Source organism: Streptomyces sp. NPDC002324, assembly GCF_053593335.1.
In genome coordinates, this window is the sequence record NZ_JBSFCF010000007.1 from 114,317 (window position 1) to 169,919 (window position 55,603).

The following is a 55,603-nucleotide window of genomic DNA, read 5'->3' on the forward strand; positions in this document are numbered from 1 at the left end:
CTGTCCTGGCTGTACGAGCCCGACCACTACAAGACGCTGTGCGAGACCTCCGGTTTCCTGCCGGTCGAGAGCGGTCTGAACCCGAAGTACCCCTTCAAGTCCGAGGCGGCGCAGGCGGCGTTCAAGCTCTACAACGAGTCCATCCCGCTCTACGACCCCATCTCGGGTTACTTCAACAGCGCGCAGACGAACTGGGTGCTGAAGGGCAAGAGCCTCGCCGACGACCCGACCAAGGCGGAGCTCGGCAAGGCGATCAACGGCGAGCAGTCGTCCGACAAGGCCCTGCAGAACATCGTCGACGGCTACAACACGCAGGTCGGCGGCTGATCACAGGCCGACAGTCCCGGGCGGCGGTGTCTCGACCCCGCCGCCCGGGGCCGCGGACCCCACCCACGTGATGCCGGGCTCATGGCCTGAGCCTCCAGGAACCCATTCCACCAGCACGGAGTCAGCAAGATGACCAAACGCGCCCCGGACGCTTCGGACGTGTCCGTGAGCCCGCCCAGGAGACGAAGCAAGTACACCCTCGCACCGCTCGTCCTCATCTCGGGCAACGTCGTGCTCTTCGCGCTGTTCTTCGTCTGGCCGGCGGTGATCGGGCTCGTCTACTCCTTCACGAACTACACGGGCGTGGGGGCGTTCCAGTTCGTCGGACTGGACAACTACCAGAAGCTGCTCGGAGACTCGACCTTCTACGCCGCGACGACCCGCACGCTGCTGTACACCGTGCTCTTCGTTCCGCTGAACTTCGTGTTGTCGCTGCTCATCGCCAACGTGCTGGTGAGCAAGAACGCCAAGGGCGTGTCGGTCGCCCGCATCTTCTTCTTCATCCCGTGGCTGCTGTCACCCATCATCGTGGGTGTCCTGTGGCGGTGGCTGTTCGGTGAGAACTTCGGACTGGTCAACTACTTCATCGAGAAGCTCGGCGGAAGCGCCGTTCCCTGGCAGTCGAACGCGGACCTGTCACTGCTCGTGGTCGTGGTGGCGGCGGCCTGGGCCTGGACGGGCTTCTCCATGCTGCTGTTCATCGCGGCGATAAAGAACGTACCGACGTCGTACTACGAGGCTGCCGCGCTCGACGGCGCCGGTCCGTGGCGGCAGTTCTTCAGTATCACCCTGCCGAGCATCGCCCCCACGTCCTTCATCGTCATCCTGCTCAACACGATCCACGCGATGAAGGAATACGCGGTGTTCGCCTCCCTCAACAACGGTGGACCCGGAACGTCGAACAACCTGCTGGTCCAGTACATCTACCAGACGGGGTTCAAGTCGGGCCAGATCGGCTACGCGAGCGCCGCGTCGTTCGTGCTCATGCTCATCCTGATGGTCGTCGCGGTCATCCAGATGATGGTCAACCGGCGGGTGGAGAACCGATGACAACCACAGACACAGTGCGCAAGGCCGACGCCGGTTCCGTGCCGGCCGTCCCCAGGAAGCGATCCCGCGGCTCGGCGACCGGCGGGCTTCGGCGCGCGATCGCCCCGACGACCCTGCTGTGGGTCCTGGCGGGCCTCTACGGGATCCCGGTGCTGTGGTTCGTCCTCAGCTCCTTCAAACCGGCGGGAGACCTGTTCTCCCTTCCGCTGACGGTGTTCCCGGACGACCCCACCGTGTCGGGTTACAAGGAAGCGTGGGCGAGCGCCAACTTCTCCGGGTACTTCATCAACACGATCATCGTGTGTCTGATCGCGACGATCCTCACGGTGGGAGTCAGCTGCTGCACCGGGTACGCGCTGGCCAAGTACGACAACAAATGGCTCAAGGCCTTCTTCCTCGGCATCCTGGCCACCACGATGCTGCCGGCCGAGGTCATGCTCGCCCCGCTGTTCCTGGTGGTCCGCGACCTCGGCTTCTACAACTCGCTCTCCGGCATCATCCTCCCGGCCCTGCTCACCGCGACCGGGTGCTTCATGTTCCGCCAGTTCTTCCTGACGGTCCCCGACGAGCTCATCGAGGCCGCCCGCATCGACGGCGCGCGTGAGCTGTCGATCTTCCTGCGGATCATGGTGCCGCTCTCCCGGCCCATCATGCTGACGCTCGCCATCCTGTCGTTCCAGTGGAGGTGGAACGACTACATCTGGCCGCTGCTGATGCTGAACGACCCCGAGAAGTTCACCGTGCAGATCGGCATCCAGAGCCTCGTCGGCGCGCAGAACATCAACTGGTCGGTGCTGCTCGGCGGATCGGTCATCTCCATGGTCCCGCTGATCGTCGTCTTCCTGGTGTTCCAGAAGTACGTCATGAACGCCGACATCAACGCCGGACTGAAGGACTGACCGTGCCCACCCCGCTCGACCACGAGTTCGTCCGCGCGGCGGCCCGCGCCGCCGACCGGCAGGCCGCCCCGCTCGCGGCCCGCCCCGACGAGGAACCCGCCGGTGTGCCGCACCGCGGTCTGGCGCGGCGGGTGAAGACCCTGGTCGCGGCATACCGGTCTCCCGACTCGGCCCTGCACGGCAGCGGGCAGGCCGTCGCCGCCGCGATGACACACCTCCGGGCCCTGCGGGCCGCGCAGACCACCACCGGCCTCTTCGCCGGCGGCGACAACGTGCAGTCCCCGCCGGACTCCGCGTTCACCGTCAACGACGTGTGCGACGCGCACCTCCTCGCCGCCGGCGCGGGGCCGGAGCTGAGCGAGGCCACGGCGGCCCTCGCCGAGATCGCCGGCGCCGCCTCCGACAGCCTGCGGACGGGCGGGGTGCACACCCCGAACCACCGCTGGGAGCTGTGCGCGGCGCTGGCCCGGCTGCACCGGTCGTTCCCCGACGGCCGGCTGCTCGACCGGGTCGAGGAGTGGCTCACCGAGGGCGTCGACATCGACGCGGACGGCCTGTACTCGGAACGGAGCGCCAACTACGCGGCCCACGTGTCCAACCCGTCCCTGCTGCTCCTGGCCGAGGTGCTCGGCCGCGCCGACCTGCTGGACGCCGTAGAACGCAATCTCGCCACCACCCTGGACCTCATCCGACCGGACGGCACGGTGGAGACCGTCCACTCGCGGCGGCAGGACCAGTACGCCCCCTTCCCGCTGGCGCCCTACCTGCCGCACTACCGGCTGCTCGCGATCCGCACCGGCCGGGGCGACCTCGCCCGGGCGGCACGGCTGGCGGCCGCCGACGGCGTCGACGACCCCGACCTGCTCGCCCAGACCCTCCTCACCCCGGACCTGTGCCGCACCCTGCCGGCCCCGGCCGCGCAGACACTTCCCCGCGAGCGGTACCTCACCACCGCACGCCTCGCCGCACGCGCCTCGACCACCGCGCACACGGTGGTGTACGGCGGCTCCGACGTGCCCGAGCACCGGCGCATCCGCTCGGGCCTCGCCTGCAACCCCACCTTCCTGCGCCTGTTCGCCGGCGAGGCCGTGCTCGACGCGGTCCGTCTCTCGCGGGGGTTCTTCGACCTGGGCCCGTTCCGGGCCGCCGACATGGAACAGCTCGCCGAGAACCGGTACCGGCTCACCCAGACCCTCACCGCCGCCTACTACCAGCCGCTCCCGAAGGACCGGAGGCGGGACGACGGCGGCTACCGACTGGGGGACGAGGGCCGCTTCTCGGCCGCGATGGCCTTCCCGGACCGGCCCCGGGACGAGGTCTCCCACACGACCCGCGTCGAGGTCGACCTGCGGGAGGACGGTGCCGACCTGCGGATCGACCTCAGCGGGCCCCGGGTGCCCTGGTCCCTGGAACTGACCTTCCGGCCCGGCGGCGTGCCGCAGGGCGCCGTACCGCTGGGCGACGGTCGCTGGTGCCTGACGGACGGGCCGATGACCTACCGGGCCGGTGACGACGAGATCCGCGTCGAGGTCACCGTCGAGGCGGGCGAACCGCTCGCCGGGCCGGAACGGAGCGAGGTACTGCGGTACGACCCGGGTCAGGACCACACCGTCGTGGGCGGCACCGACGCTACGACCGGAAACCGTGTCCACCTCGGTGGACTGGGCCCGCACACCCTCACCGTCGCCCTGCGCGCCGGCCGGTCCGCCCCCGTCGCGTGACCGGGACGCACCACGCCATGACCGAGCCGGTCACCAGGCCGGTCGTCACCCGCGACCAGGTAGACCCCGCCTGTGGACTGCCGTACCTCGCCGACGACGGGGACACGTCGTCGGTGACCGGGCAGGCGAGGACCGGGGGGAACCGGCCCTGACGCGCCACGCCTGATCACAGGCCCCGATACCAGCAGCCCGGCGTTCCTGACGACGCCGGGCTGCTGCCCGTCCGCACCCGCCCCCCACCCCCTACGCCCCCACCACCGGCATCGCCGACGCCGGCACCACCAGGTCGGCGTGACGCCTGCTCGCCGCCACCGCCTCCGCGTTGCGCCGATCCGTACCGGCGACCCAGGCGACCGCCTCCGCGTGCCCCTTGCCGAACTCCTCGTGCCGGGCGACGAGCCGGCGTACCCGCTCGGTCTCGTCGAGGTCGCAGAACCAGACCTCGTCGAGCCGGGACCGGACCCGCGCCCATGGCCCGTCGTCGTCCATCAGGAGGTAGTTCCCCTCGGTGACGATCAGACGGGCGGACGGCGGCACCGGGATCGCACCCGCGACGGGCTGCTCCAGGGTGCGCTCGAACCCCGGCGCGTACACGACGTCGTTCTCGTCCCGGCGCAGCCTCTCCAGCAGGGCGGCGTACCCCGCCGCGTCGAAGGTGTCCGGCGCGCCCTTGCGGTCCCGGCGGCCGAGGCGGTCGAGTTCCACGTCGGCGAGGTGGAAGCCGTCCATGGGGACATGGGCGACCCACGGTTCGCCGTCGCCGTTGAGCGCCCGGGTCAGCCGCTCGGCCAGGGTCGTCTTCCCCGCGCCGGGGCTGCCGGCGATACCGAGCAGGGCCCGGCGGCCGGGGCGGGACAGAGCGGCAGCCCGGCGCAGCAGGTCGTCGAAGGTCACAGGCATGCCGTCGACGGTAGACCCGATCCGGCGTACACGGACAGGGAGCGGGCAGACGAGCACTGCTGCTGCCGAACGAGAACAGCGGAAGGTGCGGGATGCGAGCGAGTCCCTGGTCGGAGCCCGACGGCGAGGACGAGGCGGTGCGGGAGGAACTGGCGCGGCTGCGCGCCGAGGTGCGGCAGCTGCGCACCCGGATGGCCGGCCGCCCCCTGATCGCCGAGGCCCAGGGCATGCTCCGGGAACGCTATGCCCTGCCGGACGCCGAGTCCGCCTTCGCACTGCTCCAGCGGGCCTCGCAGCAGTACAACGTCAAGCTGCGCACCCTCGCCGAGTCGGCGCTGGGCGCGCCCCGTCCGGACGGTCGCGGCACCCTGTGGTTCCCCGGCCGGATCCGGCGCGCGGAGCCGGCCCTCGGCTTCGAGGCGGCGCGCGACCGCCGCGGCAACCGCGGCGGGGTCCTGACCGCCGTCCTCAGCCAGACCCTCGCCGTCGTCGGCACCGACATGGGCAACGTCCAGATCGCCGACCGCGCCGAGGGCGGACTGCGCATCGAGCGGCACACGGGACTCACGGCGGACTTCGTCGACTTCTTCGCCCACGTCGGCGACGACGGCACCGCGTGCGCCAAGGCCGCGCGGGAGGCGTCCCAGGTCACCGTCCAGGACGTGGCGACGGACCCGGTGTTCACCGAGGACGCCCGTGAGGCGATTCTGCGCGCGGGCAGCCGCGCCTGCCACAGCGTGCCGCTGACCACCTCGTCCGGACTGGTCGTCGGCATGGTCTCCGCCCATCTCGACCGTCCGCTGCGCGGCCTGACCCGCGCCCAGACCAAGGAGTTGTCCGTCGTGGGCGCCGAGGCCGGCGAGTGGCTCGCCTGGTACGACCGGACCGTCGTCCTGGACGCCCTGGAACACCTCCACGCCCTCGGCCGGGTCCACGGCGGCGGCAGCCTCAGCCGCCGATGACCGTTTTCTCACCCGCCCCGGCCACTGACCCCCGCCGTGCGGGGAACCCCGCTCCCATGACACAGACGACCCGACCGGCCGAACTGGGCCTGCCGAAAAGGATCCGCGCCTGCCTCTTCGACCTCGACGGGGTCATCACCAGGACCGCCGTCGTGCACGCCGCGGCGTGGCGGCGGGCGTTCGACGAGTTCCTGCGCCGCCGCGACGGCGACGACTTCCGTCCCTTCGACCCGTCCGCCGACTACGACCGGTACGTGGACGGCCGCCCCCGCGCCGACGGCGTGCGCACCTTCCTCGCCTCCCGGGACATCCACCTCCCCGAGGGCACCCCCGACGACCCGCCCGACGCCCCCACCGTGCACGGCCTCGGCAACCGCAAGAACGAGATCCTGCTGGACCTCATCCGCACCGACGGCGTCGACGCCTACGACGGCACCCTGCGCTACGTCGAGCGGGTCCGCGACCACGGGCTGCGCACCGCCGTCGTCTCCTCCAGCGCCAACTGCCGGGACGTGCTGCGCTCGATCGGTGCCGAGCACCTCTTCGACGTACGGATCGACGGAGTGGTGGCCGCCGAGCGGGGACTGCCGGGCAAACCCCGCCCGGACACCTTCCTCGCCGCCGCCCACGACCTCGGAGTCGAACCCGCCGACGCCGCCGTCTTCGAGGACGCCCTCGCCGGCATGGACGCCGGACGCGCGGGCCACTTCGGCCAGGTCGTCGGACTCGACCGCGTCGGCCAGGCCGACGCCCTGCGCGCCCACGGCGCCGACATCGTCGTGGCGGACCTGACGGAGCTGGGGGACTGGGCGTGATCACGCACAGGTCGTACGCCGTCGAACCCTGGTCCCTGCGCGAACAGGGCCTCCATCTCGACGTCCTGCCCCAGAGCGAATCGGTGTTCGCGCTGTCCAACGGGCACATCGGCTGGCGCGGAAACCTCGACGAGGGCGAGCCGCACGGCCTGCCCGGCAGCTACCTCAACGGCGTCCACGAACTCCACCCGCTGCCGTACGCGGAGGCCGGCTACGGCTACCCCGAATCCGGGGAGACGGTCATCGACGTCACCAACGGCAAGATCCTGCGACTGCTCGTCGACGACGAACCCTTCGACCTGCGCTACGGCCGGCTGCGCTCCCACGAACGCGTCCTCGACCTGCGCGCCGGCCTCCTGCGCCGCAGCTGCGAGTGGACCTCACCGGCAGGCACGACCGTCCGGATCCGCTCCACCCGTCTGGTGTCGTTCACCCAGCGGGCGATCGCCGCCGTCGCCTACGAGGTCGAGGCCGTCGACAGCGAGGCACGAGTCGTCGTCCAGTCGGAGCTGGTGGCCAACGAACAACTGCCCGAACGGACCGGTGATCCACGGACCGCCGTCGCCCTGAGGACACCGCTGGAGGCGGAGGAGCACTTCGCGGACGGGACACGGCTGCGGCTCGTGCACCGCACCCGGCGCAGCGGCCTGCGCGTCGGCGCCGCCGCCGACCATGTCGTCACCGGCCCCGGTGACATCAGCACCGGCGCGGAGAGCAGGGACGACGTCGCCCGCCTCACCGCCACCACCGTTCTGCGCCCCGGCGAGCGGCTGCGGGTGGAGAAGACCGTCGCCCACGGCTGGTCCGGCACCCGTTCCCTGCCCGCCGTCGGCGACCAGGTCGACGCCGCCCTCTCCGCCGCCGCGTACGGCGGCTGGCAGGGCCTCGTCGACGAACAGCGCTCCTACCTCGACGACTTCTGGGCCCGCGCCGACGTCGAGGTGGACGGCGACGAGGAGATCCAGCAGGCCGTACGGTTCGCCCTGTTCCACGTCCTGCAGGCAGGGGCCCGCGCCGAACAGCGCGCCATCCCCGCCAAGGGCCTCACCGGTTCCGGCTACGACGGCCACGCCTTCTGGGACACCGAGACCTTCGTCCTGCCGCTGCTCACCCACACCGCGCCCGGCGCGGTCGCCGAAGCCCTGCGCTGGCGCCAGAACACCCTGCCCGCCGCCCGCGACCGCGCGGCCCAACTCGGCCTCAAGGGTGCCGCGTTCCCCTGGCGGACCATCAACGGCCGGGAACGTTCCGCCTACTGGCCCGCCGGCACGGCCGCCTTCCACGTGAACGCCGCCGTCGCCGACGCCGTGGTCCGGCACACCGCCGCCACCGGCGACACCGCCTTCGAACGCGACACCGGCGTCGAACTCCTGGTGGAGACCGCCCGGCTCTGGCGGTCCCTCGGCCACCACGACCACCACGGCGCCTTCCACATCGACGGCGTCACCGGCCCCGACGAGTACAGCGCCGTCGTCGACGACAACACGTACACCAACCTCATGGCCCGCGGGAACCTCCTGGCCGCCGCCGACGCCGTCGAGCGCCACCCCGAGCGTGCCGCGCGCCTCGGCGTCGACGACGAGGAGAGCGCCGCGTGGCGCGACGCCGCCCACGCCATGCACGTCCCCTACGACCACGAACGAGGGGTGCACGAACAGCACGCCGGGTTCACCCGCCACCAGCGCTGGGACTTCGAGAACACCGGGCCCGACCGGTACCCGCTGATGCTGCACTTCCCCTATTTCGACCTGTACCGCAAACAGGTCGTCAAACAGGCGGACCTGGTCCTCGCGATGTACAAGTGCGGCGACCGTTTCGACGACGACCAGGTGGCCCGCAACTTCGCCTACTACGAGCCGCTCACCGTCCGCGACTCCTCCCTCTCCGCCTGCTGCCAGGCCGTCGTCGCCGCCCAGGTCGGCCACCTCGATCTCGCCTACGACTATCTGACCGAGTCGGCGATGATGGACCTGGCGGACCTGGAGGACAACACCCGTGACGGCCTCCACCTCGCCTCCCTCGCCGGCACCTGGACCGCGCTCGTCGCCGGCTTCGGCGGAATGCGGCAGCACGGCACGACCGTGAGCTTCGCGCCCCGCCTCCCCGAGCGCCTGAGCGGGCTCGCCTTCCACGTCGGCCTGCTCGACACCTGTCTGCGCGTACGGATCGAACCCCGGCACGCCACCTACGAACTGCTCTCCGGCGACACCCTGACCATCCGCCACCACGGCGAGCCGGTCACCCTCGACGGCGACAAACCCCGGCGCGTGGACATCCCGGCACCGAAACCCTCCGGTCCGGTGCCGCGGCAGCCCCCGCACCGGCGTCCCGGCCGCCGCCGGAGGCGGGCCGGCTGAGACGCCGGTGGCCGCCCGGCCCTCAGCCGCAGAACGTGGACTCCAGCGTGCTGTTCACCGTCGCGTACACCGGGCCGTTGTTGGACGTGTTGGCGAACGAGGTCACACTGCGCTTGCCGCTCTTGGAGGTGAACGCCCAGGTGTAGTAGCCCTGCACGGTTCCCGTGTGCCCGTACACCGAGACCCCGCACGACAGATCACGCCGGCGCAGCCCCAGCCCGTACGCCTGGGTGCTGTTGACCGGTGTCCACTTCAGCATCTGCTTCAGCTGGGCGGCCGAGGTGAGCTTGCCCCGCACCAGCGCGGACATGAACGTGTTCAGGTCCTTGGCACTGGACACCAGGGCGCCCGCGCTCTGCGCCCACGACGTGGTCTGCCGGGTCGAGTCGATCTTCCGGCCGGTGGAGTCGGCGGTCATGTAGCCGCGGGAGTACTTGCCGGGGATCGTGTTCTTCGGATGGACGTAGAAGGTGTCGGCCAGCTTCAGCGGCTTGATGATCCGGTCCTGGTAGGCCGTCGCCACCGGCTTCTTGGTGATCTTCTCGACGAGCATGCCCGCGACCACGAAGTTGGCGTTCGAGTACGCGTAGACCGCGCCCGGCTTGTTGGTGCGCGGCTCGGCGAGCGACATGTCCATCAGCTGGCGGTAGGTGTACACCTTGTTGCGGACCTTCTCGAAGCCCGCCACGCTGGGGGAGAAGAGGGTGTTGGCGTAGTCGTACAGCCCGCTGCGGTGGCTGAGCACATGGCGCACGGTGATCTTCTTGTCGGGCAGCAGCCCCGGCAGGTAGGTGTCGACCGAGGAGTCGAGCTCGACCTTCCCCTCGTCGACCAGCTGCAGCAGGACCACCGCCGTGAACGTCTTGGTGACGCTGCCCACGCGGATACGGTCCCCGGTGCCGAGGGCCCGCTCGGTGCTCCGGTCCGCGACACCTTCCGCCAGGTGGTGCACCGTGCCGTTGTCGTCGATCCTCGCGAACGCGCCCGGCGCCCCTTGCGACAGCGCCGTGCGCAGCAGTTTTCGCAGCCCCGTCGTGTCGGGCCCGGCCTGGGGGGCCGCGTGGGCGGGGACCGCCACGAGGGACAGGACGATCGCGCCGAGCGTCGCCACACCCGTGCCCACCGTTCTCGAAAGCATCTGATTCGTCTCCTGTTGCTCTCCGTCATCGACAGGGTGCATTGGAGTCCAGTGATCACGGAGAGTCAAGTAGCCGGAGGCGGGGGCGAGTTGAGCGACTCGAAAGAGGGACAGCCACGGCGGGTCGGTTTCAGCCGCCGAAGAGCTGGGTCCAGTACGTGCCGGCCGCGCCACCGCCGACGAATCCGACACCTATATGGGTGAAGCCGGGTTTGAGGATGTTCGCGCGGTGTCCGGGGCTGTACATCCAGCCGGTCACGACCTCGGCGGCGGAGCGCTGGCCGCACGCGATGTTCTCCCCGACGGACCGGTGGGTGGATCCGGCCGCCGCCGCGCGGTGCCAGGGCTCGCCGCCGTCGGGCGAGGTGTGCGCGTAGAAGGCCCGCGCCACCATGTCGGCGCTGTGGGCCTGGGCGGCGTGCGTGAGGAGGGGGTCGGGGGAGAGCGGGGGGAGGCCGGCGCCGGCCCGTTCGGCGTTGGTCAGGGTGATGACGTCCGTGGCCGTCCGGCGCAGGCCCGCGGGGGAGAAGGGCTCGGCCCACAGGGCCGTCCAGTACACCGTCCCCGACCGGGGGTCGGTGGCCCGGCCGAGACCGGTCTCGGTGCAGGCGGGCTCGCGGAGAATCTGCCCGGCTCGCCGGTCGGAGCGGCAGTGGTCCACGAACTCGGCGGGGGTGCGGGGGCCGGAGACGAGATGCTCGCCGATGGCCAGATAGGTGTATCCGGTGGCGGTGAGGCGTTGGTGGAGAAAGACACCGTCCTCGCCCTCGGAGGTCAGCCGGCCCTGTGCGGCCATCGAGGTGGCGTGCGCCCGGGCCGCGGCCGTGAGCCGGGAGTCCAGCACCACGGGTGGGGAACCTGCGGCGGTCCGGGCGGAGTTGACCAGGTCGAGGAAGCCGTCCGTGTGCGGGTCCGGCGGAGCCGTTCGCGCGGTGTGCGCGGGCGGGGGTCCGGACGCCGCGGCGGGAGCCTCCTCGACCACGTCCACCCCGAAGTCCCTCGCCACCCCGGCCAGTCCGTCGGCGTAGCCCTGGCCCAGGGCTCGCAGCTTCCAGTCGGCGCCCCTGCGGTACAGCTCCGCCAGGAGGAGTACGGTCTCGCGCCGGGGCCGGGGCGGGGTGAAGCGGGCGATCGCGCGGCCGGCGGCCCCGGTGACGAGCAGGGTCGGGGCGGGCAGGTGGCCCAACGGCGTGTCGGGGGCGGCCGGGCTGATCGCGACGGTGAGGCGGGTCGCGCCGGGGCGCAGGGCCCCTGGGTCCACCGTCAGGGTCTGGCCGGTCAGCCGGGCGCCCGGTGCCGCCGGCTGGTTGTAGAAGACGAAGTCGGCGTCGCCGCGGACCTTGCCGGTGTCGTCGGTGACGAGGGCGGACACGTCGAAGGGGCCCGGCACCCTGATCGTCAGGGTGCCGCTCGGCAGGGGGAGATTGCCCCCGGGGACCAGTTCGCTCATCGGTGCCGTCCGTCGCAGTGACCGTCAGCCCGACAACGTCTCACCCCCGCAGGGCGGTTCCCGTGCCCTCCTGCCCCTCGCCGACCGGCGCGTCCTGGCGGCCGGAGCGCATCGTCCGCAGGGCGAGCAGGAGGACGCCGATGTCGTCCAGGTACACCGGGTCCGGTACGAGGTCGGTCGGCAGGACGAGATAGAGGACGGCGCCCCAGAAGACCCACTTGGGACCGGTGGGGAGCCCGGCCCGGTCCAGTTCGCGCCGGGTGCGCACCAGCCTCAGCAGCAGCCGGACGGCCACGCCGAGGACGGCGGCCGCGACCAGGGCGATCGCGGCGATCACACCCCATGTCCAGGAATCCATCGGTCCGCCCCTCAGTCGGGCCGGGCGGTGCGCCCGGCCTGTGCCTTCCCATCGTCTTCCCCCAGCAGGCGCCCGGTACCGCGGCGCGCGGGAAGCGGGGCAGGGTCAGTTCGAGGCGCGGGCGAGGTTGTGGTCCACGAGGGCCTGGCTGACGGCCCGGATGGAGCGGGCCATGTGGTTCAGCTGCATGACCTCGGCGGCGTACATCTTGATGGTGTGCTCGATGACCGACTCGGACATACCGAGGCTGGGCAGCTCGGAGCGGGCGGTCTGCAGGGCGGTACGGGCCACCCGGATCTCGTGCTGGACCTGGATCTGGGCGTGGCGTGCGAGCAGCACGGGGTGCCGCATCATCGCCGGGTAGCTGCCGTACCGGGCCGGCACCAGCTCGCGCAGCCACTTGGCCGCGGACCTCTCCCAGTCGTAACTGCCGGGTGTCTTGACCTGACACGGCCAGTCCGTGCGGAGGGGCGAGGTGGTCAGGGCCATGTTCAACACTCCGGTCTTGCGTCGACGCCATGGGGTTGCAGCGGGTGGTGGAGTCTGGGCGGCCCCGGCATAGGGGATGGCCGGGGCCGCCTCACCCGGGGCGCCGTGCGGGTAGGAGCGGACGGACCCGGGTGGACGACGTGACCCGGCGTTCCACCGGGTCACGATCCGGGAGCAGTATTTATATATACCCCCGAGTATGCAAGGGCATGGAAAAATTCATGCAGAGGGCGGGGTGAAGAATCCCCTGCCGTCCCGGCCCGGTGCGGCCCGGCCCGGCGGGAGCGGCGGGATCAGTCCCGGAGGAAGAATTGGTGCTGCTCCGAGACCTGCTCGTACGCCTCCAGCCGGGCCTGGGTGCGCTCGGGGTCGGCGTCCGTCATGGCCTGCAGCAGGGCGGAGGACATCATCACGGGGGCGGCGTAGGAGTCGAACACCAGGCGTGAGCCGGTGCCGATGGCGAAGACGGCGTCGGCCTCGTCCGCGAGCGGGCCGAGCGCCAGGTCGGTGACCAGGGCCACCCTCAGACCGGCACCGTGGGCGACGCGCAGCGCGGTCAGCGTCTCCTGCGCGTGCCGGGGCATGGAGAACGCCAGCACCCAGGTGCCGCCCGCCTCCCGGGACTGCAGCAGGGCGTCGTAGGCGACCGTGCCGCCCTTCGTCACCAGCCGGACGTCGGGGTGGATACGGCGGGCGGCGTACGCGAAGTACTCTGCGAGCGCACCGGAGATCCTGAGCCCGAGGACGGTCAGCGGGGCCGAGCGGGACAGGGCGCGGCCGACCCGGATCACCTGGTCGGGGTCGGCGAAGTCGCGCCGCAGGTTCTCCAGGTTCTCGATCTCGGCGTCCACGGCGGCCTGCAGTTCGTTGCTGCGGTCCGCGGCGACGACGCCCGGGGCGCTGCCGAGGGTGGCGAGCGCGATGGCCTGGAGGCGCTCGCGCAGCGCGGGGTACCCGCTGAATCCGACGGCAGCGGCGAACCGGGTCACCGAGGGCTGGCTCACGCCGACCCGCTCCGCCAGATCCGTGATCGACAGGAACGCGGCCTCGGTGATGTGCTCGATCAGGTACTGGGCGATCCGCCGCTGTCCTGGGGAGAGCCGGGGGCCGTCGAACAGTTCCCTGAGCCGGGACGTGGGCGACTGCTCGGTCTCCGGGGCGGTCCGCCCGGACGTGATCGCTGATGCCTGCGCACGTGCCTGCTGCGGCGATGGCACGCGCGCGCCTCCTTCGTCTGCCACGAGCACTCAACATAGCCCACGGCCCGCCGGCCCCCGGCGCCTCGCGCGCGACCTGCGAGAACCCGGTTTCGGGCACACCATGGGGGTACTCGGGGTACCCGCATCCTGTCGTCACACGAGGGAGAAGGCTCGTGACCCTGCCCAGTCTGCCGGTGTCCCAGGTCGAGGTCGTGCTCTGCGACTGCTCGGCCGACGACGCCGAACGCGTCTTCGCCTGTCTGCGCGCCCACTTCGAGTCGGACCGGCGCGCCGACGATCCGCCGCACGAGACCGGCACCGGCCGGCCGACGATGTGGACCGGGATGTACGACACCGCCGCCGCCGTCCCCTCCGGTGCGGGAGCACCCCCCGAGCCGCCGTCCGCGCCCGTCACGGTCGAGGTGCAGGGCAGTCCGCCCGCCGTACGGCTGCTGCGCGAGGCGCTGGAGGAGGCGTACAGCGTCCGCCAGGTCGGTGTGGACGCCGGGGACCAGGAAGTGCAACTGCAACTGCGGGTCGAGGGGCGGGAGGGGCGCGGCTGATGACCACTCTGGGGGTGGGGCGCGGGCGTGCCGCGCGAGGTTCGGTGACGGAGGGCGCGGCGCGTGCGGGACTGACCGCACGCGGCGTCATCTATCTGCTCGTCGGGGCACTGGCCCTGCAGATCGCCTTCGGCGGCAGCTCGGAACAGGCCGACAGACAGGGCGCGTTGGAGGAGATCGCCGAGAAACCACTGGGTTCCGTGCTGCTGTGGGCCCTGGGCATCGGTCTGGTGGGCATGGCGCTGTGGCGGCTGTCGGAGGCCGTGTTCGGCGCGGCGGGGCCGGACGGCCGCAAGGTGACCAAGCGGCTGGCGTCCGCCGCGCGCTTCGTCTTCTACGCCTTCGTCGCCTACTCGGTGCTGACCTTCGCCGCCGGTGTGGGCAGCGGGGGCGGTTCCAGCGACCAGCAGTCCCGCGACGTGACGGCGCGCGCCCTCGAACTGCCCGGCGGGCAGTGGCTGGTGGGCGCGGCTGGTGTCGGCGTGATGGCCGCCGGCGTGTGGATCGGCGTCCGGGCCGTGATGCGCTCGTACCACAAGCATCTGCGGCTCGGGGAGATGTCCCGGCGGACCCGTCGGCTCGTCGACGTGACCGGCGTGGGCGGCGGGGTGGCGCGCGGCCTGGTGTTCGCCACGGCGGGTGTCTTCGCGGTGCGCGCCGCGATCCAGTACGAACCGGACGAGGCCAAGGGCCTCGACGACACCATCCGCTCCTTCGCCGAGACCCCCGTCGGCCCGGCGCTCCTCGCCTGCGTCGCGGCCGGGCTCGTGCTGTTCGGGATCTTCTCCTTCGCCATGGCGCGCTGGCGCAAGGTGTGAGCCGGGCCCGGATCGGAGGGCTCACGGGCCGCTCCGGCCGGGGCGGCCCGCACCCGGCCGGATTCGCTCGTGCGACTGAAACGGCGAGGCAGGTGCTTGGTGATCGAGGGAACGGCGCCATGCAGGAAAGGGAACATCGACATGAACAGGGAGGGTGCGTGACCGAGGTGAGAGGCGAGCGGGGCCGAGGACGTGACGAGACCGAGGACGAGCGGGCCGACCGCCGCTGGAGCGAACTCATCCAGGAGGTGCGGGTCGCCCAGACCGGTGTGCAGATCCTGTTCGGCTTCCTGCTCACTGTCGTGTTCACCCCGCGCTACGACGAGCTGGCGCAGACCGAGAAGACGATCTACATCGTGACCGTCGTCCTCGGCGCCGCCGCCACCGGCGCCCTCATCGGGCCCGTCTCCTTCCATCGGATCGTCGCCGGACGCCGTATCAAGCCCGCCGCCGTGCAATGGGCCGCACGGCTGACCGTCGTCGGCCTGGTCCTGCTCCTCGCCACGATGACGGCCGCGCTGCTGCTGGTCCTGCGCGTGGCCACGCACGACGAGTTCGTGCCATGGCTGGTGGGCTGCGTGTTCCTGTGGTACCTGCTGTGCTGGTTCGTGCTGCCGACCTTGATCCGCCGCCGCCACGCCGACGACTGACCACCGCGCCGTCGTACCGACGCCCGATCCCGGCGGCTTCGTGCCGCCGTCGCCGACGACCGGGCCGGGCCGTTGTGGAGCCGATGATCGGCCCCCGGGCGCCGTCACACCGACGCGTGGCACCGGGCGCCGTCGTGCCGTCGACGACCGGCCCCGGGCGCCGTCGCGCCGACGCGTGCCACCGGCCGCCGTCACACCCGCGGGTGACATCCCCGATGGCGTGAACGGCGGTGTTGCCGGTGGGCCGTGAGGTGCGCGAGCGTGCGGTGTCATGGACCGTGACCAGAGTCACCGCACCCCGCCCCTGACCCGCCGCCGCCTCCTCGCCGCCACCGGGGCCACGGGGGCGGCCGCGGTCCTCGGCACCACCGGCGCGGCGGCGTCCGGCACCGCCCGGCCGGGCACCTCCGGCCTCGCCCTCACCTTCACCCGGGCCACCAACGGCTCGGCGACCCTCGCCCCCACCGGTGACACCCTGATCGCCGAGATCCAGAGCGGCCTGTGGTCCCTGCCGCGCGGCGGCGGCAGAGCGCTCCCCCTCACCCCGGCCGGTCTCGAACCCAACCGGCCCACCTACTCCCCGGACGGCGACCTTGTTGCGTTCTGCGCCTACCAGGGCGGCGGCTTCCACCTCTGGACCGTGCGCCCCGACGGCTCCGAGCTCCAGCGGCGCACCGACGGCCCCTGGGACGACCGGGCCCCGGCCTGGTCGCCCGACGGCACCCGCATCGCCTTCTGCTCCGAACGCGGCGGCGACCCCGACGAGCCCGTCGGCGGATGCCCCTACCGCGTCCACGTCCTGGACCTCGGCACCGGCGACATCAACCGCGTCACCGGCCTGACCGGCCAGGACGGCCCCCTCCAGGACGGCGGCTGGGAGGACTTCGACCCCACCTGGTCAGCGGACGGCACCCGGCTGCTGTTCGTACGCGGCGAGGTCGTCACCACCGGCACGACCCCGGCCGTCGAGTCCCGCACCATCGCCGCCGTGGCCGCCGACGGCACCGGCCCCGTGACCGTCGAGCACACCGAAACCGCGGCCGCGCAGGTCATGACCCCCGCCCTCGCCCCGGACGGCCGCCTCGCATACCTGCGCACCACCGCCTCCCCGAACGGCTCCTGCACGCTCGTCGTCGCCGGGGAGCCCGTCCCGGTCGACGGCGACCTCGCGCCCGTACCGCCCCGCTGGACGGCCGACGGCGAACTGCTGCTCACGGTGGACGGCCGGTTCACCCTCCTACGGCCCGAAGCGCCCGCACGACCGCGGGAGATCCCCTTCGAGGGGACCCTCCCCGTGGACCGGCCGCGCCGTCGCACCAAGGAGTACGACCTCGGAGAGGCCCGCGTGCGGCCCGCACGAGGCATCCACCTGCCCGCACTCTCCCCGGACGGGCGGAGCGTCGCGTTCGCCGCCCTCAACGCGCTCTGGCTGGCGGGCACCACGGGCGGACGCCCGCCGAAGCGGCTGCGGCAGTCCCCGCCCACCCGCTGGCTCCTCGCACCCTCCTGGGCCCCCGACGGACGGTCCCTCGTCCACGCCGACGACCGCGACGGCCTCCTCGGCGTGTACCGGCACGATCTGGCCACCGGCGAGGAGACCGCCCTCGCCACCGGCGGCCGGGTGATGCCCGCCCTCTCACCCGACGGGCAGCGGCTCGCGTGCCTCGACATGGCCGGACGCCTCGTCGTACGGCACCTGGCGAGCGGTGAGGAACGCGTCCTCGTCACGCCGCTCGGCGGAGGCGGCATCCCCGGCAGGCCGAGCTGGTCGCCCGACGGCCGGTACCTCGCGCTGTGCGACCGCAACCGGCTCGGCGCCCGCTTCCGCGAGGGCTACAACCTGGTCCGGATCGTCGACGCCACGACCGGCGCCGACCGGCTGCACACCGTCGCACCGCACACCTCGATCGCCGACCGGTACGACTCCGGGCCCGTCTGGTCGCCCGACGGCCGCTGGATGGCCGTGATCGTCGAGTCCGCGCTCTGCCTGCTGCCCGTGACCCCGGACGGCACCCCGCGCGGCAGGCTCCGCACCCTCACCACCGAACCCGCCGACCACCCCAGCTGGTCCGGCGACTCCACAACGCTCCTGTACCAGTCGGGCACCCGCCTGCGCCTCGTCGACGTCTCCGGCGACCGTCCGCGCACCGTCCGCGTACCGCTCGACCGCACCCGGCCCGCCCCCGCGGACACCGTCGTCCACGCGGGCCGTCTGTGGGACGGCAGCGGCGAGACGGTCCGCGACGACGTCGACATCGTCGTACGCGACGGCCGGATCACCGCCGTCGAACCGCACCGGGGCAGTCGCCCGGCCGCCCTCCGGCGTGTCGACGCCTCCGCGCACACCGTGCTCCCCGGGCTGTGGGACACCCACACCCACCCCTGGCAGAGCACCTACGGCAGCCGCCAGGCCGCCGGTCAGCTCACCTACGGCGTCACCACCGCCGTCTCCCTCGGCGGCTTCGCCCATGAACAGGCCCGCATCCGCGAGGAGGTGCACGCCGGCCGGCTCGCCGGGCCCCGGCTGCTCACCACCGGGGAACTCCTCGACGGCGGACGGGTCGCGTACAGCATGGGACGCGCCCACCGGACGAGGGCGGGCCTGCGCCGCTCACTGGAACGGGCCGCCGCGCTCGACTGGGACTTCGTCAAGACGTACGTACGGGCGCCCGGTTGGGTGATGAGCGAGGCGGCCCGCTTCGCCCACGACCGTCTCGGCGTCCGCACGGGCGGTCATCTGCTCTCCCCGGGCGTCCAGCTCGGCCAGGACCTGACGACCCATCTGCAGGCCACCCAGCGCGCCGAGTTCGGCCACGCCGTCACCGCCGGCGGACAGGCGTACCAGGACGTCGTGGAGATCTACACCCGACAGGCCGTGGACTTCTCCCTGATCGCCACCCCCTTCACGGCCGCACCCCTCATGGGAGCGGACCCGTCCCTGGCCGACGACCCCCGGGTCACGGTCGTGATGCCCCCGTGGGACGCCGCCCTCGTCCAGCAGGGAGCCGGAGTTCCGCCCACACCCGCCCAACTCGCCGCGCTGCGCACCGAGACCGGCATCTACCGGCGGATCCTCGCCGCCGGCGGGGTCGTCGCCCTCGGTACCGACCAGCCGCTGGTCGCCGTCGGCCTCTCCCTCCACCTCGCCCTGCGCGCCCTGCACGCCGGCGGACTCACCCCGGCCGAGACCCTGCGCACCGCGACCGCGCTCCCTGCCCGGCTGTTCGGCCTCGACGACCATCTCGGAACGGTCGCCACGGGCAAGCTCGCCGACCTGACCGTCGTCGACGGCGACCCGTTCACGGACTTCGCCGACCTCGTCCGCACGGTGTCGGTCCTGCGGGGCGGACACCTCCACACCACCGAGGAGTTGGTGGCCGCGTACCGGCCCACGGCACGACGCGCCAAGGCCGCCGGGACCGAGGAGGACTGGCTGGAGGTCGGCCGGCTGATGCGCCAGGACGGCTGCTGCCACGACGACCCCTGAGGAACGTCCGTTCCGTGCCTGGTGATCGGTGCCTAGTGATCGGTGTCCTTGCCGATGAACAGCTCCGCGAAGCTGGACGCGGCGGCGGGGGAGCCGAGGACGCGACGGAGCCGGGCGGTGGCGGCACCCGCCCGGAACGCGTCGCCGGACGACGGCCCGTGCAGCAGCTCCGCCAGCCACTGCGAGAACTCCTGGTAGTGCCAGACCCGCCGCAGACAGGCCTGCGAGTACCCGCGCAGCCCGCTGTCGTCCCCCTCGCGCAGCCGGGCGATCAGGGCGTCCGCGAGGAGCAGGGCGTCGTGCAGCGCGAGGTTCATGCCCTTCGCGGCGATCGGCGCGACGAGGTGCGCCGCGTCACCCGCGAGGTACAGCCGGCCGTACGCCATCGGCTCGGTGACGTAGTTGTGCATGTCGAGCACCCGCTTCTCGACCAGCGGGCCCTCCGTGAGAGGCCGGGTGCCGGGCACCGCCAGCCGGGCGTGCAGCTCGGACCAGACCCGCTCGTCCGGCCAGTTCGCCGGATCGTCGCCCGCCGGGACCTCCAGGTAGTAGCGGGTGACCTCCGGGCCGCGCGCCATGTGCCCGGCGAAGCCCCGGGGGTGGACGCCGAGGATCACGCAGTCCGACGAGGGCGGCGCCTCCGCGAGCAGCGCCAGCCATCCGACCCCGTGGTCGTGCCGGGCGACCGTGGCGTGCCCGGCGGGCAGCGCGGTCCGCGTGACACCGCGCGCGCCGTCGCAGCCCGCGACGAACTCGCAGTCCAGCAGCCGCCGTTCACCGCTCGACGGGTCCACGTACGACACCGAGGGGCGCTCGCCGTCGAGGTCGTGCAACTCGACCTCCCGCACACCGAAGCGGATGTCGCCGCCCCGGACGTCCGCGTACTCCCCGACCAGGTCCGTCACGAGCAACGGCTGCGGGTACACGTAGTGGTGGTGCCCGGTGATCTCCGTGTACGGGAACCGCCGGCGCTCACCCGCGAAGCGGAACTCGAACTCGGTGTGCACCGGCGCCCGTTCCACGAGCCGCCCGGCCAGCCCGCGCCGCTCCAGCGCCCGTACCGCCCACTCCTCCAGGAACCCGGCCCGGGGCCGCCGTTCGATGAACTCCCGGCTCTCGGTCTCCAGCACCACACAGTCCACGGAGGCGGCCCGCAGGATGTTGCCCAAGGTCAGCCCGGCGGGTCCGGCACCGACGACGACCACGGGGACGTGCTCGGCGGGGGAGGTCATCCGAGCATTATGCCGGTCCTGGGCGGCCCGTCACCGCAGTCCGAACCGCCCTGCCCAGTCCGTGATGTCGGCCGTGGTCGCGTTGCCGCCGCAGACCACGAGGCCCAGCCGGGCGCCGTCGCCGACCCGCTCCAGCACCTGCCGGGCCGCGGGCAGCAGGCATCCGGCGGCGGGTTCCGTCCACACCTTGCCGTGCTCGGCGAAATCCAGGACGCCCCGTACCGCCTCCGCGTCGGGGACCACGAGGACGTCCTCGACGAGGGCGGTCGCATGGTCGTAGGTCAGCCGGGAGACGGAGGGTGCGCTGAGCGTGGTGACGACGGAGGAGAGGGGGACCGTGACGGGTCCGCCGGCCGCGAGGGCCTCGGCCATGGCCGTCGCGCCGACGGTCTCCACGCCCCAGACACGGACGCCGGGACGCAGGGCCTCGAAGGCCGCCGCGACACCGGCGATCAGGCCGCCACCGCCGATGCTCACGAGTACGTCGGTGAGCGCGCCGGGGCTGTCCGCCCCCTCGGTGTCCGCGGCGAACTCCAGGCCGACGGTGCCCTGCCCGGCGATCACCATCGGGTCGTCGAAGGGGTGGACGAGGGTGAGGCCCTCCGAGCGCAGCCGCTCGGTCAGCGCGAACGCCTCCGCCATGCCGTCCGTGAGCCGCAGCGAGGCGCCGGCCGCCTCGACGCGGTCGATGGCGCGCCGGGGCGCGGACCGGGACATCACGACCGTGGCCTTGGTGTGCAGCGCGGCGGCCATGTGCGCCAGGGCGATGCCGTGGTTGCCGCCGCTGACCGCGACGACGCCGGCCGCCCGCTCGGCGGGCGTCAGCGCCAGCAGCTTCGCCGTGGCGCCGCGCGCCTTGAACGAGCCGGTCCGCTGCAGCAGCTCCAGCTTCGTGGTCACGGGGACACCGAGCAGCTCGGACAGCCCCGGGCTCGGGACGGTCGGCGTCCGCACGACATGGCCGGCGATGCTCGCGGCGGCTTCCTTGATCTCGTCGATCCCGATCAACACGGTGGCACTCCGTTCGGTGGTGCGGTCATCTGCGGCCCGGTGCGGCTTCTCGCGCAGTTCCCCGCGCCCCTGGAAGCCCAGGCCCTGCGGGCCGGAAAGACCAGGGTGGCAGGGTGGCCGGGGCTGTCTTGCGTCTGCGGCTCCGGTGGGGCTTCTCGCGCAGTTCCCCGCGCCCCTGGAGGCCCAGGCCCTGCGGGCCGGAAAGACCAGGGTGGCAGGGTGGCCGGGGCTGTCTTGCGTCTGCGGCTCCGGTGCGGCTTCTCGCGCAGTTCCCCGCGCCCCTGGAAGCCCGGGCCCTGCGGGCCTGGAAGACCACGGTCCTGCGGGCGAGAAGCAACGGTTTTGCGGGCGGCAACGGTCCTGCGGGCGAGGAGCCACGGTCCTGCGGGTCTGAGAGGCATGGGGCGCAGCCCCGGCTTCTCAGGGGCGCGGGGAACTGCGCGAGAAGCCCCACCGGGCCGCACCCGCAGGACAGCCCCGACAACCCCACCACCCCCCTCGCACCACCTCACCGCAGCCGGGCCGCCCAGTCGTCCGGCACCCGCCCGGCAGGGCCCGGCACCGGCTGCTCAGCGGGATGGCTGAGCGGCGGGGCGAGGTCGGGCCCCGACTCGTACATCTCGGAGGTCTCGTAGTTCCAGAACCAGGACTCCCCGGGCTCGAAGCTCCGCACGAAGGGATGCCCGGCGCCACTCGCGTGCGCCGTCGCGTGCTGCGAGGGCGAGGAGTCGCAGCAGCCGACGTGCCCGCACTGCGCACAGCGCCGAAGGTGGAACCACCAGCCCCCGACCGCCTCGCACTCCACGCAGCCCTCGCCGCTCGGCGGCACGTCGGGGTCGATTCCGGCGGGCGTCGTCATCGGGTCTCCTCGGGCAGGTCGGGGTCGTGGGGCAAGCCGTCGGCGGGGTCGTCGGCGAGGGTGAGGTCCAGGTCCGCCGCCGGCGCCGTCAGTGGCAGGAACACCTGGAAGAGGGTCTCGCCCGGCCGGGACCGGACCTCGATGTGGCCGTGGTGCTTGTTGACGACGATGCGCCAGGAGATGTCGAGGCCGAGCCCGGTCCCCTGCCCGACCGGTTTGGTGGTGAAGAACGGGTCGAAGATACGGCCCTTGATCTCCGCCGGGATGCCGGGACCGGTGTCACGGAACTCCACCAGCACCTGGTCCCGGTGGTCGAGCGCCGTGCGTACCGTCAGCGTGCCCGCGCCGCCCGTCTCGTTGATCGCGGAGACCGCGTTGTCGATCAGGTTCGTCCACACCTGGTTCAGCTCACCGGGGTAGGCGGGGATGCGCGGCAGCGTGCGGTCGTACTCCTTCACCACCTCGATCCGCTCGCCGATCTTCCGGGACAGCATCAGCAGGGTGCTGTCGAGGAGTTCGTGGACGTCGGCGTTCTGGTAGGGCGCCCGGTCGAGCTGCGAGTACTGCTTCGCCGCGTCCACGAGCTGGGTGATACGCGTCGTGGAGTCCTCGATCTCGTTCATCAACAGCTCGGTCTCGACCGTGTAGTTGAGCCAGCGGACCGCGCCTTCGAGGGTGCACTCGTCCACGGCGGCCGCGACCTGGTCCAGCCACGCGGTGTCGAGTCCGGCCTGGACGAAGTTCGGCGCGAGCTGCCAGCCGCCCGCGATGCCGTGGTCGTCGAACCAGTCCGACATCTCGTCCTCCCGGTCGGAGGCCTCCAGCGGACTGAGCGGGCTCGCCTTGGCCACCTGCTCGGCGGTCCGCTCCTGCAGGTCGACCAGGGACTCCAGCATGGCCCGCTTGTACGGCCCGGCGGCGATGACCCCGAGCTTGTGCCGCATCCCGGCCACCCGCTCCCGCAGCGCGGAGGTGGCCCGTACCGCCGCGGCGGCGGGGTTGTTCAGCTCATGCGTGAGCCCGGCCGAGAGCGAGCCGAGCGCCAGCAGGCGTTCGCGCTGGTTGATGGTCCGCTGAGTGTTCTGCTGGCCGAAGAACAGGCCCTCCAGCAGGTGGACGGCCATCGGGAACCAGTCGCGCATGATCTGGGCGAACGAGTCCGCGGGCAGGACGAAGAACCGTGAGGGGACCGTGACCCGCATCGAACCCTTGTAGCGGGCCTGATCCGCCTGGTCGCCGAGATACGCCTGGAAGGCGCCCGCGTACACGCCGACCTGGGAGCTGCGGCTGATCTCCACGTCGTCCTCGCCGACCTGCCGGGACATCACCACCGTGCCCTCCAGGAGCACGAAGAAGCAGGTGGCCGGTTCGCCCTCCCGGTAGACAGGACCGGGCTCGAACCGCTCCACGCGGCCCTCACGGCACAGCCGGTCCAACTGCCCGTCGTCCAGCTTCTCGAAGAGGAACAGCCTGCCCAGCTCGGCCCGGTCGCACGGCGACGGCTGCCCGCTCACGACGACGTCCGTCCGGCTGTCATGACTGCTCCAGATACCTGTGCACCAGCATCACGGCCATCGCTCCCTCTCCCACGGCGGACGCGACCCGCTTCGCGGACTCCGACCGTGCGTCCCCGGCGACGAACACGCCGGGCACATTGGTCTCCAGGTGGTACGGCGGCCGGTCCAGCTCCCAGCCCGGCGGCGGACCCCCGTCGGCGGTCATGTCGGGCCCGGCCACGATGAACCCGCGCTCGTCTCGAAGCACGGTCCCCTCCAGCCAGTCGGTGTGCGGCTCGGCGCCGATGAACACGAACAGCCACTGCGCGTCGACGAGTTCCTCACGCCCGCTCGCCAGGTCCCTGAGCGTCAACTGCTCCAGCTGGTTCGTGCCGTGCGCGGCCTCGACCACCGTGCCGGGGCGCACGAAGATGTTCGGCGCCTCCCCGAGCTGCTGGATCAGATAGTGCGACATGGACGCGGTGAGCGACTCGCCGCGTACGAGCAGGGTGACGGACTTGGCGCCGCGCGCCAGGTACATCGCGGCCTGTCCGGCCGAGTTGGCGCCGCCCACGATGTACACGTCGTGCCCCTGGCAGCCGGCCGCCTCGGTGAGCGCGGAGCCGTAGAACACCCCGCAGCCGGTGAGGTCCGCGCAGCCCGGCGCGGCGAGCTGGCGGTACGACACGCCGGTCGCCAGGATCACGCTGTGCGCGGCGACCGTCGAACCGTCGGAGAACCGGACGGTCCGGGCCGCCCCGTTCACCTCCAGGCCGCTCACCTCGCGGGCGGTGAGGATCTCCGCCCCGAACTTGGTGGCCTGGCGCCGGGCGCGGCCGGTGAGCTGCCCGCCGGACACCCCGTCGGGGAAGCCCAGGTAGTTCTCGATGCGTGAACTCTGCCCGGCCTGCCCGCCCGTGGCCGATCGCTCCACGAGCAGGGTCCGCAGCCCCTCCGAGGCCCCGTACACGGCCGCGCCGAGCCCGGCGGGCCCGCCGCCGATGACGACCAGGTCGTAGAACTCCTGGGCCGGTGTGGTCGCCAGCCCCACCTTCTCCGCCAGCTCCGGGTCCTCCGGCGCGACCAGCGGTGTGCCGTCCGGGGTGACGACCAGCGGCAGCCGCGCGCCGTCCGCGCCGGCCGCCGCGAGCAGCCGTCGCCCCTCCGGCTCGTCCGACGAGAACCAGCGGTAGGGCACCTGGTTGCGCGCCAGGAACTCGCGTACGCCGGACGACCGCGCCGACCACCGGTGCCCGACCACCTTCGTGGTGCCCACACAGGTGCGGTCGGCGGCCCGCCAGGCCTGCAGCAGGTCGTCCAGGACCGGGTAGAGCTTCTCCTCCGGCGGGTCCCACGGCTTCAGCAGGTAGTGGTCGAGGTCGATGACGTTGATCGCGTCGATCGCCGCGCCGGTGTCGGCGTACGCGGTCAGCAGGACGCGCCGGGCGCCCGGATAGACGTCCAGCGCCTGTTCCAGGAACTCGATGCCGTTCATCTCCGGCATCCGGTAGTCGGCCAGGATCACCGCCACCTGGTCCCCGCGCAGCTTCAGCTCCCGCAGGGCCTCCAGCGCCGACTGCCCGGACTCCGCCCGCACGATCCGGTACGACTCGCCGTACCTGCGCCGCAGGTCCCGTGCCACCGCACGGGACACCCCGGGATCGTCATCCACCGTGAGGATCACGTTCCGCGCCGGACCGACCGCCTGAGTCATACGCCTCCACCCCGAGCCAATGGGCCCATCGTATGTTCGACCGTCCGGGTTCGCTCAATTTCCGCGGAGCCGCAGGCCGGGGCCGTCGCGGGGGGTTCAGCTTCTGCGTGGGGCCAGTACGCAGAACTCGTTGCCCTCCGGGTCCGCGAGCACCACCCACGGCTCGTCACCGCTCTGCCCGATGTCCGCGTGCCGGGCCCCGAGGGCGAGGAGGCGGGCGACCTCCGCCGCCTGGTCGTCGGGGCGGAAGTCGAGGTGCAGCCGGTTCTTGCCGGTCTTGGGCCCGGGATCGAGTCCGAACAGGAGACCGGGAAGGCGATCCGGGGCCGGACGGATCTCGTACTCCTCGGGGGAGTCGTCGACGACGACCCAGCCGAGCGCCTGCGCCCACCAGCGTCCGAGGGCCGCCGGATCGGCCGCGTCCACCACCAACTGCTCCCACTCCAAGGCCATACGGCGAGCGTAGTGAAGACTGGGCCCGTCAGCGATGTGAGGACAGAGAGGTGGCCGATGACGACGCGCCCGATCACCGCCGCAGTGGACGGCACGCCCGAGAGCCTGGCCGCCCTGGCCTGGGCCAGCCGGGAGGCCGTACGCCGGGGCCTGGCGCTGCGGGTGGTGCACGCGTGGCAGTGGGAGCCGCACGAGGCGGTCGCCGTGGACCGGGACGGACAGGCACAGTGGGCCGGGGAGGCGCTCGCGCAGGCGGCGCGAAGCGTCTCCGAGCGGCACCCGGAGCTGGCGGTGACGACGGACCTGCTGGAGGGCCCGCCGGTCGAGACCCTGGTCGGCGCCGCCGGGCAGGCCGAGACGCTGGTGCTCGGCTCGCGCGGGCACGGCGCGGTGATCGGCTTCCTGCTGGGCTCCGTCGGACAGCAGGTGATCGTCGAGTCGCCGCGTCCCGTCGTACTCGTCCGCGCCGCGGACAGCCCGGCGGGCGAGGCCGCCGGGCGTGAGGTCGTCGTGGGCCAGCAGGGCACGCCGGAGGACAGCGCCGACGTCCTGCGGTTCGCCTTCGAGACGGCGGCGGCCCGCGGGGCGTCCCTGCGCGCGGTCCGGGCGTGGGCGCTGCCGCCGCTGTACGCGTACAGCCCCAGCTCGCTGAGGCTCCTCGACGAGGCCGGCGGTATGGAGCCGTACGAGAAGAAGGCGCTGGCCGCCGCGTTGGAGCCGTGGCGCGGGAGGTTCCCCGAGGTGCCCGTCACCGAGCACGTCGAGATCGGCAGCGCCGGGCAGGTGCTGCTGTCCGTGGCGCAGCGGGCCCAGCTGATGGTGGTCGGGCGCCGCGCCCGCCGTACGGCCGTCGGTGCCCGGCTCGGCTCGGTCACCCACGGCGTCCTGCACCACGCGCACTGCCCGGTGGCCGTCGTCCCGCACAGGTGAGGGCGGTCGGCGGTGCCGGCCGCCCGGCGGCTCACATGGGGGTGACGTCCTCCGCCGGTGGCGGAAGCAGCGCCAGGGTCCTCGGCAGGACGTTGTCGATGTAGTCCTTCACCGCCGTGTCCAGGCCGATGTCGTGCTGGGCCCGCTCGGACAGGTACCAGCGGTGTTCGAGGAGCTGGTGGTAGATCTCCGCCGGGTCCATCGAGCCGCGCAGTTCGAGCGGGACGGCCCGCACGGTCGGGCGGAACACCTCGCGCACCCAGCGGTGGGCCAGCACCTCGGGGCGGGCGCCGAGGGGGTCGCCCGGGGCGTAGTCGTCCTGGGTGGCCATCCAGCTCTCCAGGTCGTTCAGGAGCCGCCGGGCCTGGTTCTCCTCGGTGTCGAGACCGGTGAGCCGCAGCAGCTGCCGCTGGTGATGGCCCGCGTCGACGACCTTGGGCACGAAGGTCACCGTGTCGCCGTTGTCGGCGTGCTCGATCTGCATCTCGGCGACGTCGAAACCGAGTTCGTTGAGACGGCGGATCCGGCGCTCGATGTAGTGGTACTTCCCGGCCGGGTACACCGACCGGCGCGTCAGCTCCTCCCACAGCCCGTGATAGCGGGAGCAGATCTCGTTGCCGAACTCGATGGGGTCCACCGAGGGGTGCAGCGCCCCGGACGCCTCCAGGTCCAGCAGTTCGCCGCTGATGTTCACCCGGGCGAGATCGAGGTCGTACTCGCGCTGCCCGGAGCTGAGCCGCGCGTGCAGGTCGCCCGTCTCGGCGTCCACCAGATAGGCGGCGTACGCGCCCGCGTCCCGCCGGAACAGCGTATTGGACAGCGAGCAGTCGCCCCACGCGAACCCGGTGAGGTGCAGGCGCACCAGCAGGACCGCGAGGGCGTCCATCAGACGGTGCATGGTGGCCGGACGCATGGTCGTCTCGAACATCGAGCGGTACGGCATCGAGCCGCCGAGGTGCCGGGTGATCAGCACGGATTCCAGGGGATCGCCCGCGTCGTCGAGCCGGCCGGTGACCACGCCGAGGGCGTCCACGGCCGGGATGCCGAGCCGGTCCAGATCACGCAGCAGCTCGTACTCGCGCAGGGCGGGCCGCTCGGCCAGTTCCTTCACGGCGACGACCTCGTCACCGGCCCGGGCGTAGCGCACGACGTGCCGGGAGATACCGCGGGGCAGCGGCACGAGATGGTGCTCGGGCCACTCCTCCAGCGGCACGTGCCACGGCAGTTCGAGCAGCAGCGCGGGGTGTTCCGGATTGGTGGCGCTGATCTGCAGTGCCATGGGTCCTGGTCCTCAGCCTTCGTCTCACGGTGGTGCGGAGTGCTCGCGGGGAAGCGGTTTCCCGCTGTCGCCCGGAGCATCTCCGCATCCCGAGGACCGTTTCGTCAACAACCGCCCGATCCGTGGTCGGGCGGTCCCACGGTCAGGCGGTCTTACGGTCAGGCGGTCAGGCGGTCAGGCGGGAGCCGGAGCCGCCGGCTCCTCCTTCGGCCGCCTGAGCGCGGACCGGACGTTCCAGCCGCCCACGGCCAGGCACACCAGCCCGGTGGCGCCCGGGTACAGCCAGACGCCGTTGTCCCGCTCGACGGCCGTGGTCGAGGACGTGTCGTCCACGTAGACCGGCACCAGGCCGGTGGGCCTGGTGGCGAACGTGGTGTCCACCTCGACCTCGGGGATGCGGAACGAGTCGTCGTCGGCCCGGAAGGAGCCCCTGCACTGCCACTCGTCGTCGCCGCGCGACTCGGACACCTCGCACCCTGAGACCACGAACTGCCCCGCGACACCGTTCAGTTGTGTCTCCAGCCGCAGCACCGCCGCGCCGAACAGAAATGCCCCTCCGCCCAACGCCACCACCGTGGTCAGCAGCTTTCTCGGACCCATACGCGCCATCGATGATCCCCCTGTGTTCCATACGGTCTCTCGGCCGGCTTCTCGGCCGTTCTTCTCGCGCGTCCCGCGCGGGTCGTTCGATTCGTCAGTGCCGCATGCGGCGGAAGACGTCGTCGGAGTCCGAGTCGTCCCAGCCGCCGGTCTCCTCCGGCACGCTACGGCGGACGGCTCGCGCCGAGGTCGCGTACATCGCCTCGATCTCCGCCTCGTACCGCCGCACGATGGCGTCCCGGCGCAGCTTCATCGACGGGGTGAGCAGGCCGTTGGCGAGGTCGAAGGGCTCGGGCAGGATGCGGTACACACGGATCGACTCCGGGCGCGAGACCGTGCTGTTGGCCGCCGCGATCGCCCGCAGCACCTCCTGGCGCAGCGCGTTCTCCTCCCGCGCCTCCCGGCCCAGCAGTTCACCGGGCGCGGACAGCGAGCCCCGCCAGTGCGCGAGGAACTCCGGGTCCAGCGTGAGCAGGGCGCCCACGCAGGGCCGGTTGTCGCCCACGACCACAGCCTGGTGGATCAGCGGATGCATCCGCAGCTGCTCCTCCAGCGGCGCCGGGGCCACGCCCTTGCCCCCGCTGGTGATGATGATCTCCTTCTTGCGGCCCGTGATCGACAGATACCCCTCGTTGTCCAGCCGCCCGATGTCCCCCGTGGCCAGCCAGCCGTCCTGCAGCGCGGCCCGCGTGCCCGCCTCGTCGTTGACGTAACCCTGGAACACGGAAGGGCCGTTGACCAGGATCTCCCCGTCCCGGGCCACCCGGATCTCCGTGCCCGGCAGCGGACGGCCCACGGTGCCGAACTTCTCCCGGCCCACCGGCTGGGCCGTGATGCCGCCGGCGGTCTCGGTGAGGCCGTACCCGTCGTGGACGAGGATGCCGATGCCGGCGTAGAAGAGCGTGAGGTCGCGGTTGAGGGGGGAGCCGCCGGAGCAGCCGCCGCGCACCCGGCCGCCGAGGGCCCCGCGCAGCTTGCGGTACACCGTCTTCTCGTAGAACGCGTGTTGCAGCTTCAGGTCCATGGCGGGGCCGGCGCCGGTGCCCAGCCGCTGCCGCTCGGCGGCGAGGGCGTAGTCCTGGGCCGTGCGCACCGCGCGCTCGAACAGGGGCCCCCGGCCGGCCTGTTGGGCCTTGCGCAGGAAGTTCTTGTAGATCTTCTCGAAGAGATAGGGCACACCGAAGAGGAAGGTCGGCCGGAAGGACCGCAGCGCGTCGGACAGCGCCTCCTCGGTCGGCTCCGGTTCGTGCGCGAGAAGCAGCCCGCCGCGCAGACACATCCCCTGGATCATCAGGCCGTAGACGTGCGAGAACGGCAGGAACGCCAGGATCGCCGGCTGTTCGCCCGGCGGGGCGGCCGTCTGCCGCCAGCCGGCGAGCAGTGTGTCGCAGGGGCTGGCCAGGCTGCGGTGGGAGAGCGCGCAGCCCCGGGGGCGGCCGGTCGTGCCGGACGTGTACGCGATCACCGCCGTGGAGTCCGGCATGACGATGCGGCGCAGCGAGTCCACCGTCGCGTCCGGCACGTCCCGGCCCGCCTCGACGAGCTGCGGCAGACAGTCGGTGTCCAACTGCCAGACGTAGCGCAGCAGGGGGAGCTTGGCGCACACCGAGCCGACCGTCATCACGCCCAGCTCGTCCTCGACGACCACGCCCACACAGGCCGCGTCCCGCAGGATCCACTCGATCTGGTCGCGCGACGACGTCGGACAGACCGGCACGATCTCGGCGCCCACGGCCCACAGCGCGACGGCGAGCAGCGTCCACTCGTACCGGGTGCGGGCCATCACGGCGACCCGGTTGCCCGGCCGGATCCCGGACGCGATCAACCCCTTGGCCAGGTCGGCCACTTCGTCCCGTGTCTCGGCCGCGCTGACCCGGGTCCAGGTGCCCGGGAAGGCGGGATCGCGGCGCGCGATCTGCGGCAGAGCGGGATCACGGTACGCCGTCTCGAACAGCGGATCGGCCAGCCCTCCGGTCATGACCGGTCCCGTCGGTGGAGCAATACCGAAGTTGCCCATGCGACGCTCAGAACCTTCCCTGCACGCGACCTCGCCGAGCGGTGCGCCAACCGGCGGTGATCGAACGTAGCGTACGGCCTCGGCCTCGCGCGCGGGGAATCGGCAACTCGGCTCCCGTCCATCCGCACGGTGGACCGTGGACGTGATGTGCGGCACGTACGGAACCTGCCTGTCGGCACCCTCCCGGCAATCGTCGCTGCACACGGCTTGATCACCTCTGACCGGCGGTGATGCCCCGCGACGGGACGTCGGACGGGTATGGCACTGTGGTGCGCGCGAACGCGGGAGATGTCCCGCCGATGTGGAGAGGTGGACGGTGCGCGAGCCCAATGTGATCGGGGACTGGCAGGAGTACGAGGGCGACCTGGCCGGCCTGCGCGTGCGCGTCCACCAGGCGGAGTGCGCCGAACCCCCACGGGGGCGCGACGACGCCGCCGAGGGCCTGGCGTACTTCCGTTTCCGGGTCACGGTGGAGAACCGGGGCGCCGAACACGTCGGCCTCCACCTGGAGGACGGCCAGCTCGACATCCGCACCGGCCCCGACGGCGAGAGCGCCTTCCTCGACTGGCGCAACTCCCGGTTCATCGAGGGCTTCGACCTCTACCCGCTGCGCCGCGCCACCTCCGTGCTGTACGCGGCGGCTCCCGAGGGCCACCTCACCCAGTTCGACATCCAGGTCCAGCTGCGGGTCGACGAGGAGTGGACCGAGCGGTACCTGTGGTCCGGCGGAATCGGCGTCGACGAGGACCTCCTCGACCAGGCCGCCGGTGCGGGCCGGGAGGGCATCGCCGGGCAGATCAGCGCGTTCCTGCACGAGGAGGCCGAGCGGGGCGCCGCGGGCTGAGCCCCGCCCCGGGGGCAGGCCGGTCCGGAGGTCACCCGGTCCGGGCGGGCGTGCGGTCCCGGTCCCGGACGCCGGTGAGCAGCCGCTTCAGCAGCGGCCAGGCCAGCAGTACCGCGATGATCGCGTACACCGTGACCGAGAACGGCGTGTTCACCAGGCCGGTGACGCTGCCGTCGCTGATCTGCAGGGCCCGCCGCAGCTGCTGCTCGGCGCCCGGGCCGAGGATGACACCGATGACGGCGGGCAGCACCGGCAGGCCGTAGCGGCGCATGCCGAACCCGATCAGGCCGATGACCAGCAGGATCACCAGGTCGATCACCTCGCCGCCGACCGCGTACGCGCCGACCGCCGCGAAGAACAGGATGCCCGCGTAGAGGTACGGACGCGGGATGCGCAGCAGCTTCGCCCACAGCGGGGCCAGCGGCAGGTTGAGCGCGAGCAGCAGCACCATGCCGACGAACAGCGAGGCGATCAGGCCCCACACGAGGTCCGGCTCGCGTTCGAAGAGCAGGGGGCCCGGCTGGATGCCGTACTGCTGGAAGGCGGCCAGCATGACCGCCGCGACCGCCGTCGTGGGCAGGCCCAGGGTCAGCATGGACACGAGGGTGCCCGCCGCCGAGGCCGAGGCGGCCGACTCCGGCCCCGCCACCCCCTCGATGGCCCCCTTGCCCCACTCGTCCTTGTGTTTCGACAGCCGCTTCTCGGTGACGTACGACAGGAAGGTGGGGATCTCGGCGCCGCCCGCCGGGATCGCGCCGAACGGGAAGCCGATGAACGGGCCCCGCGCCCAGGACTTCCAGCTCCGTTTCACATCGGAACGGCCCAGCCACGGCAGGCCCACCGGGATCGGCTCCGGCGGGCTGCGCCGCAGATGCGCGGCCACCCACAGGGCCTCCCCGATGGCGAAGAGCCCGACCGCGACGATCACCACGTCCACGCCGTCGGCGAGCTGGAGGGAGCCGAAGGTCAGGCGCTCTTGGCCGGTCATCTGGTCCAGCCCCACCAGACCGATGGTCAGACCGATCAGCAGGGAGGCGAGCCCCCGGATACGGGAGGAGCCGAGGACGGACGTCACGGCGATGAACGCCAGCACCATGATCGCGAAGTAGTCCGGGGCACCGATGTCCACGGCCAGGTCGGCGACCGTCGGCGCGAGGGCCACCAGCAGGACCGTGCCGACCATGCCGCCGGTGAAGTGCCCGACGGCGGCGGCCGCCAGTGCCTGCGCGCCGCGCCCCGCCCTGGCCATCGGGTTGCCCTCCATGGCCGCGACCACGGCCGCGCTCTCCCCGGGGGTGTTGAGGAGGATCGAGGTCGTCGAGCCGCCGAACATCGCGCCGTAGTAGATGCCCGCGAACATGATGAACGCGCCCACCGGGTTCAGCCCGTAGGTCACCGGCAGCAGCAGCGCGACCGCCATGGCGGGCCCGATACCGGGCAGCACACCGATCGCCGTGCCCAGCAGCACACCGACCGCGGCCCACAGGATGTTGACCGGCGTCAGGGCCGTGCCGAAGCCGTCGAGGAGGGAGTTGAAGGCATCCATGTCAGAGCACTCCCATCAGCGGGCCGCCCGGCAGCGGCACCCCGAGCAGGCTGTCGAACACGGCGTAGGTGACCAGGGAGACGACGGCCGCGATCAGCGGGTCGCGGTCCGGATGCCGGCTGCCGAGCGCGTAGGCCGCGCCCCAGAAGAGCAGGGCGCCCGCGACGGGGAAGCCGAGCGGTTCTATGAGGACGGCCGCGCCGAGGAACACCCCGGCCAGCAGCAGCACCGTGCGCCAGTCGGCGGGCTCGGACAGGTCGATGTCCTCGCCGCCCTCCGCCTGGCCCCGGCCGCCGCGCAGCACGTCCACGGCGAGCAGCGCGGCGATCAGCAGCAGCCCGGCGCCGACCACGACCGGCACGGTCCTCGGGCCGACGGGACCGCGTTGCGTGAGGTCGACGTCCATGGTCAGCGCGTCGGTCAGGACCAGGATGCCGAGGGCCAGCAGCAGGACGCAGACGCCCAGCTCGGAGTGGTCGCGCAGCCAGGAACGGCGCTCGGCGGCGGGGGGCGGGGGAGTGCCGGTGGTGTCCGTGTCCGTGGTCACAGCCCCAGCTCCTTCAGCACCGACACCACGCGCTTGTCCTGGGCCTCCAGGAACGCGCCGAACGCGTCGCCGGTCAGGAACGCGTCGTCCCAGCCGTGTCGCTTCAAGGACTTTCGCCACTGCGGTGAGTCGTGCAGCTCCTCGATCAGCCGGGTGAGTTTGTCGCGCTGGGCCTCGGTGAGGCCGGGCGGGGCGACGATGCCGCGCCAGTTGGTGAAGTTCACGTCGTAGCCCGCCTCCTGGAGGGTCGGGGCGTCCAGCCCGGCCACCCGCTTCGGCCCCGTCACCGCGAGCAGCCGCAGCTCGCCCGCCTTGATCTGGTCCAGGTACTCGCCGACGCCGGACACCCCGAAGGCGACCTTGCTGCCGAGGATGGAGGCGAGGAGCTCGCCGCCGCCGTCGAAGGGGATGTAGTTGACGTCCTTCGGGGCGATCCCGGCGGCCCGCGCCATCAGCATCGGCGCCAGATGGTCCGGCCCGCCCGGGGCCGACCCGCCGCCCACCGGCAGCTTCCCGGGGTCCTCCTTCCACGCCCCGATCAGCTCGTCGATCGTCTTGTACGGCGAGTCCTTCGCGACCACCACGACGTCCTGCTCCTCGGTGAGGCGGGCGATCGGCGTGGTGTCGGCGAGGGTCCTCGGAGCGTCGTTGGAGCGGACGGCGCCCACGACGCCGAGGCCCATCGACATCGCCAGCCTGCCGTTGCCGTGCTCGCCGACCAGCCGGCTCAGACCGACCGTGCCGCCGGCTCCGGGCAGGTTGAACACCTCGATGTTGTGGGTGAGCCCGGCGTCCTCGGCGTTCTTCGCGGCCGTGCGGGCCGTGATGTCGTAGCCGCCGCCGGGTGTGTTCGGGACCATGAAGCGCAGTCCGGGGATCTGGGTGCCGGTCTCGCCGCCGCTGCCGGTCGTCAGCAGCGGTGGTCCCACGAGCACGAGAGCGGCCGCCCCGAGCAGGGCGAGGGGGGTGCGCAGCCGCACGAGAGCCACCACCTGTCGGTCGGGTCGAGGGGGGAAGGTGATCTGGGCCACATCGTGCCCGTGTGGGGCGGTGCCGACTCCGTTGCGCAAACAACGGACGTTGTGGTCGTAGTGGTCACGGCCCCTGTCACCGTATGAGCACGTCCCGCGCACCTCTCTTTCCCGGATCGGGACCGGGCGCCATGATTGTGCGACCCACCGCACAAGCCGGCGCCCGAGCCGCCTGACATCGTGTCGGCACGAGAGAAGAGTCCGTCGTGGTGTTCCGCCGCCATAGCCTCGCAGGCGAGATGCTGGTCCTCCAGCTCGCCATCGTCGTGGTGGTGCTGCTGGCGGTCGCCGGGGTCTCGCTCACGCAGTCGGCGGCCACCTTCAACCGGGTCGAGGGCCGTCGTGTCACCGCGCTCGCCGAGCAGCTCGCCGCCAACCCCCTGGTCCGCGACCGGCTCGCCCGGCCCGTCGCGCACGAGGCGCTGGCGCCCCTGGTGAGTTCCGTCCAGACCCAGTCGGGGGTCACCTCCGTCACCGTCGCGGACGCCGACGGCCGCATCGTCAGCTCCACCGACCCGACCGTGATCGGCCGGGCGATGCCCGCCGGCGAGGGCGCGGTCGCCGGCCGCGGCTGGTCCGGCCCGCTGACCTTCGACGGCAGCCGCGAACTGGTCGCCCAGGTCCCCGTGCTCGGCGCGACGGTCGACGACGACCTGGGCCGGCTGCTGGGCACGGTGATGATCGGCGAGGCCGCTCCGACCGTGTGGCAGCGCCTCGGCGGCGCCTCCTCCTACCTCCTCGCCTACCTCGGCATCGCCAGCGGCCTCGGTCTCGCCGGCTCCTGGCTGCTGGCCCGGCGCGTCAAACGGCAGACCCTCGGCCTGGAGCCCCAGGAGATCGCCGGCCTCGCCGAACACCGCGAGGCCATGCTCTACGGCATCGCCGAGGGGGTGATCGCCCTCGACCCCCAGCACCGGCTCACCCTCGCCAACGACATGGGCCGGCGCCTGCTCGACCTGCCCGAGGACTGCGTCGGCAAGAGTCTGGCCGACCTCGGCGTGGAGGGACGCCTGCGGGACGTCCTGGTGGGAGCGCAGGAGGCGGGGGCCGGCGTCCGCGAGGGAGGGACGAGCGCCGGTGGGGGCGCGTCCGGGGCTCGTGAGGGGGGTGAGGAGGGCCGTGGCGGTGGTGACGCCCCGGCCGACCGGCGTGACGAGGTCGTCGTCCGCCGGGGCCGGGTGCTGGTGATGAACCGGATGACCGTCACCAAGGACGGGCGCCACCTCGGCTCCGTCACCACGCTGCGGGACCGCACCGAGCTGGCCCGGCTCGAACGCGAGATCGGCTCCTTCCGCAGCTCCGCCGAACTGCTGCGGGCCCAGGCCCATGAGTTCGCCAACCAGCTGCACACCATCTCCGGACTCATCCAGATCGGCGAGCAGGACGAGGTCGTCCACTACATCCGCGCGCTGAGTCGCCACCGCCACTCCCTCGACGTCACCCTCAGCCGCCGCGTCCGTGACACCGCCGTGGCCGCGCTGCTCATGGCGAAGACCTCCCTCGCCGCCGAACGCCGGGTGATCCTGCGCGTCTCGGAGAGCACCGCGCTCGACCGGCTCGCGCCCGAGGACGCCGCCGACGTGGCGACCGTCGTCGGCAACCTCGTCGACAACGCCGTGGACGCGGCCGCCACCACGACCGTGCCCGACGGCCACGAGGCCTGGGTCGAGGTGGAACTGCGCCAGGACGCCTCCAGTGTGGAGATCGTCGTCCGCGACTCGGGCCCCGGCGTGGCCCCCGAACTCGCCCGTGAGGTCTTCTCCCACGGCTTCACCACCAAGGCCGCGCGGGAGGGCGAACGCGGCATCGGCCTGGCCCTGACCCGCCTGGTCTGCGAACGCCACGGCGGGGAGATCTCGGTGACCAACACCCCCGACGGGGCCATGTTCACCGCCCGCATGACCGTCAGCCACCTCGCCGACGCGGTGGCGGAAGGAGCGACACCATGAGCGGCACGAGCGGCACGAACGGCACGAGCAGCCCGCCCGGCCCGATCGACGTGCTCGTCGTCGACGACGACTTCATGGTGGCCCGGGTCCACCGCACCTTCGTCGAACGCGTCGAGCCGTTCCGCGTCGTGGGCGTCGCCAGCACCGGCGAACAGGCGGTCCTGGCCGTCGACGAACTCCGCCCCGACCTGGTCCTCCTCGACCTCTACCTCCCCGACGGCTTCGGCCTCGACGTCATACCCCGGCTGCGCACCGCCGGCCACGACTGCGACGTCATGGTCATCAGCGCCGCCCGGGAGGCCGACAGCGTGCGCGGCGCGGTCCGCCACGGCGTCGTCGACTACCTCCTCAAGCCGTTCGAGTTCGAGGAACTGCGCTCCCGGCTCCAGCGGTACGCCGCCCAGCGCGGCCGCCTCCTCACCACCGTCGTCCGCGGCCAGGCCGACGTCGACCGTGTCCTCGCCGGAGCCGCCACGCCCGCCTCGGCGGCCGGCGCCCTGCCCAAGGGCATGAGCGTCGAGACCGCCGAACTCATCGAAGGCACCCTGCGCGGCACCGACGGCAGCCTCTCGGCCACCGAGTGCGCCACCCTCACGGGCATCTCCCGCGTCAGCGCCCGCCGCTACCTGGAGTACTTCCACGGCACCGGCAGCGCGGACGTGTCCCTGCGCTACGGGGTGGCCGGGCGGCCGGAGCGCAGGTACAGCTGGCGGGTGTGACGGACACGCACCGGCCGGACACCCGCCGGCCGAACACCCCACCGGCCCGCGCCGCCGTCCCCGGACTACAGCCCCAGGTGCCGTCGTACGACGTCGAAGACCTCCCCCGGCCGGTCGTCGAGGTAGAAGTGGCCGCCGGGGAACACGCACACCTCCGTCGGCCCGTCGGTGTGGTCCGCCCAGGCACGCGCGTCCGCCACCGGGGTCACGGGATCGGCGTCACCGGTGAGGACGGTGACCGGGCAGCCCAGCCGGTCGCCGGGGCGCGGCTCGTACGTCTCCAGGGCCCGGTAGTCACCGCGCAGGGCCGGCAGGACCAGCCGGAGCAGCTCCTCGTCCTCGAAGACCTGGCCGTCGGTGCCGTTCAGCGCGCGTACGGCTGCGAGGAGTTCGGCATCGCTCGCCGTGTGCAGGTTCCCGCGGTGCCCGGGTGTGGAGGGAGCGCGCCGCCCCGACACGAACAGCCGGACCGGGGCCCGGCCGACCGCCTCCAGCCGCAGCGCCGCCTCGTGGGCGACCACCGCGCCCATGCTGTGGCCGAAGAGGGCGAGCGGACGGCCGTCGTCCCCGCCGACGGCCTCGACGACCCGCTCGGCCAGCTCCCGGATGCTCTGCGACGGCGGCTCGGCGTAGCGGTCCTGGCGTCCGGGATACTGCGCGGCCAGCACATCGGCCGCCGGGGCGAGGGCGCGCGCCATGGGGACGTAGTAACTCGCCGAGCCGCCCGCGTGCGGGAGGCACAGCAGCCGGACCGTCGCCTCGGGGGCGGGCCGGAACCGGCGGATCCACGCGCCGCTGTCGACCGCTGAGGTCATGAACCCACTCGCTTTCCGATCACCTGTCGCGCCTCCACCGTCGGTACGCGTTCCAGGACGCCGCCCGCGAAGACGTCGTACAGGGGCAGTGTCTCCAGATGGACGTATCCGATGTGGCAGTCGCAGACGGACAGGGGGCACGGGCGGGGGGCGAGGGCCGCCCGGAAGGAGCCGTCGTAGAGGTTGCCCAGCTCCGCCTTGACGAAGTGGCAGCGCCGCACCGTCCCCGCGCCGTCCACCGACACGACCGTGGAGCCCGTACGGCAGGCCCGGCCCGCCGAGCGGTGCGGATGACGGCTGAAGGGGAAGAGGGGGTCCAGCTCGCTCCACACCGCCGCCTCCTCGTCGGTGTAGGTGTGCCCCTCGGCGGCGTTCGCCCACAGGTACACCTCCGGAGGCAGCTCCCCGCGCAGTCGGCGGGCGTGCTCCAGATGCTCGGGTAGCCCGACGATCCCCACGCTGAACCGGATCCCCATCCCGGCCAGCCGCCGCGTCTTGTCGAGGAACCGCTCGTACGGGGTCTGACCCGGGTGGTACGTGCACCACAGGGCCACCGTGTCCCGGTCGGCCCGCGCCAGCCACTCCGTACGACAGCTGAGGTTCGTCTGGATCGCCACCCGGTCGATGTGCGGCTCGTGGGAGAGGCCGACCAGCGCCTCGCGGTACCAGGAGCGCACCAGCCCCTCGCCCCACGGCGTGAACAGGACCGACAGCCGGTCACCGGTCTGCTCCCGGGCCCAGGCGGTGAAGCGGTCCAGGGCCGCGCGGTCGGCCCGCAGCCGGTCCGTGGAGTCACGGCGCTTGGCGAACGGGCAGTACGGGCAGTCGTAGTCGCAGGAGGCGAGCGGGCCCCGGTACAGGATCGTCAGGTCCATGGGCTTCGTCACCGCAGCTCGTACCCGGCCATCGCGGCCCGGACGGCGGGCGAGAAGAAGCCCGGCCCGATCGCGTCGGAGTGGGCCAGTCCCTCGGCGGACAGGCGCAGCATCCCCTCGCCCGCATCCGCAAGCCAGCCGCGCCCGGCCAACAGCTCCAGCTCCGCGGGGAAGTCCGCGTACGGGTCCGATCCGAACCGCCGCCGGTAGTCCGCCACCGGCAGCCCCCGGGCCTGCAGCAGCGACTGCAGCAGATGACGACGGCGTGCCTCGTCCTCGTCGACCGCGCGGCCGTGCACGGCGCGGCCGAAGTCCTGGGTGGCCGTGTACTCGTCGATGATCGTACGGATCCGGCTCATGCCGACCGCGTAGTCGAAGGAGTAGTGCAGCCTCGATGTGTACGACCGGGCGCCGCAGCCCAGGCCGATCATGCCGTCGGTCTGGCAGGCGTGGTCGTCCGGGCCCTGCGGCGGCGCGTCCGCGCGGCGGAACATCCGCATGGAGACCTGCTCGTAGCCCTGCGCGAGCAGATGGTCCCGGCCCTCGCGGTAGCGCCGCAGCCGGATCTCGTCCCAGTCGCGGTCCGCGACCGCCGGGTCCGCGTGGCGGCCGAGTCCGGTCAGCGGCCGGACGTACAGCGGATAGAGGTAGATCTCCTCCGGCCGCCAGGCGAGGGCCGCGTCCAGGGACAGCCGCCAACTGGCCGCCGTCTGCCCGTCGATGCCGTAGATCAGGTCGATGTTGAGGACCGGCAGGGCGGCGTCACGGATCCGGGCCAGCGCCGCCTCCACGTCGGACCGCCGCTGCGGTCGTACGGCCGCACGGGCCTCCTCCGCCACGAAGCTCTGCACACCGAGGCTCAGCCGTGTCGTGCCCCGCTCGGCCAGTACCGCCAGCCGGTCGGCCGTCGCCGTGGCGGGGGAGGCCTCCACCGACAGCGGGATCGCCCGCAGGTCCGCGCCCAGGTGGCGCTCGGCGATGTCGCACAGCCGCTCCAGCTCGGCGGCCTCCAGATAGGTCGGCGTGCCACCGCCGAACGCGGCGTTCGCGAACCGCACCGGCTCCGCGTCCCCGAGGGCCTCCCGCACCGCGATCGCCTGCCGTTCGAGGGCGTCGAGATAGCGGCCGGTCAGCCCGTCCGGCGCGCCGATGCGCGTGAAGAGGTTGCAGAAGCCGCAGCGCACCTCGCAGAACGGGATGTGCGCGTACAGCGACAGCGCCTGCCGGGACTCCCCGGCCCACAGCTCCGCGAGCCGCGGCCGGCCGGGCAGCTCCCGGTACGCCGTCTTGTGCGGGTAGGCGTACACGTAGTGCTGATAGGGACGCCGCGATGTGGTGGTGGCGGTGGCGGTCGCGGTGGCGGTCGCGGTCATGCGGACGGCTCCAGGAAGAAGTGGCTGTAGGGGACGGTCCACACGGCCTCGTGGCCGAGCCGGTGTCCGGTGTAGCCGTCCTCGCCGTAGGTGGTCCCGTGGTCGGAGCAGACGACGGCGAAGCAGCGGCGCCGCGAACTCATCGCCGTGAAGAGGCGTCCGATGTGCCGGTCGATGTACTCCAGGGCGGCCGCGTGCGTGACCGGACTGTCGCCCGCCTCGCGGGTGGCGCCCGGCAGATGGAACCAGTTCGGCTGGTGCAGCGCCGAGGCGTTGAGGAACAGGAACAGCCTCTGCTCGGCGGGGAGTTCGGCCACGATCCGTTCGGCGCGGGCCACCTGGGACTCGAAGGAGGTCGGGGACGCCACGGAGAACTCCGGCTCCCAGTGGCTCTCCTGGAACAGGTCCGGCAGGACGCTGCCGAGGGCCCCTTGCTTGTTGAAGAACCCGACACCGCCGACGCACACCGTGCGATAGCCGTGCTCGGCGAGCGCCGACACCAGGTCGGGGCTGTCGAAGACGAAGGTGCGCCCCGCGGTCGTCTCGCTGCCGGCGAACCGGCTCGCGAAGAGCCGCGGATGCGGCCCCGGTGCGGCCGGGGTCGGCAGGAAACCCGCGAACATCGCCTGGTGCGAGGCGTAGGTGAAGCTGCCGGGCGCGTGCCGCTTCTCCCAGGTGCCGCCCGGCAGACGACCGGCCAGGTTCGGCAGCCGGCCCGCCGCGGCCAGCTCCACCGCCACGTCGTACCGCAGGGTGTCGAGGGTGAGCAGCAGCAGGTCGTCGCGGCCCACGACCTCGTTCATGTCGGGTGCCGGAGCCGCCTCGGACGGCCCGTGGGCTGTCCTTGCCGGACCCCCGGTGTCGGCCGGGTCAGAAGGGTGCATGGTCTTTCCTTGCGTGGGGCCTTGCGTGGGGGAGGTGCGAGGGGGCCGGGGACAGGGCGTCGCGCACCGCCGCGAGCTGTGCCGCGTAGGTGTCCAGACCCTCCGCCGGACCGCCCGGCAGCCCGGTCAGCCGGGGCAGCAGGTCGCCGAAGGCGTTGACCTCGCCCACGGCGAACCGGCGCCAGCCGATCGCCGGCAGCAGGTCCACGCCGACGCTCAGCGTGCCGGGGAAGCAGGCGGCGGCCCGCTCACAGATGTCGAGCGCCTGCCGCCAGCGGTCTCCCGCCGCGTCCACGACCGACGTGAGATCGCCCCGGGCCCCGCCCAGATGGAGATTGGTCATCGGGAAGCGGCTGGTGCGCACGACGGCGTGCGTGGCCCGGCCCGCCACGACCAGCACCCGCAGATCGGCGGACCTGCCGTGCGCGGACGCCTTCGGCAGCCAGCGCTCGATGTGCAGACCGTCGGCCGCGAGGGCGTCGACGATGCCGGCGATCTCCCGCTCGTCCGCGTAGCGCCGCACACGCAGCGAGTTGTGCAGCCGGAGCGGGGCGCGCGGCCGGCCGTCGGCGGCGACCTCCACCGAGGTGGTGGCCCTGATCCGCCCGCTCGCGGACGACTCCACGGCCAGCACCCCGGACGCGGAGGACCCGTGGGCCGGCTTCACGAAGACACGCGGCATGCCGTGCTCCCGCATCGCCGCCCGTACGTCGTCCCAGCCGCGCACCGGCCGCGCGCCGCCCGAGGTGGGCGACGGGGGCACCGGGACGCCGGCCGCGTCGAGCCGGGCGTGGCACAGCCGCTTGTCGAACAGCACCGGCAGATCCGCCGGATCGTCCAGCCGCAGCCCGCCCCGCAGTGACCCCACCGCGGTCAGGAATCGGCCGTACCAGGTGGCCGAGCCCTCCACCCGCGTGGGATCGTCGACGCCCCGCAACAGCCGGTCCACCTCGGCGTTCTCGCCGGGTGAGTCCAGCCGTACGACCTCGTCGTCGGCGAACGTGTGGCCGCCGTCGCGCAGCACGTCCCGCCACTGGACCACCCGCGGCGTGCCGACGCCGGCCGCCTCGGCCGCCGCGACGAACAGCCCGACCCGCCGGTTCTCCCCGTTCCCCACGACCACCCACCGGTACGGGCCGGGACCCGCCCCCGCCGCACCGCTCCATCCGGACATGTGCCGCCCCCTCTCGCCCGCGAACGTCTACGCGCTCACTCGCCCACCGCGACGAACCGCCAGACCGTGCCGTCCTCCTCCTCGTCCGACTCGGCGTCGTCGGCGTCGACGTCGACCTGGACCCCCTCGGCCTCCAGGGAGTCCCGGAGGCGGTCGCGCAGCGCCGGGCTCAGGTAGTTGTGGTGCAGGTCCAGCGTGGTGAGGTGGGTCAGCGGCTGGCCCGTGAGCAGCGCGGTCGCGCCGTCGTCGGTGAGGACGCCCATGGACACGTCGAGGACGTCGAGGCGGGCCACCACGGGGGCGGAGGCCAGAGCGGCGCAGATGTCGTCCTGTATCTCGCTGTTGCGCAGGGCCAGGTGCTTGAGGGCCGGCAGGCGGGTGCCCGCGAGGATCGGCGCCAGGTCGGCCACCTCGCAGTCGCCCCCGTACTCGGGCGTCCCCAGCCACAGGTCCAGCTCGACGAGGGCCGGCAGGTCGCTGCCCGCGACACCCCGCACGACGTCGACGGGCAGGCCGCCCGTCTCGATCGTCAGGGTCCGCAGCCGCTCGTGCCGCAGCGCCGGGAAGCCGAGCCCCTGGCCGCCGCGCACCCCGAACTCCTCCAGCTCCGGGAAGGCGTCCAGCAGCGGGCTCACGTCCCCCTGGTTGATCCAGGAGATCTCGCACTCCTCCCCCACGATGTCGCCGAGGAACAGGGCGCGCAGCGACGGCAGCCGGTCCTTCGCCGCGACCAGGGCCGCGACGATCTCCTCGGGGCCGTTGTCGTAGGCGTCGCTCCAGGCGCCCACGACCAGCGCCCGCACCTTCTCGGTGCCGACCGAGGCCAGGAACCGGGCGAACGCCTCCTGCCAGGACTCGTCGCTGTCGTAGGACTCCACGGCGATGCTCCAGGCCACCGACTCGGGAGGGGGCAGCTGCCCGGCGCCCTGCGGGCCCTTCACCGACTTGGGGAAGCGGTGGACCGGCAGGCCGTGGAACTCCTCCAGATGGCTCCCGATGGTCATGTGCGCCCCGCCCCTTCGTTCCATGTCCGTGGGCGGCGCCGGATCCCTGCCCGGTCCGCCCGTCGCGCACCCGGAGCGCGCGGCGCCGCCGGGTAGGGGAGTTCTACCAAGTCCGACTGACAGCGCGTGCGGCGGACCCCTGTCCTGTGGACGAACAGTGGTCCGCGCCCCGGCGAACGGGCGTGCGTGGGCCGACCACCGGAACCCGCTACGAGTATCAATGTCAGTGGCTGCCCCTACGGTCCTGTCGTGGCACAGCGAGTGCCCGACGGAAGGGAGACCCATGTACCGGCAAGGAGACGTCCTCATCGCGCCGTTGGCCGAGAGCGCCGTGCCCGGCGGCGCGCTCGACGCCGCCTCGGAGCCGCGCGACGGCCGTGGGCGGCTCGTCCTCGCCCTCGGCGAGGTCACCGGCCACGCCCACGCCGTGGTCGGCCCCGGCCGTCTCGTCCGCGAGGCGGGCGCGTTCGGGCCGATGCTGCTGCACGTGCCGGCGGGTGCCCGTGTCGTCCACGAGGAGCACGCGGCCATCTCCCTGCCCAAGGGCTGGTACCGCGTCGTACGGCAGCGCGAGTACGTACCGGGGTCGGTGCGGATCGTCGCCGACTGAACCGGTGGGCAGGAGGGCGGCCGTGGCGTACGGCGGCTCGCGGGGACGGACTTGGGAAAATCCTGGAGGAACGGCGTGACGGAACGGACGAGTTGGCGGGCGGTGGCGGCGGCCACCGGGGAGAGTGACCGGGCACGGGCGGAGGCGGGCGTGCGCCTGGCCTACCGGCGGGCGGGGCTGCGGGAGCCCGAGCGGATCGTGTGGGTCCGCTCGCCCCTGGAGGCGGTACGTCTGCTGTCGGGGGCACCGGCACCGGGCGGTGAGGCGCTGCCGGCGACCGGGGCGAGCGTCCGTGACGCGGTCCGCAACACAACCGTCGCCGCCGAGCGGGCCCGGCAGCACACCCGGCTGGGCCCCACCGGCTGGAGCGAGCACTGGCGGGCGACGGGCGCCGACCTGTGGGAGACCACCCGGCCGCTGATCGACCGCGTCCGCACCGGAGTCGTCGAGGCACTGGCACCCGCCGACCGCGAGGAGGAGACCGGCATCCGGCTGCTCCTCCTGGACGCCGTCCTCGGTCAGCACGACGCGGCCTGGCTGTCCGCGTTCGACGCGGCCCCCGGCCTCGACGGACTGGCCGAGGTGGCCCGCACGGCCGGCTGGTGGTGGCCGTACGAGAAGCTCGCGGTCGTCGCCGAGCGGCCCGTGGAGCTGCACCGCGACGAGGCGGGCCGGCTGGACCGGGGCGACGGGCCCGCGCTCGCCTACGCCGACGGATTCACCCTGCACGCCTGGCGCGGGCTGCCCGTCCCCGGCGCGTTCCTCGACCGGCTGGGCTCGTTGACCCCGGCGGAGATCCGGGCGGAGGAGAACGCGGAGCTGCGCCGCGTGATGCTGGAGTTCTACGGCTACGACCGTTATCTGGAGGAGTCCGGGGCGAAGCCGGTGCACCGCGACGAGACGGGTGTGCTGTGGCGCATAGCCCTGCCCGGCGACGAGGACGTGGTGATGGTGGAGGTCGTCAACTCCACGCCGGAGCCGGACGGCACGAGCCGTACCTACTGGCTGCGGGTGCCACCCGCGACCACCACGGCCCGCGCAGGGGTGGCCTGGACGTTCGGGCTGAGCGCCGAGGCCTACGAGCCGCTGCGGCAGACCTGATCCCGGCTGCCGCTCGCGGGATCACTCGAACCGTGACGTGTCGCCCGCGCCCTTGCGGATGATCTCCGCCTCGCCGCTGGAGAAGTCGATGACGGTCGTCGGCTCCGTGCCGCAGTCACCCGAGTCCACCACCACGTCGACCAGGTAGTCCAGGCGCTCCTTGATCTCCCAGCCCTGCGTCAGCGGCTCCTCCTCGTCGGGCAGCAGCAGGGTGCTGGAGACGAGCGGCTCGCCCAGCTCGGCGAGCAGGGCCTGGACCACGCGGTGGTCGGGGATGCGCACCCCGACGGTTTTCTTCTTGGGGTGGAGGAGCTTGCGGGGCACCTCCCGCGTCGCGGGGAGGATGAAGGTGTAACTGCCGGGCGTCGACGCCTTCACGGCGCGGAACACGTCGTTGTCGACGTGGACGAACTGACCCAGCTGCGCGAAGTTCTCGCACACCAGGGTGAAGTGGTGCCGGTCGTCGAGCTGCCGGATCGTCCGGATCCGCTCGATGCCGTCACGACTGCCCAGCTGGCACCCCAGCGCGAAGCAGGAGTCGGTCGGATAGGCGATCAGCCCACCCTGACGAATGCTGTCGGCGACCTGGGAGATGGCACGCGGCTGGGGGTTGTCGGGATGCACGTCGTAGTACTTGGCCATTGGACGAGCTTATGCCCCTGGGGCCGCAGGCCCCTGAAAGGGGCGCGGGGAACTGCGCGACCGGCCACGGACGACCCGCAGCGTCGGAGCGGTCCGCAGTCCCCCTTGCTTCCGGCGGAGCGCCTACGCGCCGCTCTCCCGCAGCATGTCCTCACGCTCGACGATCTTCACGCGCTCCCGGCCCTGCGGCTCGCCCAGCGCCTTCTCGGCGGCGTCGAGCCTGTACCAGCCCTCCCACGTCGTGAAGCGCACCTCGCGCTCCGCGAGGAAGGCGTCGACGGCCTCCGGCGCGGGCGCGGAGGGCTCGTGCAGCCGCCCGTTCGCGAAGTCGTCCAGAAGGTTGGCGACCGTCTCGTTGGCGTCGCCCTTGGTGTGCCCGATGAGGCCCACCGGACCGCGCCGGATCCAGCCGGTGACGTACGTCGACCGCAGGTGCGCGCCGGTCTCCTCGATGACCCGGCCGCCCGCGTCCGGGACGGTGCCCGACTCGACGTCCCAGGGCAGCTTGGGCAGCTTGTCCGAGAGGTAGCCGACCGCGCGGTACACGCCGGTGACGTCCCAGTCCTTGAACTCGCCGGTGCCCCTGACGTTGCCGGTGCCGTCCAGGGCGGTGCGCTCGGTGCGCAGGCCGACGACCTTGCCGTCCTCGCCGAGGATCTCGGTGGGCGACTCGAAGAAGTGCAGGAACAGCTTGTGCGGGCGGTCGCCGGTGTCGCGGATCGCCCAGTTCTCCAGGGTCTTGGCGACCATGTCGGCCTGCTTGTTGCCGCGCCGGGTCGCGATGGAACCCTCGTCGTAGTCGATGTCCTCGGGGTCGACGATGACCTCGATGTTGGGGGAGTGGTCCAGCTCCCGCAGCTCCATCGGGGAGAACTTCGCCTGCGCCGGGCCCCGGCGGCCGAAGACGTGGACCTCCAGCGCCTTGTTGGCCTTCAGACCCTCGTACACGTTGGCCGGGATCTCGGTCGGCAGCAGCTCGTCGGCGGTCTTGGCGAGGACGCGTGCCACGTCCAGCGCGACGTTGCCGACACCGAGGACGGCGACCTTCTCGGCCTCCAGGGGCCAGGTGCGCGGGACGTCCGGGTGGCCGTCGTACCAGGAGACGAAGTCGGCCGCGCCGTAGGAGCCGTCGAGGTCGATGCCGGGGATGTCGAGCGCGCGGTCGGCCGTCGCGCCCGTGGAGAAGATCACGGCGTCGTAGAACGCGCGCAGATCGTCCAGGTTGATGTCCCCCGGGTAGTCGACGTTGCCGAAGAGACGGATCTGCGGCTTGTCGAGCACCTGGTGCAGGGCGGTGATGATGCCCTTGATGCGGGGGTGGTCGGGGGCCACGCCGTAACGGATCAGTCCGAACGGGGCGGGCATCCGCTCGTAGAGGTCGATGGACACACCGGGCTCGGTGGCCACGTCGGACTTCAGCAGCGCGTCGGCGGCGTAGATCCCGGCGGGTCCGGCTCCGACGATGGCCACCCGCAGAGGGCGGGGCATGTTCAGGTTCCCTTCGAGCGGAGAAAGCGACTCGACGGCAACCCTAAACTAAGGCAACCCTTACCCGGTACGCGGGTCGGGTCTATGACCTCATAAAGCGATCTTATGCCATGCGGGGGAATGGACTGATGGCGGGAGAGGCTCGGAGACCCTCGGCGGACACGGTCGTCCACAGGGTGTTTGCCGCGGCGTTGAACGGCAACGCGGTCTCCATGAATCAGCCGAACAAGGAACCGAACGAGAACTCCGCGTCCGCCGGGACGACCGCCGCCAAGGCCCGCCGGACCGCCACCAAGGCGACGGCTCCGGCCACCGAGTCCGCGAAGACGGCCGCGGTCAAGACCGAGGGCGCCGCCTCGTCCGTGAAGGCCGGTGCCGGGCACGCGGCCGAGGCGACCAAGCGCGCCGCCGACAGCACGAGCGCGGCCGTGCACAGCGCGGCCAAGGGCGTCGAGGCCGGCCGCCAGGCGGTCGTCCAGGCATCCGGCCAGGTGGCGGCGACCGCGAAGACGGCCATCACCGTCATCGCCCAGCGCAAGCTCGTCGCCGCCGGTGTGGGCGCGGGCCTGACGGCCCTGACCGCCGCCTCCTACGCCGTCGGACGCCGCTCCGGGCGCCAGGTGCAGGGACCGCTCACCCGGCTCACGGGCGGCCGCATCTGACGCGCCGGCCGCGAGGCGTGAGCCCACGTGCGGGAAGCGGCCGACCGGCCGCCTCCCGCACGGCGCCGCGCCGCGCCCGGCCGCTCTACCAGCGGCCCTCCACCTGCTCCTTGATACGCCGGTCGTACAGGTCCTGGATCGCCGTGAGTGTCTGCCCGGACAGCTCCGGCAGTGCGGCCGCCGCCGCGTTGGCGCGGGCCTGGTCCGGGGTGCGGGCGCCCGGGATGACCGTCGTGACGCCCGGCAGCTGGATGATCCAGCGCAGCGCCAACTGGGCCGGGGTGTAACCGTCGGGGGTCAGTCCGGCGAACTCGACCGCCGCCTCGACGCCCGTGGCGTAGTCGACGCCGGAGAAGGTCTCGCCCTGGTCGAAGGCCTCGCCGTGCCGGTTGTACGTACGGTGGTCGTTCTCCGCGAAGACCGTGTCCTTCGTGTACTTGCCGGACAGCAGCCCCGAGGCCAGCGGGACCCGCGCGATGATCGCGACCCCCGCCTTCTCGGCCGCCGGGAGGACATCGATGAGCGGCTTCATCCGGAACGGGTTGAGGATGATCTGCACGCTCGCCACGTTCGGGCGGGCGATCGCCGTCAGCGCCTGTGCGCAGGTCTCCACGCTGACGCCGTACGCGGCGACGCGCTCCTCCGCGACCAGGGTGTCCAGGGCGTCGAAGACCTCGTCCGAGGAGTAGACGGGTGTGGGCGGGCAGTGCAACTGGACCAGGTCGACGCGGTCCACGCCGAGGTTGCGGCGGGAGCGGTCGTTCCAGGCCCGGAAGTTGTCGAGGACGTAGTTCTCGGGGATCTGGTCCACGCGACGGCCCATCTTCGTCGCGACGAACACATGCAGGTCGGGCCTGCTGCGCAGGAACGTGGCGATGGTCTGTTCGCTGCGGCCGTCGCCGTAGACGTCGGCCGTGTCGAAGAAGGTCACCCCCGACTCGGCGGCCGCCTCCAGCACCGCCAGGGCCTCCGTGTCGTCGACGTCTCCCCAGTCGGCGCCCAGCTGCCATGTGCCGAGACCGACGACGGACGCGTGCTGACCCGACCTACCGAATGCGCGTTCTTCCATGCCGTCAGTCTGTCATCCGTCCCGTGCTCCGCTCCGCAGGGCCGGTGACGGGCGTGTGGAGGGATCGGTGCGGGAAGGCGCGTGGTCGGCGCTGCCGGGGCAGCCCGTCCCGGAACTCCTCGACGACCGAGCTGATCTGCCGGGTGAGTTCGGTCTTCTCCGGCCGGTCGGGTGGCGCGGCGGGCGCGCGTGATGTCCCGCCCGTGGTGCCGTGGGGGGGGGATCGGGACGGGCGGCCGTCCGGCGGCGCGCGGGCCGGCCGGGAGCGGCGGCCCTCGGGCCGTCTGCCGTCTGCCGTCCTCCCCGCCACCAGCCCGGTCGTCCTTGCCGCCGCGCAGATTCCTCGGCCGACGCCGGTGACGTGGGGCCGGGGAGGCCGCTACCGTACCGGTCAGTAACCGGACCGCACCGCAGGAGGCCCCCATGCCGCAGCTCGAAGTCGACGGCGCTGTGCTGACGTACGACGACGAGGGCCCCCGGGACGGCGACGGCGCGCCCCTGGTGTTCGTGCACGGATGGACCGCGAACCGGCACCGCTGGGACCACCAGGTCGCGCACTTCTCCGGGAAGCGGCGCGTGATCCGGCTGGACCTGCGCGGACACGGCGAGAGCCGTGGCCCGGGGGTGCGGACGATCGAGGAGCTGGCCGGGGACGTGCTCGCCCTCCTCGATCACCTGGAGGTCGAGCGGTTCGTCCTCGTCGGCCACTCCATGGGCGGCATGATCTCCCAGACCATCACCCTCGCCCACCCCGAGCGCGTCGAGCGCCTGGTCCTGGTCAACTCCATCGGCCGGATGACCTACAGCCGCGGCCGCGGCCTGCTGATGGCGGTCTCCACCCGCGTCCCGTTCAAGCTGTTCGTCGCCGCCAACATCCAGCGGGCCTTCGCCCCCGGCTACCCCCGCGAGGAGATCCGCTCGTACATCCGCGCCTCGGCGGCCACCCCGCGCGAGGTCGTCATGACCCTGTACGGCGCCATGCGGGCCTTCGACGTCCTCGACCGTCTCGGCGAGATCGGCACGCCCACCCTCCTCGTCCACGGCTATCACGACATCCAGCTCCCGGTCTCCCAGATGCTGAGGATGGCCAAGGCCTGCCAGGACGCCGAGGTGCGCATCCTGGACGCCGGCCACGAACTCCCCGTCGAGAAGCCGGCGGAACTCACAGCCACCCTCGACCGCTTCCTCACCGGCGCCCGCCCCTGAACCCCGCCGGCCGAGCGGGGCGCGGTCACACGGCCGGGCGCGAGCGGGTCCGCCCCCGGCCGAGGAGGCCGCCGAGCGAGCGGAGCCGGCCGAGGACGGCGCCCACCACCGCGCGGGTGCGGGTCAGCCGGTCGATGTCCGCGGCCAGGGACAGGGCCGCGCCCGTCCAGGCGAAGCCGAAGGACCAGACCGAGAGCCACTCGCACAGGTACAGGGGCGTGATCGGCCAGTCGTCGCCCACCTCGGTGGCCGCCGCGGCGGCGGCGAGCGCCATGAAGACGAGGATCAGCACACCGGCCACGAGATAGGGACGCCGCACGTAGGAGCGTTCCTTGATGCCCGGGGCCCCGTACATGAAGAGGCAGAAGGCCGCCATCGCCGTCAACAGGGCGACGGCGAAGGCCTGGTGGAACACGGAGGCCGTCTGCTGACCCGCGTCGCCCCCGGACCCCGGCGCGGTGGGGAAGAGGGCGACGCCGAGGGCGCAGAGTCCGGCGACGGTGCCCAGGACGTCGTGGAACCGGTTGAAGCGATAGACGATCAGGAAGATCCCGAGGGCGCAGAGCCCGCCGACGAAGAGGTCGCGGCTGCTGGTGTGGTACGCGCCGCTCATGGAGCCGGGCCAGGCGTCCGCCCCGGTCCCGCCGTCGAGCCGCGCAGCGATCCAGTTGCCGGCCGGGAGCGCCAGGGGCAGCAGGACACCGATGACCCCGACCCCCAGGCGCAGCCGCATGACCGTCCGCGCGTCCTGATCCTTCTTCCCGGCCGCCAGCCTGCGTCGCAGATTCTCGGCGGTGCTCCCGTCCGTAGCGCTCACGGGTACCTCCTCACGCTCACGAAACGCGCGAGGCGAAGGCGTGCCCGCCATCGGACGATGTCCGATATAAAGCAAACATAAACTCGAACGCGGGCTCGGGAGCCCCGCGTATCAGCCGGTCAACCGGCCTTCCGCGGCGACGAGCAGCTCCGTCACGCGCAGCGCGAAGGCCGCGTCGCACGGATGCGGGCGTCCACTACGGGCGGCCGCCAGCAGCGCGTCCCCCGCCCGTACGAGAGCCGGTACGGCACCTTCGTCGGACTCGGGCAGTACGGCCGTCCCGGTCCGGCCGCGCAGCTCGACCGTGGCGCCGGAGGCGGCGGGCGGGGCCGTGAGGCTGAGGGTGAGCGTGCTGGACGCCCCGCCGGTGTGCAGAAGGATCAGATGCACCGTGTCCCCGGGGCCGCGCACGGCGGCGGCGACCTGCTCCACGTCCCCGAGGACCGGCAGCAGCACGGACAGGGCGTGCGGGCCCACGTCCCACAGGCCGCCCTTCTCGCGCCGCCACGGCGAACGCGCGAAGGGGCTGTCGCTCTCCTCGTCGAACAGCGACCCGAACCACTCCGCGCGGGCGGTGAACCAGCCCCCGTCGGCGGCCCGTTCGGTGATCCACGCGTCGATCGCGGTCTGGAAACGGGCGGTGAAGAAGACGACCGAGGCCACCCCGGCCTCCTCGACAGCCTCGACGACGGCCCGCCCCTGCGCCACATCCGTCGCCAGGGGCTTGTCGAGCAGCAGATGGCAGCCGGCCCGGGCGGCCCGCGCCGCGAGCGGTGCCTGGACGGAGGGCGGCAGGGCCACGGCGACCGCGTCCACATCGGCGAACAGGGCGTCGACGTCCTCGTACACCGGCACTGCACCGTGCCGTCCGGCGAGCTCCTTGGCCGCCTCCGGGCGCCTGCCCCACACTCCCGCGAAGTCCAGCTTCTGATGCGCGCTCAGCGCGGGGGCGTAGGCCATCTCGGCCCACGGGCCGGTTCCGAGCAGTCCGATACGCATGCTCCGGTCTCTCCTTGCGCTTGGGGACCCCGCCCCTTCGGGCGGGGCCTGTCGAGGACCGTCAGGGCAGCGCCTGTTCGGTCCAGATGGTCTTGCCCGTGGGGGAGTAGCGGGTGCCCCAGCGCTGGGTGAGCTGGGCGATGAGGTACAGCCCTCGGCCGCCCTCGTCGGTCGTGGCGGCGTATCGCAGATGGGGCGAGGTGTGGCTGCTGTCGGTGACCTCGCAGATCAGCTGACGGTCGTGGATGAGACGGACCCGGATGGGGCCGCCGCCGTACCGGATGGCGTTGGTGACCAGCTCGCTGAGGATCAGCTCGGTGGTGAACTCCAGCTCCTCCAGGCCCCATGCGGCCAGCTGCCGGGTGGCGTCGGAGCGGGCCCGGCGGACGGCCGCCGGGTCGTCGGGCACCTCCCACTCCACGACGCGGCTCCCGTCCAGTGCGCGGGTGCGGGCGACGATCAGCGCGATGTCGTCGCTCGCCCGGCTCGGCGGCAGCGCGTCGAGCACGGCCTCACAGGTGCCCTGCGGGGAGGTGTCGGCCCCGGTCAGCGCGGTGCGCAGCAGTTCGAGGCCGTCGTCGATGTCCCGCTCCCGGTGCTCGACGAGGCCGTCGGTGTAGAGCACCAGCCGACTGCCCTCCTCCAGCTCCAGCCCGGCCGTCTCGAAGGGCAGCCCGCCCAGGCCGAGCGGCGGACCGACGGGCACGTCGGGGAAAACGACGGTACCGTCGGGGCGGGCCACCGCGAGCGGCGGATGGCCGGCCCGTGCGACGTCGCAGCGCCGCGAGACCGGGTCGTAGATCGCGTACAGACAGGTCGCCCCGGTGATCGGGGCGGTGCCGTCCAGGACCGCCTCGTCCTGGTCGATACGGCTGACCATCTCGTCCAGCAGCCCGAGGATCTCGTCCGGCGGCAGGTCCAGCGCGGTGAAGTTGTGCACGGCGGTGCGCAGCCGCCCCATCGTGGCCGCGGCGTGCAGCCCGTGACCCACGACATCGCCCACGACGACCGCGACCCGGGTGCCGGACAGCGGGAGGACGTCGAACCAGTCCCCGCCCACCCCGGCCTGCGCCGGCAGATAGCGGTAGGCGACGTCCAGGGCGCTCTGTTCGGGCAGGTTGCGCGGCAGCAGGCTGCGCTGCAGGGTCTCGGCCATCGTGTGCTCGCGCGTGTAGCGGCGCGCGTTGTCGATGGAGACCGCCGCCCGCGCGACGAGTTCCTCGGCGAGCGCCAGTTCCTCCTGGTCGAACGGCTCGGGCTTCTCCGAGCGCCAGAAGGTGGCGACGCCCATCACCAGCTGGCCCACCCGCAACGGCACGGTGATCAGCGAGTGGATGCCGTACTCGACGACCTGCGCGGACCGTTCGAGATCCTGCGCCTGCCAGCCCGTGGCCCGGCTGAGGTCGGTCACCAGGGTCGACGTGCCGCTGTCGATGCTGCGGGCCTGCGGCGAGGAGGCGACGAGGTCGATCCGCTCGCCCACCTTGTACAGGGGCGCGTCCTTGCGGATGCCGCTGCACGCCGTACGGCGCAGTGTGGTGACCGTGTCGGGCTCGTCGCCGTTGAGCGCCGCCGGGGCGAGGTCCACGGTGACGAAGTCCGCGAACCGGGGGACGGCCACCTCCGCCAGCTCCTCGGCGGTGCGGGTCACGTCCAGGCCGGTGCCGACGCCCACTCCGGCGTCGTAGAGCAGCCGCAGACGCTCCCGGGCGGCCTCCGCGCGGCCGGACAGGGCGCGCAGTTCGGTGGAGTCGCGGAGGGTGGCGACGCTGCCGGAGGGCTCGCCCTGCAGATCGGTGGCCCGCTGGTTGACGGCGAGCAGCCGGTCGCCGACCAGGTGCACCTCGTCGTTGGCGACGCGCCCCGAGGCCAGCAGGTCGGCCATGGGGGATTCCAGACCCAGGGCGTGGACGTCCTGTCCCTCGGCGTCCGCGGGGAGGTCCAGCAGACGGTGCGCCTCGTCGTTGGCGAGCAGCAGTCTGCCTCCGCCGCCGACGATGATCACGCCCTCCCGCACGGCGTGCAGCACCGCGTCGTGGTGCTCGTACATGCGGGTCATCTCCGACGGACCGAGGCCGTGGGTCTGGCGCAGGAGCCGCTTGCTGACGAGCGCCGTGCCCGCCGTGGCCAGCGCGAGGGCCGCCGCGGCGGCGATCAGCACCAGGGGCAGCTGCTGTTCCGCGACCCCGCCCACGTTCTCGGTGGTGATCCCGGCCGAGACCAGGCCCACGACCTTGCCGTCGGGGTCCTTGACCGGCACCACGGCCTGGACGAGGGGGCCGAGGGTGCCGTTGACCTCCTCGGTGAAGGACTCGCCCTCCAGCGCCGGCCCGAGGGTGCCGACGAACTGCTTGCCGATGCGGTCCGGCTTGGGGTGGGTGTAGCGGATCCCGTCGGTGTTCATCACGACGATGAAGTCGACCTTGGACTGGATCCGGGCGGCCTCGGCCCTCGGCTGGAGGATCGCCGTCGGATCGTCCGCGGCCAGCGCCTCCCGGGTGCCCGGTGCGTTGGCGAACGTCTCCGCCACGGCGAGCGAACGGTTGTGCGCTTCCTCGCTGCTGTCGTGCCGCACCTGAAGGACCAGCGCCACCACGGCCGACACGACCAGGACCAGCACGATCACGACCTGGAGCAGGAAGACCTGCCCGGCGACGCTGCGCCCGCCCACCGCCGACCGCAGCCTCGCGAGCGGGCCCCCGCGGTGTTCCGGTTCCCGGTCCGCGCCGCCGTCGGATCCGTGCCGTACCCGCCGGGCGCGGTCGTCCGGGCCCTGCGCGGGCCGACCCTGGGGGCGGCGGGTCGACTGAGAGCGAGATCGACCCAGGAGACGCACCATGTGCCCATGTCTACACTGCCCCGCGCCCGGAGGCGAGAGGGGGTCACGCGCGGTCACGGCCGGTGCCGTCGGGGAAACGGCGGGGAGAGCGCTTGCTGCCGCTTTGACCATGTGTGACTTACCGCTACCTGTCATCTTCCTGTGAATTCGCGAGACGTTTGAACACTTCGGCGGCCGGCTCCGTATTGGGCTGGGGTTTTTCATGCCCGGACCCGATCCGACGTTGTAGGAGCTATCCGTGGGACGCACCACCAGGCGCAGACGCCCATCAGGAGCACGGCGCGCGACCTCAGCCGCGATCGCGCTGATCTTGGGCGGAGGCGGCCTCGTGGCCGTCAATGTCTACGCGTCGGCCACCGAGGAGGACGCGGCCGACGACTCCGTCCAGCAGGTCAACTCCGCCGCCGGCACGATCGACTGCCCGGACGTGGGTGACGCGTTGACGGAGGTGCCCGACGGGGCACGGGCCGAGGTCGACAAGGAACTCGCCGCCCTGGACCAGCAGATAGCCGAGGCCTACCAGCGGCTGCAGAACTCCGCCCAGGCCCAGCAGCAGGACGGCGGCTTCGCCGACAACGCGATCATGAACCCGCTCAAGGAGAAGCGGGCGGCGACGATCGAGCGGATCGCGATCG

The 55,603-nt window shown here is 72.6% G+C and carries 51 protein-coding genes and 1 pseudogene (2 of these 52 cut by a window edge); 21 read left to right on the top strand and 31 right to left on the bottom strand.

Features of this window, described 5'->3' with window-relative positions:
- The 5 genes from ACWCRJ_RS12610 to ACWCRJ_RS12630 all read left to right on the top strand — a co-directional run.
- Nucleotides 1-327, top strand: partial view of an ABC transporter substrate-binding protein gene (locus ACWCRJ_RS12610; RefSeq protein WP_450939271.1) — the 3' portion only. It extends 1,002 nt beyond the left edge of the window; the window shows 327 of its 1,329 coding nt (coding positions 1,003-1,329); its start codon lies off the left edge, out of view; it ends in the stop codon at nt 325-327.
- 129 nt (nt 328-456) lie between these two features.
- Complete coding sequence (locus tag ACWCRJ_RS12615; protein ID WP_450939272.1) at nt 457-1,377, top strand: carbohydrate ABC transporter permease; 921 nt, start codon at nt 457-459, stop codon at nt 1,375-1,377.
- The gene (locus ACWCRJ_RS12620) at nt 1,374-2,276 is read left to right on the top strand and encodes a carbohydrate ABC transporter permease (protein ID WP_450939273.1); all 903 of its coding nucleotides are present in this window, start codon (nt 1,374-1,376) and stop codon (nt 2,274-2,276) included. The genes ACWCRJ_RS12615 and ACWCRJ_RS12620 overlap by 4 nt, the downstream gene beginning before the upstream one ends.
- A gap of 2 nt (nt 2,277-2,278) precedes the next feature.
- Complete coding sequence (locus ACWCRJ_RS12625; RefSeq protein WP_450939274.1) at nt 2,279-3,997, top strand: hypothetical protein; 1,719 nt, start codon at nt 2,279-2,281, stop codon at nt 3,995-3,997.
- A 17-nt stretch (nt 3,998-4,014) separates the two neighbouring features.
- Entirely contained in the window at nt 4,015-4,149 is a 135-nt protein-coding gene (locus tag ACWCRJ_RS12630) for a hypothetical protein (protein ID WP_450939275.1), read from the top strand.
- Nucleotides 4,150-4,240: 91 nt separating this feature from the next.
- On the opposite strand, the gene ACWCRJ_RS12635 is transcribed toward ACWCRJ_RS12630, so the two are convergent.
- Complete coding sequence (locus ACWCRJ_RS12635) at nt 4,241-4,897, bottom strand: nucleoside/nucleotide kinase family protein (protein WP_450939276.1); 657 nt, start codon at nt 4,895-4,897, stop codon at nt 4,241-4,243.
- Nucleotides 4,898-4,989: 92 nt separating this feature from the next.
- Here ACWCRJ_RS12635 and ACWCRJ_RS12640 point away from each other — a divergent pair, with 92 nt between their 5' ends.
- The 3 genes from ACWCRJ_RS12640 to ACWCRJ_RS12650 are packed head-to-tail and all read left to right on the top strand — an operon-like array spanning nt 4,990 to nt 9,031.
- On the top strand, nt 4,990-5,859 hold the full coding sequence (locus ACWCRJ_RS12640; RefSeq protein WP_450939277.1) for an ANTAR domain-containing protein: 870 nt from the start codon (nt 4,990-4,992) through the stop codon (nt 5,857-5,859).
- Between the two features lie 56 nt (nt 5,860-5,915).
- Nucleotides 5,916-6,674, top strand: coding sequence for an HAD family hydrolase (locus ACWCRJ_RS12645; protein ID WP_450939278.1), 759 nt, complete (start codon nt 5,916-5,918; stop codon nt 6,672-6,674).
- Nucleotides 6,671-9,031, top strand: a complete 2,361-nt coding sequence (locus tag ACWCRJ_RS12650; protein WP_450939279.1) for a glycoside hydrolase family 65 protein — start codon at nt 6,671-6,673, stop codon at nt 9,029-9,031. The genes ACWCRJ_RS12645 and ACWCRJ_RS12650 overlap by 4 nt, the downstream gene beginning before the upstream one ends.
- A 22-nt stretch (nt 9,032-9,053) precedes the next feature.
- Here ACWCRJ_RS12650 and ACWCRJ_RS12655 read toward each other — a convergent pair whose 3' ends face one another.
- The 5 genes from ACWCRJ_RS12655 to ACWCRJ_RS12675 form a co-directional block, all read right to left on the bottom strand.
- Nucleotides 9,054-10,169, bottom strand: a complete 1,116-nt coding sequence (locus ACWCRJ_RS12655; protein ID WP_450939280.1) for a serine hydrolase domain-containing protein — start codon at nt 10,167-10,169, stop codon at nt 9,054-9,056.
- A gap of 130 nt (nt 10,170-10,299) precedes the next feature.
- Complete coding sequence (locus tag ACWCRJ_RS12660; protein ID WP_450939281.1) at nt 10,300-11,619, bottom strand: CAP domain-containing protein; 1,320 nt, start codon at nt 11,617-11,619, stop codon at nt 10,300-10,302.
- A 40-nt stretch (nt 11,620-11,659) separates the two neighbouring features.
- Nucleotides 11,660-11,977, bottom strand: a complete 318-nt coding sequence (locus ACWCRJ_RS12665) for a YkvA family protein (protein WP_450939282.1) — start codon at nt 11,975-11,977, stop codon at nt 11,660-11,662.
- A 105-nt stretch (nt 11,978-12,082) separates the two neighbouring features.
- Nucleotides 12,083-12,466 carry a hypothetical protein gene (locus tag ACWCRJ_RS12670; RefSeq protein WP_020115075.1) on the bottom strand — a complete coding sequence of 128 codons (384 nt, stop codon included), beginning with the start codon at nt 12,464-12,466 and terminating at the stop codon, nt 12,083-12,085.
- 293 nt (nt 12,467-12,759) lie between these two features.
- Nucleotides 12,760-13,683 carry a MurR/RpiR family transcriptional regulator gene (locus ACWCRJ_RS12675; protein ID WP_409088948.1) on the bottom strand — a complete coding sequence of 308 codons (924 nt, stop codon included), beginning with the start codon at nt 13,681-13,683 and terminating at the stop codon, nt 12,760-12,762.
- 155 nt (nt 13,684-13,838) lie between these two features.
- Here ACWCRJ_RS12675 and ACWCRJ_RS12680 point away from each other — a divergent pair, with 155 nt between their 5' ends.
- The 4 genes from ACWCRJ_RS12680 to ACWCRJ_RS12695 all read left to right on the top strand — a co-directional run bounded on the left by ACWCRJ_RS12680 (nt 13,839) and on the right by ACWCRJ_RS12695 (nt 19,183).
- Nucleotides 13,839-14,228 (top strand): hypothetical protein, encoded by a 390-nt coding sequence (locus tag ACWCRJ_RS12680; protein WP_450939283.1) that lies wholly within the window; start codon nt 13,839-13,841, stop codon nt 14,226-14,228.
- Nucleotides 14,228-15,046, top strand: a complete 819-nt coding sequence (locus ACWCRJ_RS12685; protein WP_450939284.1) for a DUF1206 domain-containing protein — start codon at nt 14,228-14,230, stop codon at nt 15,044-15,046. Before ACWCRJ_RS12680 ends, ACWCRJ_RS12685 begins: the two co-directional genes overlap by 1 nt.
- A 119-nt stretch (nt 15,047-15,165) precedes the next feature.
- Complete coding sequence (locus ACWCRJ_RS12690; RefSeq protein WP_450939285.1) at nt 15,166-15,696, top strand: DUF6328 family protein; 531 nt, start codon at nt 15,166-15,168, stop codon at nt 15,694-15,696.
- Between the two features lie 271 nt (nt 15,697-15,967).
- Nucleotides 15,968-19,183, top strand: a complete 3,216-nt coding sequence (locus ACWCRJ_RS12695; protein ID WP_450939286.1) for an amidohydrolase family protein — start codon at nt 15,968-15,970, stop codon at nt 19,181-19,183.
- A gap of 32 nt (nt 19,184-19,215) precedes the next feature.
- Here ACWCRJ_RS12695 and ACWCRJ_RS12700 read toward each other — a convergent pair whose 3' ends face one another.
- The 6 genes from ACWCRJ_RS12700 to ACWCRJ_RS12725 form a co-directional block, all read right to left on the bottom strand.
- Nucleotides 19,216-20,415 (bottom strand): 4-hydroxybenzoate 3-monooxygenase, encoded by a 1,200-nt coding sequence (locus ACWCRJ_RS12700; protein WP_450939287.1) that lies wholly within the window; start codon nt 20,413-20,415, stop codon nt 19,216-19,218.
- Between the two features lie 30 nt (nt 20,416-20,445).
- Nucleotides 20,446-21,423: a threonine/serine dehydratase gene (locus ACWCRJ_RS12705; protein WP_450939396.1), complete on the bottom strand. Its 978-nt coding sequence runs from the start codon at nt 21,421-21,423 to the stop codon at nt 20,446-20,448.
- 511 nt (nt 21,424-21,934) lie between these two features.
- Nucleotides 21,935-22,285: a UBP-type zinc finger domain-containing protein gene (locus tag ACWCRJ_RS12710; protein WP_450939288.1), complete on the bottom strand. Its 351-nt coding sequence runs from the start codon at nt 22,283-22,285 to the stop codon at nt 21,935-21,937.
- Nucleotides 22,282-23,799, bottom strand: coding sequence for an ATP-binding protein (locus ACWCRJ_RS12715; protein ID WP_450939289.1), 1,518 nt, complete (start codon nt 23,797-23,799; stop codon nt 22,282-22,284). The genes ACWCRJ_RS12710 and ACWCRJ_RS12715 overlap by 4 nt, the downstream gene beginning before the upstream one ends.
- Nucleotides 23,800-23,818: 19 nt before the next feature.
- The gene (locus ACWCRJ_RS12720; RefSeq protein ID WP_450939290.1) at nt 23,819-25,495 is read right to left on the bottom strand and encodes an FAD-dependent oxidoreductase; all 1,677 of its coding nucleotides are present in this window, start codon (nt 25,493-25,495) and stop codon (nt 23,819-23,821) included.
- 96 nt (nt 25,496-25,591) lie between these two features.
- The gene (locus tag ACWCRJ_RS12725) at nt 25,592-25,948 is read right to left on the bottom strand and encodes a VOC family protein (RefSeq protein ID WP_450939291.1); all 357 of its coding nucleotides are present in this window, start codon (nt 25,946-25,948) and stop codon (nt 25,592-25,594) included.
- A 57-nt stretch (nt 25,949-26,005) separates the two neighbouring features.
- Here ACWCRJ_RS12725 and ACWCRJ_RS12730 point away from each other — a divergent pair, with 57 nt between their 5' ends.
- Nucleotides 26,006-26,878: a universal stress protein gene (locus ACWCRJ_RS12730; protein WP_450939292.1), complete on the top strand. Its 873-nt coding sequence runs from the start codon at nt 26,006-26,008 to the stop codon at nt 26,876-26,878.
- A 31-nt stretch (nt 26,879-26,909) separates the two neighbouring features.
- Here ACWCRJ_RS12730 and ACWCRJ_RS12735 read toward each other — a convergent pair whose 3' ends face one another.
- From ACWCRJ_RS12735 to ACWCRJ_RS12745, 3 genes are all read right to left on the bottom strand, one after another.
- Complete coding sequence (locus tag ACWCRJ_RS12735; RefSeq protein ID WP_450939293.1) at nt 26,910-28,157, bottom strand: DUF4032 domain-containing protein; 1,248 nt, start codon at nt 28,155-28,157, stop codon at nt 26,910-26,912.
- 174 nt (nt 28,158-28,331) lie between these two features.
- On the bottom strand, nt 28,332-28,766 hold the full coding sequence (locus ACWCRJ_RS12740) for a hypothetical protein (protein WP_450939294.1): 435 nt from the start codon (nt 28,764-28,766) through the stop codon (nt 28,332-28,334).
- An 85-nt stretch (nt 28,767-28,851) separates the two neighbouring features.
- Entirely contained in the window at nt 28,852-30,774 is a 1,923-nt protein-coding gene (locus ACWCRJ_RS12745; protein ID WP_450939295.1) for an AMP-dependent synthetase/ligase, read from the bottom strand.
- A gap of 316 nt (nt 30,775-31,090) precedes the next feature.
- Between ACWCRJ_RS12745 and ACWCRJ_RS12750 the strand changes: the two genes are divergently transcribed.
- Entirely contained in the window at nt 31,091-31,618 is a 528-nt protein-coding gene (locus ACWCRJ_RS12750) for a hypothetical protein (RefSeq protein ID WP_450939296.1), read from the top strand.
- Nucleotides 31,619-31,649: 31 nt separating this feature from the next.
- Here ACWCRJ_RS12750 and ACWCRJ_RS12755 read toward each other — a convergent pair whose 3' ends face one another.
- Genes ACWCRJ_RS12755 through ACWCRJ_RS12765 form a run of 3 tightly spaced genes read right to left on the bottom strand, consistent with a single transcriptional unit; the run spans nt 31,650 to nt 34,691 of the window.
- Nucleotides 31,650-33,164, bottom strand: coding sequence for a tripartite tricarboxylate transporter permease (locus ACWCRJ_RS12755; protein WP_450939297.1), 1,515 nt, complete (start codon nt 33,162-33,164; stop codon nt 31,650-31,652).
- A 1-nt stretch (nt 33,165) separates the two neighbouring features.
- Nucleotides 33,166-33,711: a tripartite tricarboxylate transporter TctB family protein gene (locus tag ACWCRJ_RS12760; protein WP_450939298.1), complete on the bottom strand. Its 546-nt coding sequence runs from the start codon at nt 33,709-33,711 to the stop codon at nt 33,166-33,168.
- A complete protein-coding gene (locus ACWCRJ_RS12765; RefSeq protein ID WP_450939397.1) occupies nt 33,708-34,691 on the bottom strand; it encodes a Bug family tripartite tricarboxylate transporter substrate binding protein in 984 nt (327 codons plus the stop codon). Before ACWCRJ_RS12765 ends, ACWCRJ_RS12760 begins: the two co-directional genes overlap by 4 nt.
- Before the next feature lie 290 nt (nt 34,692-34,981).
- Between ACWCRJ_RS12765 and ACWCRJ_RS12770 the strand changes: the two genes are divergently transcribed.
- Together ACWCRJ_RS12770 and ACWCRJ_RS12775 are read left to right on the top strand one after the other, a co-directional pair.
- Complete coding sequence (locus ACWCRJ_RS12770; RefSeq protein ID WP_450939299.1) at nt 34,982-36,691, top strand: ATP-binding protein; 1,710 nt, start codon at nt 34,982-34,984, stop codon at nt 36,689-36,691.
- Entirely contained in the window at nt 36,688-37,410 is a 723-nt protein-coding gene (locus ACWCRJ_RS12775; protein ID WP_450939300.1) for a response regulator, read from the top strand. Before ACWCRJ_RS12770 ends, ACWCRJ_RS12775 begins: the two co-directional genes overlap by 4 nt.
- Before the next feature lie 65 nt (nt 37,411-37,475).
- On the opposite strand, the gene ACWCRJ_RS12780 is transcribed toward ACWCRJ_RS12775, so the two are convergent.
- The 6 genes from ACWCRJ_RS12780 to ACWCRJ_RS12805 form a co-directional block, all read right to left on the bottom strand.
- Nucleotides 37,476-38,225, bottom strand: a complete 750-nt coding sequence (locus tag ACWCRJ_RS12780) for a thioesterase II family protein (protein WP_450939301.1) — start codon at nt 38,223-38,225, stop codon at nt 37,476-37,478.
- Nucleotides 38,222-39,100, bottom strand: a complete 879-nt coding sequence (locus ACWCRJ_RS12785; RefSeq protein WP_450939398.1) for an STM4011 family radical SAM protein — start codon at nt 39,098-39,100, stop codon at nt 38,222-38,224. The genes ACWCRJ_RS12780 and ACWCRJ_RS12785 overlap by 4 nt, the downstream gene beginning before the upstream one ends.
- A gap of 8 nt (nt 39,101-39,108) precedes the next feature.
- Nucleotides 39,109-40,473: an STM4012 family radical SAM protein gene (locus ACWCRJ_RS12790; protein WP_450939302.1), complete on the bottom strand. Its 1,365-nt coding sequence runs from the start codon at nt 40,471-40,473 to the stop codon at nt 39,109-39,111.
- Nucleotides 40,470-41,276, bottom strand: coding sequence for an STM4013/SEN3800 family hydrolase (locus tag ACWCRJ_RS12795; protein WP_450939303.1), 807 nt, complete (start codon nt 41,274-41,276; stop codon nt 40,470-40,472). The genes ACWCRJ_RS12790 and ACWCRJ_RS12795 overlap by 4 nt, the downstream gene beginning before the upstream one ends.
- 67 nt (nt 41,277-41,343) lie before the next feature.
- Nucleotides 41,344-42,531, bottom strand: a complete 1,188-nt coding sequence (locus tag ACWCRJ_RS12800; protein WP_450939304.1) for an STM4014 family protein — start codon at nt 42,529-42,531, stop codon at nt 41,344-41,346.
- A 35-nt stretch (nt 42,532-42,566) separates the two neighbouring features.
- Nucleotides 42,567-43,535: an STM4015 family protein gene (locus ACWCRJ_RS12805; RefSeq protein ID WP_450939305.1), complete on the bottom strand. Its 969-nt coding sequence runs from the start codon at nt 43,533-43,535 to the stop codon at nt 42,567-42,569.
- A gap of 283 nt (nt 43,536-43,818) precedes the next feature.
- Here ACWCRJ_RS12805 and ACWCRJ_RS12810 point away from each other — a divergent pair, with 283 nt between their 5' ends.
- On the top strand, nt 43,819-44,145 hold the full coding sequence (locus ACWCRJ_RS12810; RefSeq protein ID WP_450939306.1) for a hypothetical protein: 327 nt from the start codon (nt 43,819-43,821) through the stop codon (nt 44,143-44,145).
- A gap of 75 nt (nt 44,146-44,220) precedes the next feature.
- Nucleotides 44,221-45,246: a DUF6745 domain-containing protein gene (locus ACWCRJ_RS12815; RefSeq protein WP_450939307.1), complete on the top strand. Its 1,026-nt coding sequence runs from the start codon at nt 44,221-44,223 to the stop codon at nt 45,244-45,246.
- A gap of 21 nt (nt 45,247-45,267) precedes the next feature.
- Here the strand turns inward: ACWCRJ_RS12815 and ACWCRJ_RS12820 are convergent, their stop codons facing one another.
- Nucleotides 45,268-45,888 carry an L-threonylcarbamoyladenylate synthase gene (locus tag ACWCRJ_RS12820; protein ID WP_450939308.1) on the bottom strand — a complete coding sequence of 207 codons (621 nt, stop codon included), beginning with the start codon at nt 45,886-45,888 and terminating at the stop codon, nt 45,268-45,270.
- 123 nt (nt 45,889-46,011) lie between these two features.
- Nucleotides 46,012-47,376 carry an FAD-dependent oxidoreductase gene (locus ACWCRJ_RS12825; RefSeq protein WP_450939309.1) on the bottom strand — a complete coding sequence of 455 codons (1,365 nt, stop codon included), beginning with the start codon at nt 47,374-47,376 and terminating at the stop codon, nt 46,012-46,014.
- A gap of 176 nt (nt 47,377-47,552) precedes the next feature.
- On the opposite strand from ACWCRJ_RS12825, the gene ACWCRJ_RS12830 reads away from it, so the two are divergent.
- Nucleotides 47,553-48,038 (top strand): hypothetical protein, encoded by a 486-nt coding sequence (locus tag ACWCRJ_RS12830; protein WP_450939399.1) that lies wholly within the window; start codon nt 47,553-47,555, stop codon nt 48,036-48,038.
- A gap of 85 nt (nt 48,039-48,123) precedes the next feature.
- Here the strand turns inward: ACWCRJ_RS12830 and ACWCRJ_RS12835 are convergent, their stop codons facing one another.
- Both ACWCRJ_RS12835 and ACWCRJ_RS12840 read right to left on the bottom strand, forming a co-directional pair.
- Nucleotides 48,124-49,107 carry an aldo/keto reductase gene (locus ACWCRJ_RS12835; protein ID WP_450939310.1) on the bottom strand — a complete coding sequence of 328 codons (984 nt, stop codon included), beginning with the start codon at nt 49,105-49,107 and terminating at the stop codon, nt 48,124-48,126.
- A 67-nt stretch (nt 49,108-49,174) separates the two neighbouring features.
- A pseudogene (locus tag ACWCRJ_RS12840) lies at nt 49,175-49,267 on the bottom strand (DUF1152 domain-containing protein); the annotation flags it as partial.
- Between the two features lie 263 nt (nt 49,268-49,530).
- Here ACWCRJ_RS12840 and ACWCRJ_RS12845 point away from each other — a divergent pair.
- Complete coding sequence (locus tag ACWCRJ_RS12845) at nt 49,531-50,313, top strand: alpha/beta fold hydrolase (RefSeq protein ID WP_450939311.1); 783 nt, start codon at nt 49,531-49,533, stop codon at nt 50,311-50,313.
- 25 nt (nt 50,314-50,338) lie between these two features.
- Here ACWCRJ_RS12845 and ACWCRJ_RS12850 read toward each other — a convergent pair whose 3' ends face one another.
- The 3 genes from ACWCRJ_RS12850 to ACWCRJ_RS12860 form a co-directional block, all read right to left on the bottom strand.
- On the bottom strand, nt 50,339-51,130 hold the full coding sequence (locus tag ACWCRJ_RS12850; protein ID WP_450939312.1) for a hypothetical protein: 792 nt from the start codon (nt 51,128-51,130) through the stop codon (nt 50,339-50,341).
- A 111-nt stretch (nt 51,131-51,241) separates the two neighbouring features.
- Nucleotides 51,242-52,129, bottom strand: a complete 888-nt coding sequence (locus ACWCRJ_RS12855; protein ID WP_450939313.1) for a Gfo/Idh/MocA family protein — start codon at nt 52,127-52,129, stop codon at nt 51,242-51,244.
- A gap of 61 nt (nt 52,130-52,190) precedes the next feature.
- On the bottom strand, nt 52,191-54,968 hold the full coding sequence (locus ACWCRJ_RS12860) for a SpoIIE family protein phosphatase (RefSeq protein ID WP_450939314.1): 2,778 nt from the start codon (nt 54,966-54,968) through the stop codon (nt 52,191-52,193).
- Nucleotides 54,969-55,296: 328 nt separating this feature from the next.
- Between ACWCRJ_RS12860 and ACWCRJ_RS12865 the strand changes: the two genes are divergently transcribed.
- Nucleotides 55,297-55,603, top strand: partial view of a DUF1996 domain-containing protein gene (locus tag ACWCRJ_RS12865; RefSeq protein ID WP_450939315.1) — the start only. The gene runs 1,799 nt beyond the window's last position; the window shows 307 of its 2,106 coding nt (coding positions 1-307); its start codon is at nt 55,297-55,299; the stop codon falls past the right edge of the window.

What these genes read in the sequence shown, in the direction of transcription:
- ACWCRJ_RS12615 (WP_450939272.1), top strand. Translation starts at nt 457, where the DNA reads ATGACCAAACGCGCCCCGGACGCTTCGGACGTGTCCGTGAGCCCGCCC.
- ACWCRJ_RS12620 (WP_450939273.1), top strand. Translation starts at nt 1,374, where the DNA reads ATGACAACCACAGACACAGTGCGCAAGGCCGACGCCGGTTCCGTGCCG.
- ACWCRJ_RS12630 (WP_450939275.1), top strand. Translation starts at nt 4,015, where the DNA reads ATGACCGAGCCGGTCACCAGGCCGGTCGTCACCCGCGACCAGGTAGAC.
- ACWCRJ_RS12635 (WP_450939276.1), bottom strand. Translation starts at nt 4,897, where the DNA reads ATGCCTGTGACCTTCGACGACCTGCTGCGCCGGGCTGCCGCTCTGTCC.
- ACWCRJ_RS12640 (WP_450939277.1), top strand. Translation starts at nt 4,990, where the DNA reads ATGCGAGCGAGTCCCTGGTCGGAGCCCGACGGCGAGGACGAGGCGGTG.
- ACWCRJ_RS12645 (WP_450939278.1), top strand. Translation starts at nt 5,916, where the DNA reads ATGACACAGACGACCCGACCGGCCGAACTGGGCCTGCCGAAAAGGATC.
- ACWCRJ_RS12655 (WP_450939280.1), bottom strand. Translation starts at nt 10,169, where the DNA reads ATGCTTTCGAGAACGGTGGGCACGGGTGTGGCGACGCTCGGCGCGATC.
- ACWCRJ_RS12660 (WP_450939281.1), bottom strand. Translation starts at nt 11,619, where the DNA reads ATGAGCGAACTGGTCCCCGGGGGCAATCTCCCCCTGCCGAGCGGCACC.
- ACWCRJ_RS12665 (WP_450939282.1), bottom strand. Translation starts at nt 11,977, where the DNA reads ATGGATTCCTGGACATGGGGTGTGATCGCCGCGATCGCCCTGGTCGCG.
- ACWCRJ_RS12670 (WP_020115075.1), bottom strand. Translation starts at nt 12,466, where the DNA reads ATGGCCCTGACCACCTCGCCCCTCCGCACGGACTGGCCGTGTCAGGTC.
- ACWCRJ_RS12685 (WP_450939284.1), top strand. Translation starts at nt 14,228, where the DNA reads ATGACCACTCTGGGGGTGGGGCGCGGGCGTGCCGCGCGAGGTTCGGTG.
- ACWCRJ_RS12690 (WP_450939285.1), top strand. Translation starts at nt 15,166, where the DNA reads ATGCAGGAAAGGGAACATCGACATGAACAGGGAGGGTGCGTGACCGAG.
- ACWCRJ_RS12695 (WP_450939286.1), top strand. Translation starts at nt 15,968, where the DNA reads ATGGACCGTGACCAGAGTCACCGCACCCCGCCCCTGACCCGCCGCCGC.
- ACWCRJ_RS12700 (WP_450939287.1), bottom strand. Translation starts at nt 20,415, where the DNA reads ATGACCTCCCCCGCCGAGCACGTCCCCGTGGTCGTCGTCGGTGCCGGA.
- ACWCRJ_RS12710 (WP_450939288.1), bottom strand. Translation starts at nt 22,285, where the DNA reads ATGACGACGCCCGCCGGAATCGACCCCGACGTGCCGCCGAGCGGCGAG.
- ACWCRJ_RS12720 (WP_450939290.1), bottom strand. Translation starts at nt 25,495, where the DNA reads ATGACTCAGGCGGTCGGTCCGGCGCGGAACGTGATCCTCACGGTGGAT.
- ACWCRJ_RS12725 (WP_450939291.1), bottom strand. Translation starts at nt 25,948, where the DNA reads ATGGCCTTGGAGTGGGAGCAGTTGGTGGTGGACGCGGCCGATCCGGCG.
- ACWCRJ_RS12730 (WP_450939292.1), top strand. Translation starts at nt 26,006, where the DNA reads ATGACGACGCGCCCGATCACCGCCGCAGTGGACGGCACGCCCGAGAGC.
- ACWCRJ_RS12735 (WP_450939293.1), bottom strand. Translation starts at nt 28,157, where the DNA reads ATGGCACTGCAGATCAGCGCCACCAATCCGGAACACCCCGCGCTGCTG.
- ACWCRJ_RS12740 (WP_450939294.1), bottom strand. Translation starts at nt 28,766, where the DNA reads ATGGCGCGTATGGGTCCGAGAAAGCTGCTGACCACGGTGGTGGCGTTG.
- ACWCRJ_RS12745 (WP_450939295.1), bottom strand. Translation starts at nt 30,774, where the DNA reads ATGGGCAACTTCGGTATTGCTCCACCGACGGGACCGGTCATGACCGGA.
- ACWCRJ_RS12755 (WP_450939297.1), bottom strand. Translation starts at nt 33,164, where the DNA reads ATGGATGCCTTCAACTCCCTCCTCGACGGCTTCGGCACGGCCCTGACG.
- ACWCRJ_RS12770 (WP_450939299.1), top strand. Translation starts at nt 34,982, where the DNA reads ATGCTGGTCCTCCAGCTCGCCATCGTCGTGGTGGTGCTGCTGGCGGTC.
- ACWCRJ_RS12775 (WP_450939300.1), top strand. Translation starts at nt 36,688, where the DNA reads ATGAGCGGCACGAGCGGCACGAACGGCACGAGCAGCCCGCCCGGCCCG.
- ACWCRJ_RS12780 (WP_450939301.1), bottom strand. Translation starts at nt 38,225, where the DNA reads ATGACCTCAGCGGTCGACAGCGGCGCGTGGATCCGCCGGTTCCGGCCC.
- ACWCRJ_RS12785 (WP_450939398.1), bottom strand. Translation starts at nt 39,100, where the DNA reads ATGGACCTGACGATCCTGTACCGGGGCCCGCTCGCCTCCTGCGACTAC.
- ACWCRJ_RS12790 (WP_450939302.1), bottom strand. Translation starts at nt 40,473, where the DNA reads ATGACCGCGACCGCCACCGCGACCGCCACCGCCACCACCACATCGCGG.
- ACWCRJ_RS12795 (WP_450939303.1), bottom strand. Translation starts at nt 41,276, where the DNA reads ATGAACGAGGTCGTGGGCCGCGACGACCTGCTGCTGCTCACCCTCGAC.
- ACWCRJ_RS12800 (WP_450939304.1), bottom strand. Translation starts at nt 42,531, where the DNA reads ATGTCCGGATGGAGCGGTGCGGCGGGGGCGGGTCCCGGCCCGTACCGG.
- ACWCRJ_RS12805 (WP_450939305.1), bottom strand. Translation starts at nt 43,535, where the DNA reads ATGACCATCGGGAGCCATCTGGAGGAGTTCCACGGCCTGCCGGTCCAC.
- ACWCRJ_RS12810 (WP_450939306.1), top strand. Translation starts at nt 43,819, where the DNA reads ATGTACCGGCAAGGAGACGTCCTCATCGCGCCGTTGGCCGAGAGCGCC.
- ACWCRJ_RS12820 (WP_450939308.1), bottom strand. Translation starts at nt 45,888, where the DNA reads ATGGCCAAGTACTACGACGTGCATCCCGACAACCCCCAGCCGCGTGCC.
- ACWCRJ_RS12825 (WP_450939309.1), bottom strand. Translation starts at nt 47,376, where the DNA reads ATGCCCCGCCCTCTGCGGGTGGCCATCGTCGGAGCCGGACCCGCCGGG.
- ACWCRJ_RS12835 (WP_450939310.1), bottom strand. Translation starts at nt 49,107, where the DNA reads ATGGAAGAACGCGCATTCGGTAGGTCGGGTCAGCACGCGTCCGTCGTC.
- ACWCRJ_RS12845 (WP_450939311.1), top strand. Translation starts at nt 49,531, where the DNA reads ATGCCGCAGCTCGAAGTCGACGGCGCTGTGCTGACGTACGACGACGAG.
- ACWCRJ_RS12855 (WP_450939313.1), bottom strand. Translation starts at nt 52,129, where the DNA reads ATGCGTATCGGACTGCTCGGAACCGGCCCGTGGGCCGAGATGGCCTAC.
- ACWCRJ_RS12860 (WP_450939314.1), bottom strand. Translation starts at nt 54,968, where the DNA reads ATGGTGCGTCTCCTGGGTCGATCTCGCTCTCAGTCGACCCGCCGCCCC.